The 56,995-nt window shown below is 71.1% G+C and carries 53 protein-coding genes, 1 tRNA gene and 1 riboswitch (1 of these 55 cut by a window edge); of the genes, 42 read left to right on the top strand and 12 right to left on the bottom strand.

The annotated features are described in order from the left end of the window. Positions 1-1,585, bottom strand: partial view of a DUF349 domain-containing protein gene (locus tag AC3WRT_RS16130; RefSeq protein ID WP_492723696.1) — the 5' portion only. Its footprint begins 83 nt before the window's first position; the window shows 1,585 of its 1,668 coding nt (coding positions 1-1,585); its start codon is at positions 1,583-1,585; its stop codon lies beyond the left edge, outside the window. Beyond that, positions 1,582-2,436: a peptidylprolyl isomerase gene (locus AC3WRT_RS16125; protein WP_492723694.1), complete on the bottom strand. Its 855-nt coding sequence runs from the start codon at positions 2,434-2,436 to the stop codon at positions 1,582-1,584. Before AC3WRT_RS16125 ends, AC3WRT_RS16130 begins: the two co-directional genes overlap by 4 nt. Positions 2,437-2,662: 226 nt before the next feature. Here AC3WRT_RS16125 and AC3WRT_RS16120 point away from each other — a divergent pair, with 226 nt between their 5' ends. Further along, positions 2,663-3,364, top strand: a complete 702-nt coding sequence (locus AC3WRT_RS16120) for an MBL fold metallo-hydrolase (RefSeq protein WP_492723692.1) — start codon at positions 2,663-2,665, stop codon at positions 3,362-3,364. After that, on the top strand, positions 3,361-4,719 hold the full coding sequence (hisS, locus tag AC3WRT_RS16115; protein WP_492723690.1) for a histidine--tRNA ligase: 1,359 nt from the start codon (positions 3,361-3,363) through the stop codon (positions 4,717-4,719). Before AC3WRT_RS16120 ends, hisS begins: the two co-directional genes overlap by 4 nt. Positions 4,720-4,749: 30 nt before the next feature. Here hisS and AC3WRT_RS16110 read toward each other — a convergent pair whose 3' ends face one another. Then, on the bottom strand, positions 4,750-5,361 hold the full coding sequence (locus tag AC3WRT_RS16110) for a hypothetical protein (RefSeq protein ID WP_492723688.1): 612 nt from the start codon (positions 5,359-5,361) through the stop codon (positions 4,750-4,752). Positions 5,362-5,553: 192 nt separating this feature from the next. Here AC3WRT_RS16110 and ald point away from each other — a divergent pair, with 192 nt between their 5' ends. From ald to AC3WRT_RS15980, 26 genes are all read left to right on the top strand, one after another. Then, complete coding sequence (ald, locus tag AC3WRT_RS16105) at positions 5,554-6,669, top strand: alanine dehydrogenase (RefSeq protein ID WP_492723686.1); 1,116 nt, start codon at positions 5,554-5,556, stop codon at positions 6,667-6,669. After that, on the top strand, positions 6,588-7,664 hold the full coding sequence (gene xerD, locus AC3WRT_RS16100; RefSeq protein ID WP_492723712.1) for a site-specific tyrosine recombinase XerD: 1,077 nt from the start codon (positions 6,588-6,590) through the stop codon (positions 7,662-7,664). Before ald ends, xerD begins: the two co-directional genes overlap by 82 nt. 147 nt (positions 7,665-7,811) lie before the next feature. After that, positions 7,812-8,705, top strand: coding sequence for a ParA family protein (locus AC3WRT_RS16095; RefSeq protein WP_492723710.1), 894 nt, complete (start codon positions 7,812-7,814; stop codon positions 8,703-8,705). Between the two features lie 14 nt (positions 8,706-8,719). Continuing rightward, positions 8,720-9,802, top strand: a complete 1,083-nt coding sequence (locus AC3WRT_RS16090) for a segregation and condensation protein A (RefSeq protein WP_492723684.1) — start codon at positions 8,720-8,722, stop codon at positions 9,800-9,802. Continuing rightward, a complete protein-coding gene (gene scpB, locus AC3WRT_RS16085; RefSeq protein ID WP_492723682.1) occupies positions 9,795-10,451 on the top strand; it encodes an SMC-Scp complex subunit ScpB in 657 nt (218 codons plus the stop codon). Before AC3WRT_RS16090 ends, scpB begins: the two co-directional genes overlap by 8 nt. Further along, positions 10,448-11,383 carry a pseudouridine synthase gene (locus AC3WRT_RS16080; protein WP_492723680.1) on the top strand — a complete coding sequence of 312 codons (936 nt, stop codon included), beginning with the start codon at positions 10,448-10,450 and terminating at the stop codon, positions 11,381-11,383. The genes scpB and AC3WRT_RS16080 overlap by 4 nt, the downstream gene beginning before the upstream one ends. 46 nt (positions 11,384-11,429) lie before the next feature. Further along, positions 11,430-12,512 carry a prephenate dehydrogenase gene (locus AC3WRT_RS16075; protein WP_492723678.1) on the top strand — a complete coding sequence of 361 codons (1,083 nt, stop codon included), beginning with the start codon at positions 11,430-11,432 and terminating at the stop codon, positions 12,510-12,512. A 58-nt stretch (positions 12,513-12,570) separates the two neighbouring features. Beyond that, positions 12,571-13,278 (top strand): (d)CMP kinase, encoded by a 708-nt coding sequence (cmk, locus tag AC3WRT_RS16070; protein ID WP_492723676.1) that lies wholly within the window; start codon positions 12,571-12,573, stop codon positions 13,276-13,278. After that, the gene (locus AC3WRT_RS16065) at positions 13,275-13,940 is read left to right on the top strand and encodes a lysophospholipid acyltransferase family protein (RefSeq protein WP_492723671.1); all 666 of its coding nucleotides are present in this window, start codon (positions 13,275-13,277) and stop codon (positions 13,938-13,940) included. Before cmk ends, AC3WRT_RS16065 begins: the two co-directional genes overlap by 4 nt. 12 nt (positions 13,941-13,952) lie before the next feature. Then, positions 13,953-15,455: a ribosome biogenesis GTPase Der gene (gene der, locus AC3WRT_RS16060; protein ID WP_492723670.1), complete on the top strand. Its 1,503-nt coding sequence runs from the start codon at positions 13,953-13,955 to the stop codon at positions 15,453-15,455. Between the two features lie 84 nt (positions 15,456-15,539). Next, positions 15,540-15,613: transfer RNA gene (locus AC3WRT_RS16055), tRNA-Pro, on the top strand. Between the two features lie 583 nt (positions 15,614-16,196). Further along, positions 16,197-16,769 (top strand): sensor histidine kinase, encoded by a 573-nt coding sequence (locus AC3WRT_RS16050; protein ID WP_492723668.1) that lies wholly within the window; start codon positions 16,197-16,199, stop codon positions 16,767-16,769. A gap of 5 nt (positions 16,770-16,774) precedes the next feature. Next, positions 16,775-17,416 (top strand): response regulator, encoded by a 642-nt coding sequence (locus tag AC3WRT_RS16045; protein ID WP_492723666.1) that lies wholly within the window; start codon positions 16,775-16,777, stop codon positions 17,414-17,416. 120 nt (positions 17,417-17,536) lie between these two features. Continuing rightward, positions 17,537-18,244 (top strand): helix-turn-helix transcriptional regulator, encoded by a 708-nt coding sequence (locus AC3WRT_RS16040; RefSeq protein WP_492723664.1) that lies wholly within the window; start codon positions 17,537-17,539, stop codon positions 18,242-18,244. 91 nt (positions 18,245-18,335) lie between these two features. After that, positions 18,336-19,523: a DegT/DnrJ/EryC1/StrS family aminotransferase gene (locus AC3WRT_RS16035; protein WP_492723662.1), complete on the top strand. Its 1,188-nt coding sequence runs from the start codon at positions 18,336-18,338 to the stop codon at positions 19,521-19,523. Beyond that, on the top strand, positions 19,520-21,016 hold the full coding sequence (locus AC3WRT_RS16030) for a polysaccharide biosynthesis protein (protein WP_492723660.1): 1,497 nt from the start codon (positions 19,520-19,522) through the stop codon (positions 21,014-21,016). The genes AC3WRT_RS16035 and AC3WRT_RS16030 overlap by 4 nt, the downstream gene beginning before the upstream one ends. Before the next feature lie 37 nt (positions 21,017-21,053). Next, the gene (locus AC3WRT_RS16025) at positions 21,054-22,517 is read left to right on the top strand and encodes an RtcB family protein (protein WP_492723658.1); all 1,464 of its coding nucleotides are present in this window, start codon (positions 21,054-21,056) and stop codon (positions 22,515-22,517) included. Between the two features lie 22 nt (positions 22,518-22,539). Beyond that, the gene (locus tag AC3WRT_RS16020) at positions 22,540-23,907 is read left to right on the top strand and encodes a hypothetical protein (protein ID WP_492723656.1); all 1,368 of its coding nucleotides are present in this window, start codon (positions 22,540-22,542) and stop codon (positions 23,905-23,907) included. Continuing rightward, positions 23,904-25,043 carry a hypothetical protein gene (locus tag AC3WRT_RS16015; RefSeq protein ID WP_492723654.1) on the top strand — a complete coding sequence of 380 codons (1,140 nt, stop codon included), beginning with the start codon at positions 23,904-23,906 and terminating at the stop codon, positions 25,041-25,043. The genes AC3WRT_RS16020 and AC3WRT_RS16015 overlap by 4 nt, the downstream gene beginning before the upstream one ends. Then, the gene (locus AC3WRT_RS16010) at positions 25,040-26,215 is read left to right on the top strand and encodes a glycosyltransferase (protein ID WP_492723652.1); all 1,176 of its coding nucleotides are present in this window, start codon (positions 25,040-25,042) and stop codon (positions 26,213-26,215) included. The genes AC3WRT_RS16015 and AC3WRT_RS16010 overlap by 4 nt, the downstream gene beginning before the upstream one ends. Then, positions 26,212-26,634: a hypothetical protein gene (locus tag AC3WRT_RS16005; RefSeq protein ID WP_492723650.1), complete on the top strand. Its 423-nt coding sequence runs from the start codon at positions 26,212-26,214 to the stop codon at positions 26,632-26,634. The genes AC3WRT_RS16010 and AC3WRT_RS16005 overlap by 4 nt, the downstream gene beginning before the upstream one ends. Then, positions 26,631-27,635 carry an aminoglycoside phosphotransferase family protein gene (locus AC3WRT_RS16000; RefSeq protein ID WP_492723648.1) on the top strand — a complete coding sequence of 335 codons (1,005 nt, stop codon included), beginning with the start codon at positions 26,631-26,633 and terminating at the stop codon, positions 27,633-27,635. The genes AC3WRT_RS16005 and AC3WRT_RS16000 overlap by 4 nt, the downstream gene beginning before the upstream one ends. Next, complete coding sequence (locus AC3WRT_RS15995; protein ID WP_492723647.1) at positions 27,632-29,044, top strand: O-antigen ligase family protein; 1,413 nt, start codon at positions 27,632-27,634, stop codon at positions 29,042-29,044. Before AC3WRT_RS16000 ends, AC3WRT_RS15995 begins: the two co-directional genes overlap by 4 nt. Before the next feature lie 3 nt (positions 29,045-29,047). Next, positions 29,048-30,331: a lipopolysaccharide biosynthesis protein gene (locus AC3WRT_RS15990; RefSeq protein WP_492723645.1), complete on the top strand. Its 1,284-nt coding sequence runs from the start codon at positions 29,048-29,050 to the stop codon at positions 30,329-30,331. Then, positions 30,328-31,341 carry a hypothetical protein gene (locus tag AC3WRT_RS15985; protein ID WP_492723643.1) on the top strand — a complete coding sequence of 338 codons (1,014 nt, stop codon included), beginning with the start codon at positions 30,328-30,330 and terminating at the stop codon, positions 31,339-31,341. The genes AC3WRT_RS15990 and AC3WRT_RS15985 overlap by 4 nt, the downstream gene beginning before the upstream one ends. After that, the gene (locus AC3WRT_RS15980; protein ID WP_492723642.1) at positions 31,338-31,982 is read left to right on the top strand and encodes a sugar transferase; all 645 of its coding nucleotides are present in this window, start codon (positions 31,338-31,340) and stop codon (positions 31,980-31,982) included. Before AC3WRT_RS15985 ends, AC3WRT_RS15980 begins: the two co-directional genes overlap by 4 nt. Positions 31,983-32,033: 51 nt before the next feature. Here the strand turns inward: AC3WRT_RS15980 and AC3WRT_RS15975 are convergent, their stop codons facing one another. From AC3WRT_RS15975 to AC3WRT_RS15965, 3 genes are all read right to left on the bottom strand, one after another. Next, entirely contained in the window at positions 32,034-33,623 is a 1,590-nt protein-coding gene (locus AC3WRT_RS15975) for a Rieske 2Fe-2S domain-containing protein (protein WP_492723640.1), read from the bottom strand. 77 nt (positions 33,624-33,700) lie between these two features. Continuing rightward, complete coding sequence (locus AC3WRT_RS15970) at positions 33,701-34,168, bottom strand: hypothetical protein (protein ID WP_492723638.1); 468 nt, start codon at positions 34,166-34,168, stop codon at positions 33,701-33,703. Beyond that, positions 34,165-35,625, bottom strand: coding sequence for a right-handed parallel beta-helix repeat-containing protein (locus tag AC3WRT_RS15965; protein ID WP_492723636.1), 1,461 nt, complete (start codon positions 35,623-35,625; stop codon positions 34,165-34,167). Before AC3WRT_RS15965 ends, AC3WRT_RS15970 begins: the two co-directional genes overlap by 4 nt. A gap of 242 nt (positions 35,626-35,867) precedes the next feature. On the opposite strand from AC3WRT_RS15965, the gene clsA reads away from it, so the two are divergent. The 11 genes from clsA (at position 35,868) to AC3WRT_RS15910 (ending at position 46,732) form a co-directional block, all read left to right on the top strand. Beyond that, positions 35,868-36,476, top strand: a complete 609-nt coding sequence (gene clsA, locus AC3WRT_RS15960) for a cardiolipin synthase ClsA (RefSeq protein ID WP_492723634.1) — start codon at positions 35,868-35,870, stop codon at positions 36,474-36,476. A gap of 26 nt (positions 36,477-36,502) precedes the next feature. Next, positions 36,503-37,495: a DUF881 domain-containing protein gene (locus tag AC3WRT_RS15955; protein WP_492723632.1), complete on the top strand. Its 993-nt coding sequence runs from the start codon at positions 36,503-36,505 to the stop codon at positions 37,493-37,495. Continuing rightward, the gene (locus tag AC3WRT_RS15950; RefSeq protein WP_492723630.1) at positions 37,492-37,824 is read left to right on the top strand and encodes a small basic family protein; all 333 of its coding nucleotides are present in this window, start codon (positions 37,492-37,494) and stop codon (positions 37,822-37,824) included. The genes AC3WRT_RS15955 and AC3WRT_RS15950 overlap by 4 nt, the downstream gene beginning before the upstream one ends. 2 nt (positions 37,825-37,826) lie before the next feature. Next, positions 37,827-38,726 carry a DUF881 domain-containing protein gene (locus AC3WRT_RS15945; RefSeq protein WP_492723628.1) on the top strand — a complete coding sequence of 300 codons (900 nt, stop codon included), beginning with the start codon at positions 37,827-37,829 and terminating at the stop codon, positions 38,724-38,726. Between the two features lie 189 nt (positions 38,727-38,915). After that, positions 38,916-39,305 (top strand): glycine cleavage system protein GcvH, encoded by a 390-nt coding sequence (gcvH, locus tag AC3WRT_RS15940; RefSeq protein ID WP_492723626.1) that lies wholly within the window; start codon positions 38,916-38,918, stop codon positions 39,303-39,305. A 118-nt stretch (positions 39,306-39,423) separates the two neighbouring features. Next, positions 39,424-39,894 carry an FHA domain-containing protein gene (locus AC3WRT_RS15935; protein ID WP_492723624.1) on the top strand — a complete coding sequence of 157 codons (471 nt, stop codon included), beginning with the start codon at positions 39,424-39,426 and terminating at the stop codon, positions 39,892-39,894. Then, a complete protein-coding gene (gene ftsR / locus AC3WRT_RS15930; RefSeq protein WP_492723623.1) occupies positions 39,891-40,616 on the top strand; it encodes a transcriptional regulator FtsR in 726 nt (241 codons plus the stop codon). The genes AC3WRT_RS15935 and ftsR overlap by 4 nt, the downstream gene beginning before the upstream one ends. 41 nt (positions 40,617-40,657) lie before the next feature. After that, complete coding sequence (locus AC3WRT_RS15925) at positions 40,658-41,167, top strand: bifunctional nuclease family protein (protein ID WP_492723621.1); 510 nt, start codon at positions 40,658-40,660, stop codon at positions 41,165-41,167. A gap of 204 nt (positions 41,168-41,371) precedes the next feature. Further along, a complete protein-coding gene (locus AC3WRT_RS15920) occupies positions 41,372-41,956 on the top strand; it encodes a MerR family transcriptional regulator (protein ID WP_492723620.1) in 585 nt (194 codons plus the stop codon). Between the two features lie 118 nt (positions 41,957-42,074). Then, positions 42,075-42,174, top strand: a riboswitch (glycine riboswitch). 90 nt (positions 42,175-42,264) lie between these two features. Continuing rightward, positions 42,265-45,192: an aminomethyl-transferring glycine dehydrogenase gene (gene gcvP, locus AC3WRT_RS15915; RefSeq protein WP_492723619.1), complete on the top strand. Its 2,928-nt coding sequence runs from the start codon at positions 42,265-42,267 to the stop codon at positions 45,190-45,192. Positions 45,193-45,244: 52 nt separating this feature from the next. Further along, positions 45,245-46,732 carry a glutamate-cysteine ligase family protein gene (locus tag AC3WRT_RS15910; protein ID WP_492723617.1) on the top strand — a complete coding sequence of 496 codons (1,488 nt, stop codon included), beginning with the start codon at positions 45,245-45,247 and terminating at the stop codon, positions 46,730-46,732. A 97-nt stretch (positions 46,733-46,829) separates the two neighbouring features. Here the strand turns inward: AC3WRT_RS15910 and AC3WRT_RS15905 are convergent, their stop codons facing one another. Together AC3WRT_RS15905 and AC3WRT_RS15900 are read right to left on the bottom strand one after the other, a co-directional pair. Beyond that, positions 46,830-48,254: an exonuclease/endonuclease/phosphatase family protein gene (locus AC3WRT_RS15905; protein ID WP_492723616.1), complete on the bottom strand. Its 1,425-nt coding sequence runs from the start codon at positions 48,252-48,254 to the stop codon at positions 46,830-46,832. A gap of 106 nt (positions 48,255-48,360) precedes the next feature. Continuing rightward, complete coding sequence (locus AC3WRT_RS15900; RefSeq protein ID WP_492723615.1) at positions 48,361-48,987, bottom strand: histidine phosphatase family protein; 627 nt, start codon at positions 48,985-48,987, stop codon at positions 48,361-48,363. A 71-nt stretch (positions 48,988-49,058) separates the two neighbouring features. Between AC3WRT_RS15900 and AC3WRT_RS15895 the strand changes: the two genes are divergently transcribed. Both AC3WRT_RS15895 and AC3WRT_RS15890 read left to right on the top strand, forming a co-directional pair. Continuing rightward, complete coding sequence (locus tag AC3WRT_RS15895; protein WP_492723614.1) at positions 49,059-49,931, top strand: PhzF family phenazine biosynthesis protein; 873 nt, start codon at positions 49,059-49,061, stop codon at positions 49,929-49,931. 117 nt (positions 49,932-50,048) lie between these two features. After that, positions 50,049-51,950, top strand: a complete 1,902-nt coding sequence (locus AC3WRT_RS15890; RefSeq protein ID WP_492723612.1) for a glycosyltransferase family 2 protein — start codon at positions 50,049-50,051, stop codon at positions 51,948-51,950. Between the two features lie 24 nt (positions 51,951-51,974). On the opposite strand, the gene AC3WRT_RS15885 is transcribed toward AC3WRT_RS15890, so the two are convergent. The 3 genes from AC3WRT_RS15885 to AC3WRT_RS15875 are packed head-to-tail and all read right to left on the bottom strand — an operon-like array spanning position 51,975 to position 55,404. Beyond that, positions 51,975-53,039: an NAD-dependent epimerase/dehydratase family protein gene (locus AC3WRT_RS15885; protein ID WP_492723611.1), complete on the bottom strand. Its 1,065-nt coding sequence runs from the start codon at positions 53,037-53,039 to the stop codon at positions 51,975-51,977. Between the two features lie 11 nt (positions 53,040-53,050). Beyond that, entirely contained in the window at positions 53,051-53,767 is a 717-nt protein-coding gene (locus AC3WRT_RS15880; RefSeq protein ID WP_492723610.1) for an IspD/TarI family cytidylyltransferase, read from the bottom strand. Continuing rightward, positions 53,764-55,404 carry a CDP-glycerol glycerophosphotransferase family protein gene (locus AC3WRT_RS15875; protein ID WP_492723608.1) on the bottom strand — a complete coding sequence of 547 codons (1,641 nt, stop codon included), beginning with the start codon at positions 55,402-55,404 and terminating at the stop codon, positions 53,764-53,766. Before AC3WRT_RS15875 ends, AC3WRT_RS15880 begins: the two co-directional genes overlap by 4 nt. A gap of 153 nt (positions 55,405-55,557) precedes the next feature. On the opposite strand from AC3WRT_RS15875, the gene AC3WRT_RS15870 reads away from it, so the two are divergent. Further along, entirely contained in the window at positions 55,558-56,097 is a 540-nt protein-coding gene (locus AC3WRT_RS15870) for a DUF1697 domain-containing protein (protein WP_492723606.1), read from the top strand. Between the two features lie 30 nt (positions 56,098-56,127). On the opposite strand, the gene AC3WRT_RS15865 is transcribed toward AC3WRT_RS15870, so the two are convergent. Next, on the bottom strand, positions 56,128-56,898 hold the full coding sequence (locus AC3WRT_RS15865) for a TrmH family RNA methyltransferase (protein WP_492723604.1): 771 nt from the start codon (positions 56,896-56,898) through the stop codon (positions 56,128-56,130). Between the last annotated feature and the right edge of the window lie 97 nt (positions 56,899-56,995).

Raw genomic sequence — 56,995 nt, 5'->3', positions numbered from 1 at the left:
TCTTGCTCTCGTTGCCCGACGCCTCCGCCCTGGCGAGGTCGTCCTGCAAGTCGGCGACGGCGCGCTCGAGCTGGTCCACCATGGCGCGCGCTCGCGCGGCCACCTCGGGGTTGCTCGACTTCCACTTGCGGTCCTCGGCGTCGCGCACCGTCTGCTCGACCCGGCGCATCGCCTTCTCCACCCGCTCCATGTCGGCGCGCGGGACCTTGCCGGCGGCGTCCCACCTGTCCTGGACGGAACGCAGCTGGGCCTTGGCCTTCTCGAGGTCGGTCACCGGCAGGATCGCCTCCGCCTCGACGAGCAGGGCCTCCTTGGCCACCAGGTTGCCGCGGTACTGCTCCTCCTCGGCAGCGACGACCTCGTCCTTCGCCGCGAAGAAGGCGTCCTGGGCTGCCTTGAAGCGCGTCCAGAGCTTGTCGTCGTCGGACCGGCTGGCCCGCCCCGCCCGACGCCACTCGTCCATCAGGCGCTTGAAGGCGCCTGCGGTGGCGGCCCAGTCCGTGCTGGCAGACAGCTTCTCCGCCTCGGCGACGAGACGCTCCTTGGTGGCCTTCGCGTCGGCATGCTGCGCGTCGAGACCGGCGAAGTGGCTGCGGCGCGCCTTATCGAAGCCGTTGCGGGCCGCGCTGAAGCGCTGCCACAGGTTCGACTCGGTCTCGCGGTCCAGGCGGGTGGCCGAACGCTGGTGCGCCTTCCACTCGTCCAGCAGCTCACGCATACGGGCGCCGCTGGTCTTCCACTGGATGCGGTTCTCCGGCTGCCCGGCGATCTCCTCGGCCTCGGCCACGATCTTCTCGCGCTCGGCGGTCGCCGCGGCGCGGGCCTCGGCCCGGTGCTGCTGCTCCACGTTGCGCTTGGCGGCGAGACCCGACTGGATCTCGTCCAACTTGGTGGCCAGGGCATCGAGGTCGCCGACGACGGTGGCATCCTTCACCTGCGCCGCAAGGGTCTTCAGGGCTTCGGCGACGTCCTTGGAGGGCACCTCCGGTTGCGGCAGCCGCTGCTCGAGCAGGACGGCCGACGCATACAGCTCGTCGTACTTGCGGGCGAAGTAGGTGAGCGCCTCCTCGTCCGTGGCTCCCGGGTAGGAGCCGACCTCCTTCTCCTCGCCGTCCTTGGTGCGCACGAAGACGGTGCCGTTCTCGTCCACGCGCCCGAACGCGGCGGAGGCCGAGTGGTCGGTCAGGATCGGGGCCGGGGCTGCGGGCGTCACGGTGGGGTGCGGCACGGCCTTGGCGAGCGCGGCCGGCGTGGGGATGGCCGACCGCTTCGGGATGCTGGCCGGGGACGGCGCCGCCGGAGCCGGCACAGCCGGCTCCTCCTCCGCCGTGGGGGCCTCCTCGAGGGCAGCCTCCGCGGGGCCGTTCTCCTCGGACGTGGCTTCGGAGGGAGTGTCCTCCTGGGCGGCCGAGGTCGAGTCACCGGATTCGGTCGAGGCCACCGACTGCACCACGTCCGCGGTCTCGAGGGCCGCCGCGTCCTCTGCCGCCGGGGTCACCGCTGCGACGGCGTCCTCGCTTGGCGCCGCTGTCGGTTCGGCCGGCTCGGTGGTCTCGTCAGGCTCGGGCTGGTGGATGTCGGTCATGCCTTCTTCTCCGTCACGCTGACGCTGAGGATGCTGATCGGGGACACGGGCGTGCCGTCCGTCGGGCTGGGCGCCAGGGCCTTGTTGGCAGCGATCTTCGCAACGATGTCGAGGCCCTTGGTCACCTTCCCGAAGATCGTGTAGCCGCCACCGTCGGTGGGCAACTTGGTTTCCTTGTAGGTGATGAAGAACTGGCCGCCGTTGCTGTTGGGGTCCTGGGTGCGAGCCATCGCGAGGACGCCGGTGGGGTACGTCCCGTCCTTCGGGGCGTTCTCGATGCCGAAGGTGTAGCCGGGACCGCCCTGCCCCGTGCCGGTCGGGTCGCCGCACTGGAGGACGTAGATGCCCTCGGTCGTGACGCGGTGGCAGGGGCTGGGGGCCCAGTAGCCGGTCTTGGCGAGGTTGAGGAACGAGGCCACGGTCTGGGGGGCCTTGGCGCCGTCGAGCTCGAAGGTGAGGTTGCCGCAGTTGGTCTTGACGGTCGCGACAAAGGTCTTGCCGGCCGCGGTCGACTTGGCCGGGGCCTTCTTCTGCTGCTTCGGCGTGGTCTGCAGCGCCGGGGGAGCGGTGCACCCGGCCGCCAGCTTCTGACCGGCGGCGAGACCGCCGCTGCTCTTGGCGGTGCTCGTCGCCGTACTGGCCGCGGCGGTGGATCCGGCCGCGGGGATGGCCTCGTCGGAGCTGCCGACGAGCTTGGGCACGACGATGACGGCTGCGATGATGAGGATGACCGCGAGGATCACACCGAAGACCTGCTTGTCGCGCGTCGAGTCGCTCACCGGCGGCTTGGCGGTCTTCTGGTGCTCCTCGTGGCGGCGGCGCGCACGTGCGCGTTCCTGCTCTTTGGTCACGAACCTCTCCTCGTACGGGCCACATGGGTTGTCCCCGGGCGTTCGGTCATTTTAGGGAACGACTGCGGTGCGCACGCAGCGGGACGGGTCACGAGTCCGTGACATCTCCCCTCCGGCCCGCGGAATTGCGCCCGAAAGCGCGCGCACGGCATACCCGTGGTCCTCGCGGACCCACCGAGAGCGTATGCCGCGTGCTCCGCGAGGTCGGCGTCAGTAGGCTCCTCGCGTGCTGACGATCGCGTTCCCCGCCCAGGCGTTCGACACGAACTGCTACGTGCTCGCCCCGCAGGCGGGGGAGGAGTGCGTCGTCGTCGACCCGGGCGTCGGCGTCGAGGAGACGCTGCGCGAGATCCTGGCGGAGCACCGGCTGCGGCCCGCGGCCGTGCTGCTCACGCACGGCCACGTCGACCACGTCTACTCGGTGACGCCGGTGTGCGGGTCGGACACGGCCGCCTACATCCACGCGGACGACCGCTACCGCCTGCACGACCTCCTGGGGCGCAGCAATCCCGGGCTCATCGCCATGTTCGAGCAGCAGTTCGGCACGGCCGCGACGTGGAGTGAGCCGACCAACGTCGTCGAGATCGGCGACGGCACGCGACTCACGCTGGCCGGCATGGAGTTCGAGGTCCTCCACGCGCCCGGCCACACGGAGGGGTCGGTCATGTTCGGCATCGACCGGGTGCCCGACGGCATCCGTGAGCAGGTCGACGTCGATCGCACCATGGTGACCGGCGACGTGCTCTTCGCCGGGTCGGTCGGCCGCACGGACCTGCCCGGCGGCGACCCGGCCGCGATGCAGCGAAGCCTGCGGACCGTCGTGCTGCCACTGCCCGACACGACACTCGTGCTGCCCGGCCACTACCAGGCCACGACCATGGCCCACGAGAGGGCCACCAACCCCTACCTGAAAGACTTGCCCGCGTGAGCACGCGTCCCACCCCGAAGTCCGGCGGCAAGATCACCCCGATCAGCGGTTTCCCGGAGTACCTCCCGTCCGAGCGCATCGTCGAGCAGCGCTTCCTCGACGTCATCCGCGAGACCTTCGAGCTGCACGGCTTCTCCTCGATCGAGACCCGCTCCATCGAGCCGATCGACCGGCTGAGCTCGCAGGGCGAGGATGCCGACAAGGAGATCTACGCCGTGTCGCGCCTCGCCGGTGGCAGCGACGACGACGCCCGCTGGGGACTGCACTTCGACATGACCGTGCCGTTCGCCCGCTACGTGCTCGAGAACGCCGGCAAGCTCGCCTTCCCGTTCCGGCGCTACCAGATCCAGAGGGCGTGGCGCGGTGAGCGACCCCAGGAGGGGCGCTACCGCGAGTTCACCCAGGCCGACATCGACGTCGTCGACGTGGGCGCGCTCTCGCCGCACTTCGAGGCCGAGATGCCGCTCGTCATCGCGGACGTCTTCAGCAGGTTCCCGGTCGGCGAGTTCGTCATCCAGGTCAACGACCGCAAGATCCCCAACGGCTTCTACCAGGGCATCGGCATCACGGACGTCATCGGGACGCTGCGCATCGTCGACAAGCTGGACAAGATCGGACCCGAGAAGGTCAAGGCGCTGCTCGTGGAGTCCGGTACGACGAACGAGCAGGCTGACCAGTGCCTCGCGCTCGCGGCGATCCGATCGGCCGACCTGGGCTTCGTCGACCAGGTCCGCGCCCTCGGTGTCCAGCACCCTCTGCTCGACGAGGGTCTCCAGTCGCTCGCCAACGTCATCCGCACCGGGATGGCGCACGCCCCGGGCAAGCTCGTCGCCGACCTGCGCATCGCGCGGGGCCTCGACTACTACACCGGCACCGTCTACGAGACCCAGTTCGTCGGGCACGAGTCGTGGGGCTCCTTCTGCTCCGGGGGCCGCTACGACGCCCTGGCCAGCGACGGCCGGAACACCTATCCCGGCGTCGGCATCTCCATCGGCGTGACCCGGATCCTCGGCCTGCTCATCGGCCGCGGCCTCGTGACCGCATCGCGCGCCACCCCCGCCGCCGTCCTCGTCGCCCTGACCGACGACGAGTCGCGCGAGGGCGCCGTGGCGGTGGCCACGGCGCTCCGTCGGCGGGGGATCGCCTGCGAGGTCGCGCCCTCGGCGGCGCGCTTCGGCAAGCAGATCCGGTACGCCGAGCGCCGCGGCATCCCGTACGTCTGGTTCCCCGGCGCGGGAGACTCCGGCGACGAGGTCAAGGACATCCGCTCGGGCGAGCAGGTGCCCGCCTCGGCCGATGCATGGATGCCGCCGGCGGTCGACCTCGCACCACAGATCTCGCGCACCGACTCCTGAGACGCCTTCGGCCCGGACCGCAGAGGACCATCACGCCCCGGGTGGCGGCCGCAGGCCCTGCTCCCGCAGCTCGAGAAGCGCGAGGCGACGGATGACCTCGCGGTCCTGACGGCGCCAGTCGCCGGCAGGGTCGTCCGAGACCCGCGCGAGGGCCCGCATCGGTTGGGTCGCCATCGCGCGGAGCGCGAACAGGTCTAGGTCCTCGCCCGCATCGATGAAGCGCTGGGACTGGAGCGCGTTGCGGACGAAGCGAACCCGCAGATACAGCCAGACGGCCAGCACCACCAGGATGGGCACGAGAGCTGTCGCGAGCCCGAGTCCCAGGGCGATCCGGTCGACGGTGTCCGCCATCGAGGTCCCCGCCGTCTGCAGCGTCGTGCCGGACCCGGCCGCCCGGGTCAGCCACGTCTTCAGCTGGTCGCCGACGAGCGGCAGCTGTCCGGCCTGGTCCCCGGCACCCGTGAGCGCACCGTGGACCGACTGGCCGGCAGAGGTGATCGAGTCGGCAGGCGCGCGCAGCTGGGCGACGGTGTCGTGCGCCTGGCGGCCGGCATACACCCACAGACCGATCCAGAGGAGCACGAGCACGTCCGCCAGGATCTGTCGCGTCCGGCGGGCCGGGGTGTCCGCATAGAGCTTCATGGCATCCCTCCGTCGTGGTCGCAGCCCAACCTAGGACACCCGGGTCGCCGACTCGCGCCGGACGGACTCGGCGGACCTGTCCAGGGCACCCTCTCGCCGTGGCTAGAGTGGGTCCGCCGGTCAGAGTCGACCGGTCGTCACCCCTCGTCGGGCCAACCCTGGCGGGGCAACTCGGACAAGGAAGTGCTGCGCATGAAGGTCGGCATCCCGCGCGAGGTCAAGAACCACGAGTACCGGGTGGCCATCACCCCGTCCGGCGTCCACGAGCTCACCGAGCACGGTCACGAGGTCCTGGTCGAGAAGGACGCGGGGGTGGGCTCACAGATCAGCGACGACGAGTACGTCGCAGCCGGGGCCCGCATCATCGGCTCGGCCGACGACGTCTGGGGCGAGGCCGAGATGGTGCTCAAGGTCAAGGAGCCAGTGGCCGAGGAGTACCACCGCATGCGTGAGGGCCTGACCCTCTTCACCTACCTGCACCTCGCCGCCGACAAGCCCCTCACGGAGGAGCTCATGGCACGCAAGGTCACGGGGATCGCCTACGAGACCGTCCAGCTGCCCTCGGGCGGCCTGCCGCTGCTCTACCCGATGTCCGAGGTGGCCGGCTGCCTCGCGCCGCAGGTGGGCGCCCACGCGCTCATGCGGGCACAGGGCGGCCGCGGTGTGCTGATGGGTGGGGTCGGCGGTGTGGCCAACGCCAAGGTCGTCATCCTCGGCGCCGGCGTCTCGGGCCAGAACGCCGCGAACATCGCCCTCGGCATGGGAGCCGACGTCACCCTCCTCGACACCGACCTCGACAAGCTGCGGATGTCTTTCTGGCGGTACGACAACCGCGTCCACGGTCTGGCCTCGTCGCGGCTGACGGTCCAGGAGCAGGTGCTCCAGGCCGACATGGTCATCGGCGCGGTCCTCATCCCGGGTGCCGCCGCTCCCAAGCTCGTCTCCAACGACCTGGTGTCGCAGATGAAGCCGGGCTCCGTGCTCGTCGACATCGCGATCGACCAAGGCGGCTGCTTCGAGGACAGCCACGCCACCACCCACGCCGACCCGACCTACCGCGTGCACGAGTCCGTCTTCTACTGCGTGGCCAACATGCCGGGCGCGGTGCCCAACACCTCGACCTACGCGCTGACCAACTCGACCCTGCCGTATGCCGTGAAGCTGGCCAACCAGGGATGGCGGGACGCCCTGCGCGGCGACCACGCCCTCGGCCTCGGGCTCAACACCTGGGACGGGCACGTCACCTACGCCGGCGTCGCCGAGGCCCACGGCATGCAGTCCGTCCCTCTCGACGAGGCGCTCTCCTGACCGAACAGGTCGTCGTCCAGCCACCCGCGGCACGGCTCTCGCGTCTCGAGCGCGACGTCCGCGGGTGGCTCGACCACGTCCGGGTCGAGAAGGGCGCCTCCGACAACACCCTGAAGTCCTACGCGCGTGACCTGCGCGGCTACTGCGGCTTCCTGGCAAGCAGGGGGATCGACGACGCCGGGCGCGTCAGGGAGTCGGACGTCACCGACTTCCTCGCCTCCCTGAGCGACCGCGGTCTGGCCGCCTCCTCGGCGGCGCGGACCCTCGTCGCCGTCCGCGGCTTCCACCGCTTCCTCGCGCTCGAGGGCGAGGTGGCCGGTGACCCGGCCGCCAACGTCGCCCCGCCCAAGCCGCCCGCCCGCCTGCCCAAGGCGATCCCGGTCGAGTCGGTCGAGCGCCTGCTCGCCGCCGCATCGGTCGGCGACACGCCCGAGTCGCTACGCGACCGCGCCCTGCTGGAGATCCTCTACGGCATCGGTGCCCGGATCAGCGAGGCGGTCGGCCTGGACGTCGACGACCTCGACACCGCGACCACGGAAAGGAGCCCCGGCCACGGCGCCGGCGACGGTCCTGCCCGCGGGGTCGTGGCCTCCGTGCGCCTGCGCGGGAAGGGGGGCAAGGAACGCGTCGTCCCGGTGGGGCGCTACGCGGTGGAGGCTGTGACGGCATACCTCGTCCGGGGCCGACCGGCCCTCGCCACGCACGGACACGGCGGTCCGGCCCTCTTCCTCAACCAGCGCGGCGACCGGCTCTCGCGCCAGTCGGCGTGGGCGGTCATCCGGCGGGCGGCCGAGCGGGCCGGGCTCTCCGGGCACGTCTCGCCGCACACCCTGCGGCACTCCTTCGCCACCCACCTGCTCGACGGCGGCGCCGACGTGAGGGTGGTCCAGGAGCTGCTGGGCCACGCCTCGGTCACCACGACCCAGATCTACACGATGGTGTCGGTGCACCGCCTTCGCGAGGTCTATGCGGGCGCCCACCCCCGTGCCCGCTGATAAGGTCACACGTGATCAGCGCGAGGCTGACCGCAGCATCTCAGGGCACGGCCGAGCGGAGTGGAAGACCCGGTGAACGAGGAGTCACACGACACCATGGAGTCCGTGCAGACCGAGGACCTCGACCAGCGGCGCCACAGTCCCCTCATGGCCGCCCCCCGGGTCGAGCAGCTCCCGGGTACCGAGTCCGCCGGTGCCGGCGCCATGGGGCCCACCGGCCGCCCCCTTCCCGACTTCCCGCACCCTGCGCCGCTCACGAGCCACGGCCCCGCGCGCATCATCGCGATGTGCAACCAGAAGGGTGGCGTCGGCAAGACGACCACGACGATCAACCTGGGTGCGGCCCTGGCCGAGCTCGGTCGCAAGGTGCTCGTCATCGACTTCGACCCCCAGGGGGCCCTCTCGGTCGGACTCGGGGTCAACGCCCAGGAGCTGGACACGACGATCTACAACCTCCTCGTCGAGCGCGGCCACGAGATCCACGACGTCATCCAGCAGACGCGCACGCCAGGGCTCGACCTCGTGCCGGCCAACATCGACCTGTCGGCAGCCGAGGTGCAGCTCGTCGGGGAGGTCGCCCGCGAGCAGATCCTCGCGCGCGTCCTGCGGCCCGTGGCCGACCAGTACGACGTCGTCCTCATCGACTGCCAGCCGTCCCTGGGCCTGCTGACGGTCAACGCGCTGACGGCCGCACACGGCGTCATCATCCCGCTCGAGTGCGAGTACTTCGCCATGCGCGGCGTCGCACTGCTCGTCGACACGATCGACAAGATCACCGACCGGCTCAACCCGCGCCTGCAGGTCGACGGCATCCTCGCCACGATGTACGACGGCCGCACCCTGCACAGCCGTGAGGTCGTCCGGTCGGTCGTCGACCACTTCGGCGACCAGGTCTTCCACACGGTGATCAGTCGCACGGTGAAGTTCCCCGACGCGACGCTGGCCGCCGAGCCGATCACCTCCTACTCGTCCGAGCACTCCGGTGCCAACGCCTACCGCCAGCTCGCCCGCGAGCTCATCGCGCGCGGCGGCGCGGCCTGATCCGTCGTGACGTGATGACCGAGCAGGACACCGTCCGGCGCCCTGCGCTCGAGGCGGACGCCGGCGCCGGCGGCGCCGTCACCGACGCCGGTCCCGAGGCCCTTACCGAGGCCTTTACCGAGGCCCTTCCCGACGCTCTCGCCGATGTCGTCCAGCCCGCTCCGGCCGAGCTGACCCCCGGTGGCGTGATCACGCGTCGGTCCTCGGCGCCCTTCGAGGTCCACCTCGACGTCTTCTCGGGGCCGTTCGACCTTCTCCTCGGCCTCATCAGCAAGCACAAGCTCGACATCACCGAGGTCGCCCTCGCGAAGGTCACCGACGAGTTCGTCGCCCACATCAAGGCCGCCCAGGCGGCCGAGAGCGACTGGGACCTCGGGCAGGCCTCGGAGTTCCTCCTCATCGCCGCCACGCTGCTCGACCTGAAGGCCTCGAGGCTGCTGCCGCAGTCCGGGGCGCAGGACGACGAGGACCTCGCCCTGATCGAGGCCCGCGACCTGCTCTTCGCGCGGCTGCTTCAGTACCGCGCCTACAAGGAGATCGCCGCCACCTTCCGCGACCGGATGGCCACCGCCGGGCGCATCACGCCGCGCCAGGCGGGTCTCGAGCCGGAGTTCGCCCGCCTGCTGCCGGAGCTCGTCATCGCCATCACCCCCGAGCAGTTCGCCAGGATCGCAGCGCGGGCCATGACACCCAAGGTCGCGCCCACCGTGGGCCTGGAGCACCTCCACGCCCCGCAGGTCAGTGTGCGCGAGCAGGCGGCCATCATCGTGGGGCGCCTGCGCCACCGCGGCCAGGTCTCCTTCCGCAGCCTGGTCGCCGACGCCGACAGCACCCTCGTCATCGTGGCCCGCTTCCTCGCGCTGCTCGAGCTGTTCAAGGAGGCCGCCATCGCCTTCGAGCAGGCCGAGGCGCTGGGCGAGCTCGACATCCGCTGGACCGGCGCCGACGCCGGGGACGTCGCCATCGACGACGAGTTCGACGAGTTCGACGACGCGGACGGGGCGGACGGGCCGGACGGGGACGAGTCGGACGATCTGGCCACGCCCGCAGAGACGGGTGGCGACGCCACCGCACGGACAGGAGCAGACGATGAGTGACCAGTCGGCGCAGGGGCCCGACGCGAGCATCGAGCCGGAGCTGCTCGACGACCGCGAGGGTGCCGACGAGCAGATCGCCTTCGACATCAACGACTTCCCGGGCGGAGCGCGCTCGGCCCTCGAGGCGGTGCTCATGGTCGTCGACGAGCCGGTGACCGAGGTCGCCCTGGCTTCGGCGCTCGAGCTGCCCGTGGACGACGTGCGCGAGCACCTGCACGGGCTCGAGGAGGAGTATGCCGCCGCGCAGCGCGGTTTCACCCTGCGCAGCGTCGCGGGCGGGTGGCGCGTCTACAGCCGCTCCGACTTCGCACCCGTCGTCGAGAAGTTCGTCCTCGACGGCCAGCAGGCCAAGCTCACGCAGGCCTCGCTCGAGACGCTCGCCGTGATCGCCTACCGCCAACCGGTCTCCCGCGCGCGCGTCAGCGCTGTGCGCGGGGTCAACGTCGACGGCGTCGTGCGCACGCTGACGTCGCGCGGGCTCATCGAGGAGGTCGAGGACGTCGGCGAGAGCGGTGCGATGCTCTACCGCACGACGCCGTACTTCCTGCAGCGCATGGGACTGTCGTCACTCGACGACCTCCCGGCGTTGGCGCCCTACCTGCCGGACGTCGACGTCATCGACGAGCTCATCGAGGAAGGACACGCATGAGCGACTACTCCAGGTCACCCCGCCAGCCGCGCAAGAAGGGGTCGGTCGGCGCCAAGGGCCGCACCGGCCGTCCGGTCGCCGGCGGCAAGAGCAGCGGCAAGAGCGGCGGCAAGTCGGCGGGCGCCCGCTTCGCCGGGTCCACCAAGGCCAGCCAGCCCACCAAGCTGCCCGAGCGCAGGACCGCGCCCGAGGTCGACGTCCACGACCCCGACGGCGTGCGCCTGCAGAAGCTCATGGCCGCCGGCGGTGTCGGCTCCCGGCGCGTCTGCGAGAACCTCATCGAGCAGGGACGGGTGCAGGTCGACGGACAGGTCGTCACCGAGCTCGGGGTGCGCATCAACCCACGCAGCCAGGTCGTCCACGTCGACGGTGTCCGGGTCAACCTCGACGACGACCGCGTCTACCTCGCCTTCAACAAGCCCAAGGGCGTCGTCACGACGATGCACGACGAGCTGGGGCGGATCTCGCTGGCTGACTACGTCGGCAACCGCGAGGAGCGGCTCTTCCACGTGGGTCGCCTCGACGCCGACACCGAGGGCCTGCTGCTGCTCACGAACGACGGTGACCTGGCCCACCGGCTGCAGCACCCGGCATACGGCGTGCTCAAGACCTACGTCGCCACCATCCGCGGCCCCGTGCAGCGTGACGTCGGCAAGCGCCTGCGCGAGGGGGTGGAGCTCGAGGACGGGCCCGTGAGCGTCGACTCGTTCCGCATCGTCGACCACCAGCCCGGCAAGGCCATGGTCGAGGTCGTGCTCCACGAGGGCCGCAAGCACGTGGTGCGCCGGATGCTCGAGGCCGTCGGGCACCCGGTGCTCGAGCTCGTGCGCACCGAGGTCGGTCCCATCCGGCTCGCCGACCTCAAGTCGGGCCGCACCCGCCGCCTCAACAAGGCCGAGATCGGCGCCCTCTACAAGGCTGCTGGTCTGTGATGCGGACGTGCGCGGTGGAAGCCGCCCCGCTCGCTACGCTGACGCGGTGACCACGCGCGTCCGTATCCTCGGCGCCGGCCTGATCGGCACCAGCCTGGGAATCGCCCTGTCCCAGAGCGGTTTTCACGTCTCGCTGGACGACCCTTCACCGACCGCGGTCCGCCTGGCCAGGGACCTTCGCGCCGGCGAGGTCGCGGACGAGCACACCGGCGTGCCCGATGTCGTGGTCGTCGCCGCCCCGCCCGACGTGGCGGCGCGGGCCGTCGTCGACGCGCTCACCCGCTGGCCCGACGCGGTCGTGACCGACGTCGCCTCGGTCAAGGAGTCGGTGCTACGCGTCGTGCTCGACTCCGGTGCCGACGCGAGTCGCTACGTCGGGTCCCATCCCATGGCGGGCCGGGAACGCTCAGGGGCGGCCGCAGCCCGCGCCGACCTCTTCGACGGCCGCGCCTGGGTCGTCGTGCCGCACGAGGCCTCCACGGAGGCCGCGGTCCGGCTCGTGCGCGAGCTCGCCCTCGCCGTCGGCTCGGCGGTCCGCACCATGCCGGCGCACGAGCACGACGAGGCCGTCGCCGCCGTCTCCCACGTGCCCCAGCTCGCGGCCAGCATCGTCGCCGCGTGCCTGCGGGAGCTCCCCGAGTCCGCCGTGGGCCTGGCGGGACAGGGCCTGCGCGACGTGACCCGGATCGCCGCCAGCGACCCGCGGCTCTGGACCCAGATCCTCGCTGCCAACGCGCCCGCCGTACGCGACGTCCTGCGCCACGTCCGCCACCAGGTCGAGGACGTCCTCCGGGCGCTGGACGCGCTGGTCGACTCCGACGGCGAAGGCTCCCTCGGCACCCTGAGCCAGGTCCTCGAGGCCGGCAACCTCGGCCACGCACGGATCCCGGGCAAGCACGGCGCCGCGCCCACGGCATACGACACCGTCTCGGTCGTCGTCCCCGACGAGGCGGGCTCCCTCGCCCGGCTCCTGACCGACATCGGGAACGCGGGCATCAACCTCGAGGACCTCCACCTCGAGCACGGTCTCGGGCAGGCGGTCGGCGTCGCCGAGGTCTCGGTCGTGCCAGCCTCGGTGGAGCCACTGCGCGCCGAGCTGGCGCGGCTCGGCTGGCGCGTCCACGACTGAGGCCCGCGCGGCCGGACGGGCGCCAGGGGCGTGTCCGGGAGGCACTATCCTCGTGCGCATGCCTGAGACCCCCGAGGACCATCTGTCCGGCTTCGTCGTCGCGGTGGACGGCCCCTCCGGGTCAGGCAAGTCAAGCGTCAGCAAGCAGGTGGCCCGGACGCTCGGCTACGGCTACCTCGACACGGGCGCCATGTACCGCGCGCTCACCTGGTGGTGCCTGCACGAGGGAGTCGACCTCAACGATTCCGAAGCGATCACCCTTGCGGCACAAAGCTTCCCGCTCACCATCGGCACCGACCCCGACGCGCCGACGGTCGAGGTCGACGGGATCGACGTGGCGTCGGCCATCCGCGAGACGGGGATCTCGACCAACGTCTCGGCCGTCGCCGCCGTCATCCCGGTGCGCGAGATCCTGCGCGTGCTGCAGCGCCGGCTCATCTCGGAGGCCGCCGAGGCCAGGGGAGGCGTCGTCGCGGAGGGACGCGACATCACGACCGTGGTGGCCCCCGACGCCCCGGTCCGCATCCTGCTGACCGCCTCGGAGGAGGCACGGCTGGCCCGCCGCTCGCAGGAGCTGCACGGCGCGGTCGACGCCGCGGCCGTCGCCGCCACCCGCTCACAGATCGTCGACCGCGACAAGGCCGACTCCGCGGTCTCGCAGTTCACGGTGGCAGCCGACGGCGTGACGACCCTGGACACCTCGCACCTCGACTTCCAGGGCTCCGTGGACGCCGTGCTGCAGGTGGTCGAGGCGGCGCGCGCGTGAGCGACGGGGTCGCGCCCCATCCGAACCGGGCCAGGGTCGGCCGCCAGATCGGCAGGGCCATCTTCACCACCTTCTATCGAGGCACGGCCCGGCACCCGGAGCACGTGCCCCTGACCGGGCCGGTCGTCCTCGTCGCCAACCACTCGGGTTTCCTCGACGGCCCGCTCGTCTTCGGCCTCAGCCCCCGGCCCGTCAGCTTCCTCGTCAAGCAGGAGGCCTTCTCCGGCTTCTGGGGCTGGACCATCCGCAACGTCGGACAGATCCCGGTCGACCGGACTGTCGGTGACCGGGCCGCGCTGGCCGCCGCCACCGCTGTGCTCGAGTCCGGAGGAGCGGTCGGAATCTTCCCCGAGGGCAACCGCGGCGACGGGGAGGTCCAGCAGGTCAACAGCGGCGCGGCCTGGATCGCTCTGCGCACAAGGGCCCTCGTCGTCCCCGTCGCGGTTGCAGGGACGCGCCCACCCGGTGCGGGCAAGGACGCGTGGCCACCGTTGCGGTCGCGGCTGTTCGTCGACTTCGGCGAGCCGTTCCGCCTCGCCGTCGACGCCTCCGTAACGGGCCGGGATCGCCTCCGGCTGGCGAGCGACCAGCTGCGCGACGCCCTCGCGTCACACGTACGCCGCTCGCGGGTGGAGAATGGTCGCTCAACAGACGTTCACTGATTCGAGGACACCGTGACTGACGAGACCGCCCGCCCCATCGACGAGGGCGCTCCGATCTCGACCCCTGACCCGGCTGTCGACGACGCCGCCGTGGAGCGCGCGCTGCGCGCCGGGCTCGACGACTTCGAGCTGAGCCCGGAGGACCAGGCGCTCCTCGACGCCCAGGGGCCACGCGCCGGCGACGACGCGACGCAGGGCCCGCTGCCGGTCGTGGCCGTCGTCGGCCGCCCCAACGTCGGCAAGTCGAGTCTGGTCAACCGCATCCTCCGCCGCCGTGAGGCCGTCGTCGAGGACGTGCCCGGTGTCACCCGTGACCGCGTCTCCTACGAGGCCGAATGGGGCGGTCGCCGGTTCACCATCGTCGACACCGGCGGTTGGGAGGCCGACGCCACGGGCATCCACCTGCGCGTGGCCGAACAGGCCGAGATCGCCATCGACCTCGCCGACGTCGTCATGTTCGTCGTCGACGCCACCGTCGGTGCGACCGACGACGACGAGGCAGTCGTCAAGCTGCTGCGCCGCTCGGGCAAGCCGGTCGTGCTCGTCGCCAACAAGGTCGACGACCAGCGCGGCGAGGCCGACGCAGCCATGCTCTGGAGCCTCGGGCTCGGCGAGCCCTTCCCCGTGTCAGCCGCGCACGGCCGGGGGAGCGGTGACGCTCTCGATGCCGTCCTCGAGGTGCTGCCTGACGTGTCGGCCCATGGCGCATACGCCCAGGGCGGACCCCGACGCGTCGCGCTCGTCGGCAGGCCCAACGTCGGCAAGTCCAGCCTGCTCAACCGGCTGGCGGGCTCCGAGCGGGTCGTCGTCGACAACGTCGCCGGAACCACCCGCGACCCTGTCGACGAGCTCATCGAGCTCGGTGGCACGACGTGGCGCTTCGTGGACACGGCCGGTATCCGCCGCCGGGTGCACCAGAGCCGCGGCGCCGACTTCTACGCGTCGCTGCGGACCCAGACCGCCCTCGAGAAGGCCGAGGTGGCCGTCGTGCTCATCGACGCCCAGGAGCCGATCGCCGAGCAGGACATCCGGGTCGTCCAGCAGGTCATCGACTCCGGCCGAGCCCTCGTCATCGCCTACAACAAGTGGGACCAGCTCGACGAGGAGCGCCGCTACTACCTCGAGCGCGAGATCGAGAAGGAGCTCGTGCAGGTGCCCTGGGCGCCCCGGGCCAACATCTCGGCCCGCACCGGCCGCCACATGGACCGCCTCGTGCCGGCGATCGAGACGGCACTCGAGTCCTGGGACACCCGCGTCCCGACTGGCCGCCTCAACGCCTTCCTCGGCGAGATCGTGGCGGCCCACCCGCACCCGCTTCGGGGTGGCAAGCAGCCGCGCATCCTCTTCGCGACCCAGGCCTCGACGCGTCCGCCCCGGTTCGTCATCTTCGCGTCGGGCTTCATCGAGGCCGGCTACCGCCGCTTCATCGAGCGTCGCCTGCGCGAGCAGTTCGGCTTCGAGGGCACGCCCATCGAGGTCTCGGTGCGGGTGCGCGAGAAGCGCAGCAAGCGCTGATCCGAGGCGGACAGCGGCGCCCCGGGGGCCGATTGGGACCGGCGGCACCCGGTGCGCTAATGTTCCTTTCGCCCCGCCGGGCATCGGGCTGTGGCGCAGCTTGGTAGCGCACTTGACTGGGGGTCAAGGGGTCGCAGGTTCAAATCCTGTCAGCCCGACCGATGAAATCGCAGGTCAGAGGCGGTCTCGGAGTCATCCGAGGCCGCCTCCGCCGTCTCTTTCACGGGATCGCTCCCACAACCGGGTTCCGAGCCCCTCGCCCTCCTCCGGCTGGTACGGCTGTCCGGTGCGATCGCCGTCGGAGTTGTCTCGTATGTCCTTTTGGGGCAGGGAGATTCAGTTCTGATCACCCATTCCGGGTCATCCGCGCAAGCCCGGTGTTAACGTGAAAACGAGGGGAGCGCGCCGACTCCCTCACGTTGATTTCATGTCGAGTCACGACTGTCCGGGGGGAATGTGTGGCTCGCGCTCCTACGACGTTCGGACCTGACGGATGACAGTGAGAACAGAGCCGTGTGCCTGGGCGGCCCGCCGCCAACCGGTGAGCGGCGCTGGGGCGTCACTGTTCGAGAGGGTGCGATCCACGTCCGGGGCGTCGTTCTGAGTATCTAGGCAGTCATCCGGGGGGGATGCATGTCAGTTTCGAAGTTGAGTGTCAGCCGTCGCCGTACGCCGGCGGGGGTGGTTGCACCGATCCAGCACGAGCACGTGCGCTCGCGTCGTCCGCCCGAGGATGTCGCGATGCGCGCACTCTGCCATGACCTCATCCAGCCGCTCACCGCGATCCGGATGCTCGCCGACAGCCACGTCCCTCCCAGCGAGGAACGCCTGGCGGGCATCCTCCACGAGGTCGCGTGGCTGACCGAGCTCGTGGGCTCCGTCCTGTCCGGTGGACGCGGAGCCGAGCAGGAGCTGCTCGACCTGGCGGACGTCACCAGGTACGCGGTCTCCTGCTGCACTCCCGTCGTCTCCTCCGGCGTCAGGCTCGACGTCGACGGTCCGGTTCCCGTCCTCGCCCCGCGCGTCGCTCTCGTACGGGCGGTGATCTGCCTGCTGGACAACGCCTCTCGTGCCGCGGGCCCGCGCGGAAGTGTGGGCGTGTCAGTCCGCGCCGGCGGCTCGTTCGCGGTATTGGCCGTCGCCGACAACGGACCGGGGTTGGGTGGCCTCGCGCCGCAGCACTCCATCGGCCTGGTCACCGTGGGGAGCGTCCTCGAGCAGTGCGGCGGGCGACTGCGGCTCGAGAACGGCGTCGGCGGTGGTGCCGTCGCCACCGTGGAGCTGCCCTTGGTCGCACGGGTCGACGCACGATGAGAATCGTGGTGTGCGATGACCATCGCCTGTTGCTCGAGGCGCTGGGAGCCTCGCTCGTGGCCCGCGGGCACGAGGTTGTGGCGCTGGCCCTGACTCCGGACGAGGCGGTCTCGGCAGTGGCGCAGCACGCTCCTGACGTGTGCCTGCTGGACCTGCACTTCCCAGGAGGCACGAGCCTCAAGGCGCTGGAGGCCATGACCGGTGAGAACCGGGGCACCAAGGTCGTCGTCTTCTCGGCGACGGCCGACCCCCAGGCCGTCGTCGGAGCGCTCTCGCTCGGCGCGGCCGGCTTCCTCTGCAAGTCGATGTCGGTCGACCAGATCTGCGTCATGCTCGACCGGGCGACGGAGGGGCAGGTCGCGGTGGAGGCCACGCTGCTGCAGCGCGCGTTCCTGCCACCGTCCACGCACGACCCGCTGTGGGCGCTCCGGTTCCTCACCGACCGGGAGTGGGATGTGCTGCGCTGCATCACGCGCGGTCTGACAACGCAGCAGATCGCCCGACAGCTCGGCGTCCGCAGCAGCACGGCGCGTACCCACGTGCAGAACCTTCTCGCCAAGCTCGGGGTGCACTCACGCCTGGAGGCAGCGGCCCTCCTTGCCGACCACGGAAGCTCCGAGATCTGGCCGGCGCGGCTGCGCTCGTGACGTACGTCGCGGGGTAGGTGCACGCCACCCGAACCTCGCCACCCGGTCGGCCATGTGACGTAGCCGGACATCCTCCAGACGTCGGGTGTGCCGCGGCTCCGATCCTTCGATGCTGTGGGGATGACGACCCATCCTGTTCGGGTTGTGGTCTTCGCCCGGCAGCAGCTTCTGCTCGAGGCGCTGGCCGAGACCCTCGGGGCTCGGCCAGGGCTTCGGGTCGTCGGGCGCGTCAACACCACAGCCGACGTGCTGCAGCTGATGGTTCCCGCGTCCGTCGACGTGCTGGTCCTTCATGCCGTGTTCCGTCGAGAGGCGCTTCTCGACCTCGCGCGATGCGCGCTCGAGCTCGTCAACGACCTCGGGATCGTGCTCATCACGGAGGCCGGCGCCGAGGACATGTCCCGCGATGTCCTGGAGGTGGGCATACGGGGGTGGGTGCGCAGTGAAGAGCCGCTGGAGCGCCTCGTATCGGCGGTCCGCGAGGTTGCGGCGCACGAGGTCTCCATCCCCGTCTCGCTGATGACCTCCGTCCTGGCCCCGCACCAGCCGCAGGCGCCGGCAGACCCCTCGAGCCACCTCCTCATGCAGTTGACCCCGCGCCAGAGCGACGTGCTCCGGTGCCTCATGGACGGTCACTCGCGTGAGGAGACCGGCCTGCTGCTCAACATGTCGCCCAACACGGTGCGCACCCACGTCGGTGCGATCCTCCAGCGACTGCACGTCCACTCGACGCTCGCCGCCGTGGCCGAGGCCCGCCGCAACGGCCTGCTCGGCCGGAGTGCCGAGGAAAGGTCTACCACGAAAGGCGTAGGCGGTCTCCGGCGGTGAGCGGGTGTGCGGCGTCGCCGCCGTACCTACGTTCGATGCAGCGGGAACAACCCGCATCCATGCTGCAAGGTTCCAAGGCTCAGGGGTGAACATGACAGTTCAGACATCGCCGCCGGTTACGGCGCAGACCCGCTCGATCCCCTTCGCCCGCACGGTGATCGGGCCCGAAGCGCGTTCCGCCGTGGCCAGGGTTCTCGAGTCCGGTTGGGTGACCACCGGTCAGGAGGTCGTCGACTTCGAGCGGGAGTTCGCTGACTACGTGGGAGCATCCCGCGGTGTGGCCGTCAGCTCCTGCACGGCGGGGCTCGAGCTGTCCCTGCGGGCCCTCGGCCTGGCCCCCGGCTCGCGCGTGCTCATGACCACGAACACGTTCTGCGGGGCCGCCGGCGCCATCGCCCACGCCGGGCTGGTGCCCGTGCTGGCGGACGTCGACCCGTGGAGCGCCGTCCCGACCGAGGAGCTCATCCGCAGGGCCGTCCGCGAGGTGGGCGGCGTCTCGGCCATGGTCGTCGTCCACCTGGGCGGGAACCCGGTGGACGTGGAGTCGGCGGCTGCGGCAGCCGGGCTCGGCCTGGACCAGGTCATCGAGGACGCGGCGCACGCCCTCGGCACGGCGGTCCGGTCCCGACGGGTGGGCTCGATCTCGCGAGCCACGTGCTTCAGCTTCTACGCGACGAAGAACCTGGCCATCGGTGAGGGGGGCATGGTCACGACGACCGACGAGGAGTTCGCCGAGGTCTTGTTCCGAACCCGGCTGCACGGGATGTCGCGGGACGCGTGGCGTCGCTACCGCCCCGGAGCCAGCTGGCGCTACGACGTGGCGGACGACGGGCTCAAGGCGAACCTCACGGATGTCCAGGCCGCCATCGGCCGCGCGCAGCTGCGCCGCTTCGATCAGGACCAGCGACGCCGGGACCAGGTGGCTGCCCGCTACGACGAGCAGCTCGCCGGGCTGCCGTCGATCAGCCTGCCCCCGCGCCCGGTCGACGGCCGGCACGCCTGGCACCTCTACGCCGTGCGGATCCATACCGGCTTCGGCGTGACACGTGACGAGCTCATCGACCGGTTGAGTGCGCTCGGCATCGGCTCCTCGGTGCACTTCATCCCGCTGCACCGCCTGACGTGGCACGTCAACCACTGCGTCGTGCCCGCGGGCGGCCTGCCCGGCGCCGACGCGGTGTTCGAGGAGACCTTGTCTCTGCCCTTTGACCAGAACCTAACGGATGACGACGTCGACGACGTGTGTGCGGCCTTGTGGCAGATCGGGAGCGGACGATGACTTCGGAGGTGGGGATCCGGCCGCGCGGCGGCAACGCGAACGCAGGCATGGGCCTGCGGACCCTGATCGTGGGGGCCGGTGCCGCCGGCAAGGCGCTGGCGCGCGACCTACAACGAGTCGACGACTTCGGGCTGCTCCCGGTGGGGTTCCTCGACGACGACTCGACCAAGCAGAGGGTGCGGCACCTGCCGGTGCTCGGGAGGCTCTCCGACGTCCTCAAGGTGGCTACGGCCGAACGCATCGACGTGGTGGTGCTCGCAATCCCGGGTCTGCCCGAGGTGGAGGTGGCTCGCCTGGCGACTGCGGCCGCACGGGTGGGGGCGAGCGTGCGTCGACTGCCGTCGTTCGTGGCGCTGTTGCGGCGCGATGTCGTCGGAACCGACATGTGCTCCCTGGATGTGGCCCAGCTGATCGGGCGCAGCGAGGTCCACGTTGCATCACCCGAGGTCGCCGACATCATCACCGGCAAGACGGTTCTCGTCACCGGAGCCGGTGGCTCGATCGGCAGCGAGCTGTGCCGTCAGGTCAACGGCTTCGCTCCCAGTCGGCTCATCATGCTCGACCACGACGAGTCGAACCTGCACCGCCTCCAGCTCGAGCTGCGCGGGGAGGCGTTCCTCGAGTCGCACGACGCCGTGGTGGCGGACATCCGTGACGCCGACCGGATGCGCCAGATCATGGGGAACTACCGGCCTGACATCGTCTTCCACGCGGCGGCGCTGAAGCACCTGCCGATGCTCGAGCAGCACCCGTGCGAGGGCGTGAAGTCGAACGTCCAGGGCACCTACAACGTGCTGGCGGCGGCGGTGGAGTCCGGGGCCGAGCGCCTGGTCGTCATCTCGACCGACAAGGCCGCCGACCCGACGTCCGTCCTGGGGGCGACCAAGGCCCTGGCCGAGCAGGTGGTCAAGAGGCACGCGGGTGGCCGGACGGTGGTCTCGGCCGTGCGCTTCGGCAACGTGCTCGGCAGCAGGGGGTCGCTCCTGCCGGTCCTCGTGGCCCAGATGGCGGCCGGTCACGACGTGACCGTCACCCACCCCGAGGTCACGCGCTACTTCATGACGATCGAGGAGGCCGTCGGCCTCGTCCTGGAGGCCGCTCACCTGACGACCGGCTCCGAGACCTTCGTCCTCGACATGGGCTCGCCGGTGCGGATCGTCGACCTCGTGGCCAACTTCGCACGCCAGCTCGACGTGCCCGACGTCCGGATCCGCTTCACCGGGCTGCGCCCGGGGGAGAAGCTCCACGAGTCGCTCTTCAGCGAGAACGAGGAGTGCTTCCCCACGAGCCACCCCCGCATCTTCGGCGCCCAGGCCGTGCCCGTGCACGAGGACTTCGACGCCCTCATGCTCGCGCTCTACGACGCGGCCCGACGCAACGCGGCCGACGAGGTGCGCCGCACCCTCAGCGCCGCCCTGCCGGTCTTCCGCCCCGAGCCCGTCGCCACGTCCGTCGGTCCCCACACGCTCGCGCCCTACCCGGACGACTACTGATGCGGACCCGAACCCACCCAGCAGACAGGTTGGCCTCATGAAGATCAGCATCATCTCGGGTCGCGCCGACGAGCCACGCGGTGGCTCCACGACTGGTCATCACACCGCGCGTGTGTTCGACAGCGACCACGTTCCCGCAGACCCAGAGCTCGTGGCGTCGTTGAACTCCGCGACGCTCGGCATGGACCTCGCTGCGCCACCCGTCGTCCTGCCCGACTTCCATCACAAGTCAGCCATGGAGATGCCGTCGAGCATCGCCGTGGCGACGGCGGGGACGATCCGGCCGACACTGACGAGCTCGTCGGTCAACTGCGGCATGGCGCTCATCGCCCTCAACTGCGACCGGCCGACGGATGCAGCCGTGAGCGACTTCTACCGCCGGGTGCGCGAGCGCTATCCGTACCCGACGACCAACCGTCGAGACCTCTCCTACCGTGACGTCATCAGCGCGGCCACCGACGGCGCAGACTTTGCCGTCGCACGCAACGGGGTCGACCCGGCCGAGCTGGAGCGCGTCGAGGAGGGCGGCAGGATCGACCTGGCGCAGTGGGGCGGCAGCGAGCGCCTCGTCGCCGAGATCCCGGCGCTCACGTGGCAGCTGGCCAGGCTCCGCTTCGGCACCGTGGGCCCGACGAACCACTTCGTCGAGCTCCAGCAGGTCGAGGAGATCCTGGATCCGGCGGCCGCACAGCTGCTGGGCGTCCGCGAGGGCCAGGTGACCCTGCAGTACCACGCGGGCGGGGGAGTGCTCACCGGCGAGATCGGTCACCTGTTCGCGCGGCGGCGCGACACCGCCCGCGTCATGCGTGCTGCCATGGCCGTCCAGAAGCCGCTCTTCCACCTGGCGACCGCACGGTCCACGGAGGAGGTCCGCGAGCGGATGCGCCTCTTCTTCACCTCCGCATGTCCACCGGTCAGCCTCGACTCGGACGAGGGCAAGCGGCTCATGCTGGCGAACGCCGCTGCCATGAACTACGGCTATGCGTTCCGCATGGCCACGTACCAGGCCCTGCGCCAGCTGGCAGCGGAGACCTTCGGCGGCGCTCCGGGCAGCCTCGTCGTGGACTCACCGCACAACTCCATCTACGAGGAGGACGTCGCGGGGGAACGGGCGGTGGTCCACCGCCACAACTCCTGCCGCGCCTACCCCGCGCATCTGATGACGCCCGGCACCACCTTCGCGCAGACCGGTCAGGCGGTGCTGCTCCCCGGCACGCACCGAACCTCCTCGTACCTCGCGGTTGCCGGCGACAGCAGCGGTCAGAGCCTGCACTCCGCCTGCCACGGGGCGGGCACCGTCATCGACCAGTTCGCGAGGAACGGCACCTCGCAGTCCGACCCGGCGGGGCGGTACACGATGCGCTTCCGCTACGACGACACGGCGCCCAGCCAGGCGCCCCACCTCGACGACGCCGGAGTCAATGCGGCGATGTCGGTCCTGTCCACCCACCGGATCGTCCGCCCTGTCGCTCGGATGCGCCCGTTCGCCGTCCTGCACTAGTCCACCCCGGAGAGGGAGTCACATGCGTATCGATGAGGCCTTCCGTCGACTGATCGGCGGCTACTGGTGGTTGATCGGGCTGCTCGTCCTCGTGCCCACGGTCGCGGCCGGTGTCTACGGCTCGCACCAGGACAAGGAGTACCAGGCCGTCGCCCGCGTCCAGATGTCCGGCGGGCTCGCCAGCACCAACGTGCAGGCGGACGCGGCGACGCAGTGGCTGCAAGGCGTCATCACGGCGCCCCACATGGCCCGTACGGCCATGGCTGCCGCTGGTATCCAGGGGGATCCGACCCTGTTCGCCACGAAGTCGATCTCGGTGAACCGGGTGGGCGTCTCCACGGTCAACGACGTGACCGTCACCAGTGGCGATCCGGAGCGATCGGTCATCGCCGCGAACTCGCTCGTGCAGCAGGCAGAGAGGTACGCCAACACCTCTCACCAGAGGGACGCGGTCCAGATGACCTCCCTCAACAAGCAGGTCGACTCAGTCACGAAGCAGCGCGACAGCCTGATCCGGCAGCTCGCCGTGGCTCCGCCGGGGCGGGTGCTCGAGCTGCAGGCCCGGATCGCGGCTGAGGCGCCCACGCTCACGGACCTGCTGCGCCAGCGCTCCGACCTGGTCCTGGCATCGTCGCAGCGCTCGAGCATCGGTCTGCTCGACACCGCCACCGCGTTGCCCGACCCGGTCGGCCCGAAGGTGCCCCAGCTCGTGGCGCTCGCCGGCCTCGCGGCGCTGATCCTGGCACTGGGCCTGGTCGCGATCCTGGAGGCGGTGCATCCCCGGGTGCGAGGTCGACGCTGGGTCGCGGCCGAGCTCGACGCGCCGCTGCTCGGGCACCTGCCCACCCTCGACCTCGCCGGGCGGAAGGGAGCCCGCAGCCTGCGTGACTTCGCCGGGGCTGCAGCAGTGGTGGGGGCGCGGTTCGCCGGTCGGCCGCTCTTGCTGCTCCCGGTCGAGAAGAGGTACGAGAGGTGGGCGGCACGAATCTGCTCGGAGCTCGAGACCCTCACCGGCGTCCACATCGAGCATGCTCCGGCTGCGACGGTCGGCCGGCCGACCACGGGCACCGAGGCGCCCCACCCCGGTGACCCCGTTGTCATCGCGCTCAGTCCAGCCGTCGAGTCGCAACGCAACCTCGAGGACCTCACGCGCAACGCAGCGGTCATGGGATGGCCGATGGTGGGCGTGCTGACGTTCCGACGCCGGCCCCTGCTCGACCGTGCTGCGCTGGCCCACGGTGGTCGGCGGGTCCGGCCCCCGGGGCGGCCCGCTGGTCCGGTCACGACGGTCGTCTCCCCGGGTCGGGCAGCGGCGTCCAGTTCGGGGGAGCAGGGCGCACTGAGCGGCCAGAAGATGCTGAGCGGCCAGAAGATGCGGAGGATGCCGTGAGGCGCCGAGCCGAGTCCTGCGGCCTGACGGTCGAGCTCGACACCGAGTCCCGCGCCTGGCTGCACGTCGCCGACCGCGCGTTCGGCGAGGCGTCGCGGCCGACAGGACCGTCGCAGCCGGACGCCCCGGACACTGGGGACCTACCCGACGTGGCAGTGCGGGTGGAGTCCTCGGACGCCCCCTTCGACCACGCAGATCTCACCACGATCACCCGCGGGGCCGCGGGCGATGGCCGTCGTGTCGTGGTCACCGATGCGTGCGGGAGCGGCCTCGACCTGCTCGTCGAGCCGTCGTCGGTGGGACTGACCGTGAGGGCACGTCCACGCCCGGGCGCCAGCCATCGCGCGCTGCGCCTGGCGGCCCCGGCGCGCACCGAGCTGCTCTGGCGAGCCGCGCTCGTGCAGTACCCCGCGCTCTGGTGGGCGGGCGTGCGGGGCGGCGTGCCGCTGCACGTCTCGGCTGCGCAGATGGGCGACCACGGCGTGGTGCTTGCAGGCCCCGGTGGAGTGGGAAAGTCGACACTGCTGGCCAGCCTCGCCCCCGGCGACGGGACGCCCGTCAGCGACAACCTGTGCACCTATGACCGTGAGCGCCTCCACGCACTTCCCGAACCCCGGCGACTCGACGCCGGCGCGGGCTGGAGCCTGCGGCGGACGATGCCGCACGGCCGCGTCGAGCGACCCTGGGACAGCCGGCAGCACCACGTCCGGCCCTCCCTGGTGCTCGTGCTGCGACGGGGCACCGGTGGGCGGCCCACCGTGCAACCGATCCCCGCTGCGCACGCGGCGAGAGCCCTCGTCACGGGCACGTATGCGGCGGGCGAGCTGCGTCGCTACTGGGCCTTCGCCGCGACCCTGGCCCTCGGCACGGGCCTCGGGCCGGCGCACCCGGCGATCTGCGATGAGGCGGAGCGGCTCGCCCGGTCGCTCCCGTGCCTGGAGGTGGTCCTCCCGGCCCGCCCGGTGACCTCCCTCGCCGAGGTCGTCGACCTGGCCGAGCGCGCGGTCCGCACCAGCCGTTCGGTCAAGGCGGCCGGTACCGCCGGCATCGGCGACACGGCCGGCGCCGCCATGGTCACCGAGGTCCGCGCGCCGGGCCCGGCCACGACCCAGCGGATGACGGGAGCGCCGGCATGACCAAGCGCGTGGCCCACGTCATCACCCGGTGCGTGGCGGGGGCGGGGGGCGTCGCCGTGCGCGGGGCGGTGAGCCTGCCCCAGGATCTCTACCGCAGCACGCTGGTCGTCGGGTCGGGTGACGTGCTCCTCGACACCGCCCGCGCCCACTGCGTGGAGGTCGTCGTCGTACCCGAGCTCGTCTCACCGATCAGTCCCGGTCTCGACGCCAGGGCCTTCAGGGCTCTCGACAGGATCCTCCGCGCCCAGGACTTCGACGTCGTCCACACCCACAGCGCCAAGGCGGGCGTGCTGGGGCGCGTCGCGGCCTCCAGGGCCGGGGTGCCTCGGATCGTGCACACGCTCCACGGATTTCCCTGGCACGACTTCCAGTCCGCGGCCGCACGGCATACCTACATCCGTACCGAACGCGCGCTCTCGCACATCACGGACGCCTATCTCGCCGTCGGCACCGGGGTGGCGGTCGAGGCGCTGCGGCGCCGGGTTGTTCGGCCCGACCAGCTCGTCACCATCGGACCGGCGGTCGAACCGGCGCGGGTCACGGTCTCACCGGGCTCGCGGGCCCGAGCCCGCGCGCTCCTCGGACTGCCGAAGGAGGCGACCGTCGTCGGCACCGTGGGTCGCCTGGACTTCCAGAAGGCCCCCGAGGTCATGCTGGAGGCGCTGGCGCGGATGGCCAGCCCGGCCGTGCTCGTCTGGGCCGGCGGCGGTCCCCTGCTCGAGGAGACGGCCCGTCGCGCGCGGAAGCTGGGCATCGAGCACCGGGTGATGCTGCTGGGCAACCGCGACGACGTGCCGCAGCTGCTGCCTGCGTTCGACGTCTTCGCGATGGCGAGCCGCTACGAGGGTCTCCCGTGCGCCATCGTGGAGGCGCAGGAGTGCGGCATACCGGTGGTGGCGACGTCCGTGAACGCGGTGCCCGACGTCGTGATCCCCGGCGTGACCGGCCTGCTCGTGGCACCGCAGGACCCGGGCCAGCTCGCCGCAGCGCTGGACCACACGCTGGCCCACCCGCGACAGGCGGCCGCCTGGGCCGAGCATGCCCGGGCGCAGCTGGGGACCCGTTACGACGCAGGCACCCTGGGTGCCACCCTGTGCGAGGTCTACAGCCCGGAGCCGACCGTCGACCGCCCGGTGCTGGCTCCCGCGTCCGGCTGGGGCAGGGCCTCGTGAGCGCCATGGACGCCGCGCTGGCAGTGCTCGTGCCCAGCCAGACCCCAGTGGTCGTCGTCCGGGGCACGCGACCGCAGTCCGACGTGGCGATGCCGAACCTGTCGCCCGGGGAGCAGCTCGTGCTGCTCGACGGTGGGCGTCTGAGCGCGCGCCGTGTGCGGCGGCTCGCCCGCGGCGCGGGTCTCGTCGTCGACCGTGAGCTCGTCGTCCTGCCGGGCCTGAGTGACGCTGCGTTCGTCGTCGAGGACGCCGTCGAGAGCCTGGGTTGGTTCTGGAACGCCTTCGCCACCGTGCCTCCCGGGCGCTCCAAGGGCTCGCTCGTCATCACTGCCACCACCCACCTGTTCCGCCACCGCCTGCTCGTCCGTTGGGTCGGCCGGCTCGTCCCCGGGCGCATGGTCATCGCCCACCGCCCATGACGACGTCGACCCGCCCCCCAGCCGCGACCGACCTCGTGGCGGTCGAGGACGTCCTGCGGCAGCACCTGGGCGCCCTGCCGGTGCGGCTCGCCGTCGTCGCCATGTCGCGGGACGAGAACCCCAAGGCGGTCGTCGTGGCCACGCCGTCCGGTACGAGTACGCCGGTCCTGGCGGTGAAGGTCGCCCTGACGCCCGGCGCCGCGGTCTCGGTTCGTGCGGAGGCGACCGCGCTCCAGCGGCTCGCCGAGCTCGACCCCGGACTCGTCGACGGCACGGTCCCTCGTGTCGTCGGACTGCATGACACCGCAGCGGGCACGCTCCTGGTCACGACCGTCTCGCTCGGCCGGCCGTTGTCCGTCGACTACCACCGGTGGCACCACACCGGCCGCCTCCGCAGCGTCCGGGCCGACTTCCGTGCCGTCGGCGGCTGGCTCTCGCGGCTGCAGTCGGTCGAGGTCCCCTCGGCGCCCGAGGCGGACAGCGGTGCGGCGCTCGCGAGCCGCTGGCCTGACGACGGGCTCGGTGAGGCAGCAGCGCAGGTATGCCGTCAGGCGCGTGAGCGGCTGGGCGAGCTCGACACCGGTCACGTCACGCACGGCGACTTCTGGTGCGGCAACATCCTGAGGTCGGGGGACCGTGTCAGCGGCGTCGTCGACTGGGAGCACACGGCATACGGGTCCGCCCAGCTGTGGGACCGGGTGCGTTTCGCCCTGGCCTACACCCTCTACCTCGACCGGCACACCCGGGCCGGCGGAGCCGTCCACGGCCATGCCGGCCTCAGGGCCAGAGCCTGGGGCGACCCCGTTCGGCACCTCATGCGTGGCCAGGGCTGGTACGCCGACCTGGTGGCAGGGTTCGTCGCCTCCGGGATGGGGCACGAGTCCAGCGCCGGCGCCTGGCGCGACGCCATGCTGGTCGGGCTGGGCCAGGTGGCGGCCGGCAGCGACGAGCAGGACTTCGCCCGTGCTCATGCGCTCCTGCTCACGGAGGTCGGGTCATGACCACGACGATCCCGACACCGGCCACCCTGCACCCGGGCAGCGCGACCACGCGGGCGTCCGGCCGCGGGAGGGTGACTCCCGCATCGCCGGCCCTGCGCTTCGTCATCGCTCTCGCCATCGTCTGCATGCCGATCCTCACCCCGACCGGCCCCGGGAACACCTCGCCCGCCGACGTGCCGATCGTCCTTGCGATCGGTGGCATCCTGCTCTGGCTGTCCCGAAACCGTGTGCGCCTCCACGTGCCGTACGCCCTCGGAATGTGGCTGCTGATGTCGGCTGGTGCCGTCGCGGCAGTGTCCACCAGAACCCTCGGCTCAACGGCGGCCCTCGGCCAGGACCTCTTCCTCCTGCTCTGGGCTGCCGCCCTCGCCAGCGCGGTGCAGGCCGACCGCTCACTCGTGCGCCTGGTGTGCGTGAGCTGGTGCTGGAGCGGAGTCGTGTGCGCCGGGTTGCTCGTCGGCGGTCGCCTGGCCGGCCTCTCCTGGCTCGCGGGCCAGACGACCAGCGACGGTTCCCGCTCCGCCCTCAGGTTCGGCGACCCCAACCTCGCTGCCAACTACTTCGTCGCCTGCCTCTTCCTCGTCCTCGCCTCGAGGTATCCGCGTCGTCGTCTTCCGCGCGCCGGAGCTGTGCTCCTGATCGGGAGCGCGATCGTCCTCACCGGCTCCAACGGCGCCATGCTCGGGGTGGTGGCAGGCCTCGCGGCGGGCGCGCTGGTCGGCGCGTGGCGGTCGCGCGGGGCACTCGCCGCGATCGGGCTGGCCTGCGTGCTCGCCCTCGGCGGCGGCCTGCTGGTGACCTCCGTCGACTGGGGGTCGTTGCAGGCGAAGGCTGCTGCGGGTGGACCGGTCCTGCACGACTCGTTCGGCCGCGGCGACGCCTCCAGCCAGGACCGGCAGGTTCTCCTCGCCGAAGGCGCGCGGCTCTTCTGGGAGGGCAACGTCATCGGCCTCGGGCCGGGACGGACGAAGCAGACACTGGCCTCGATACCGTCCCCGTACGTCAAGGAGGCGCACAACGACTACATGGCGACGCTCGTCGAGCGCGGTGCAGCGGGCGGCGTCGGTCTGGTCGTGCTACTCGCCTCGATCGCGGCACGGCTGGCTCGTGTTGCCGGACGGCGTGTCAGGACCGGTCGCTCGACGATCGGCGCAGGTGTGCTCCCGTCGCCGCACTTCCTCGTCGCCATGGGGGTGGCGTTCCTCGTGTCGGGCTCCTTCTACGAGGTGCTGCACTTCCGCCATCTCTGGGCCTTCCTGGGGCTGCTCGCCGGGCTCGACCTGGTCCGTGGCCGCTCCTCGGAGTCGCCGAGCGCGGACGCCGTGCCGCCAGCGCCGGTTCGGAGGCCCTCACTGCCCCCGGCCCCTGTGCGGTCGGCTGAGTCCGAGCCGCCGTCCGAGAGGGGATGACACGTGTTGGTGCGTCTGGACCCCATCCGCAGGACGCGGCACATCCGCCTGCCCGGGCGCGCGGTCCTCGGCAACATCACTGCACGGCTCGTCGCGGTCGTCGCCCTGGGGCTCGGCACGATCCTCGTGGCGCGCACCGGGGGTGCCGAGGACGTGGGGATCCTGGCGCTGCTGCGCGTCGTGCCCGGGCTCGTGGGTGTCGTGGCCGCGTGTGGCCTCCCCGGCGCGATGGGCTACTTCCTCGCCGGCCCACACTCGGGCGAGGCGAGGCTGTGGCCGACGATTCTCGCGGTGCTGGGCGCCGGCATCGGTATCGGCACCGCGCTGTGGTTCGTGCTGCTGCCGGCCATCCACACTGTCCTGTTCCCGACCACCAGCACGCTCGTCATGATCCTCGCCGGCGTCAGCGTCGGCACCCAGCTGCCGTTGGCAGTGGCGAAGTCCAGCCTGCAGGGGCTTGACGACCGGCGCGGCTCCAACATGGTCACCGCGGCCGAGGAGGCGGCCTTCCTCCCGGCCTTCGGCCTCGCCTACCTGCTCGGTCTGCGCGGACCACTGCTCCTCGTGGTCGTGCTCATCGTCGCCGACGTGGTCGTCGCCGGCGCCGGCTGGGCCCGTCTGGTCCCTCGGGTCCACGCCCGGGGGATGCGGATGACCGGGCGGCCCGACCGCGGGCTGGCGCGCGGCATCGTGTCCTTCGGCCTGCTCGGCCAGGTCGGTGGGTTGGTCGGCCTGCTCAACCTGCGCCTCGACTTCCTCGTGCTGGGCACACTGGCAGGCCCGGCACCCCTCGGCGTCTATGCGGTGGCGTCGAAGTTCGCGGAGCTCGTCAAGCTGCCGGGGCTGGCGGTGACGTGGGTGAGCTACCCGCGCATCGCGAGCCTGGGGCGCGACGCCTCCGCCAAGATGGTGCGCCGGCAGCTGCCGTGGCTTCTCGGTCTCGGCGCCGCAGGCGCCGTCGTGCTGGCGCTGGCGGCGAGACCGCTGCTGCCCCTCCTCTACGGTCAGGAGTTCCTCGCATCGGTGACGCCGGCGGTCATCATCGCCGTGGGCCTCGTGGCCGCGCCCGCGGGAGGCCTGGCGAGCGGCTACCTGCTGGGCACCCGACGACCTGGCACCAACTCACTGCTGCAGACGGTGGGACTCGTGGCGACGCTTGCCCTGGACCTCCTGCTCATCCCGCCGTTCGGCGTGCTCGGGGCAGCGTGGGCCAGCGCTGTCGCGTACCTGGTCACCGACGTCAGCACCCTGTTCGTCGTGCGACGCCTGACGGCAGGTGTCCGATGACCCGGCTGCGCCTGCTGTCGGGCCTCGTCGCCGCATCGGCCCTTCTCCTGGGCGCGTGCAGCAGCCCGGCGCCGAGCGCTGCCCCACCGGTGCCCAACACGTTCGGGCCGCAGACTCCCACCGACCGGAGGTATGCCGTGCTGGTCGACGACCTCCGGGCGAAGGGTGCGGGCGTGTGGGTCGAGTCCGACTTCGTCAAGGCCTACCTGGCCGGCCCGACCCGGTACCGCGAGGTGCTCGGTACGGCCCTCGCCCTGGCACGGCGCCAGGGCGTGGGCGGCATCAAGGTCGCTGACGAGCTGGGCTACCACGACGGCACCACCTCGGACCAGGCCTTGGCCATGCTCCGCCAAGCGGTCGTGGACATCCACACCGCGTCCCCGGGGACGAAGGTGCTCATCGACGTCGTCGTCCCGGAGCTGGGTTGCCTGTCGTGGACACCGACGTCCACGCCGGCGATGCGCATGTGCGGGGCCAACGCACACGACTCGACCCCCGGCGCAAGCCTGGAAGCCGTGGACCGGTACGTGGCCTCGGGCGTCGACGTCGTCAACCTGAGCCCGGGACTCCAGGACGACAGCTGGTATGCCGCGCAGGGGAGCACGCGCGACTCGGCCATGCGTCAGTGCTGGCGTGAGGCGGTGCGCCGCTGGGGCGGCCGGGTGACCCTTCAGGCCCGCAAGGCGTTGGCCCACCCGGACGCGTACACCGGGGGAGACGCCCAGGCCCAGGCCGACGTGCACACCTACGTGGACATCCCGCTCGCCGAGGGGGCCAAGGCGGTCGACATCTGGACGTGGGCGCAGCGATACCGGGGCCAGTTCGTCACGCTGACCGACCCTCGGGGCGCATCGAACGCCTTGACCCGCGCCCTGCAACAGAGGCGAAAGGAAGGAGCGCGGCTGTGGACACACATGACGCCCTCGGAGTACCAGGTGGACCGCGCCCACGACGTGCTGGCGGTGACGCGTCAGTTCGACGTCGTGCTCGTCGCGGCAGGGACGGGGTGAGCACGGCGGCGCCCTCCCGCGTCACCCCTGCCCGTCGGGTCCTCGACATCGTCGTCGCCGCGATCGCCCTCGTCCTGACCGCCCCGCTTCTCGTGGCTGCGGTGGTCGCGATCCGGACGACCAGTCCGGGCCCGGCCCTCTACCGTCAGCAGCGAGTCGGTGCGGGGCGGCGGCCCTTCACCATCCTCAAGCTGCGCACCATGTCGACGGGGAGACAGGGGCCGGACATCACCGTGGGGCGCGACCCACGAGTCACAAGCGTGGGCGCGGTGCTGCGGCGCACCTCGCTCGACGAGCTGCCCCAGCTGCTCAACGTGCTGCGCGGCGAGATGACGCTCGTCGGGCCGCGGCCGGAGGCGGTCTCGTTGGCGCGTCGCTACCCGCCGGAGTGTCGCTGGGTGCTCGAGCACACACCCGGCCTGACCGGACCCGCGCAGATCCGGATGCGCGACTCCCGCGTGCTCGAGCCGCCCCCCGTCACGGCCGCCGACGGCCCGGCCCACGACCCCGTGCAGTGGTACCTGCAGGACATCGTGCCGCGCCGCGTGGAGCTGGATGCCAGCTATCTGCGCAGGCCGTCGCTGCGGCGCACCGTGGCCGTGCTGGTCGAGACCGCCGTCTACCTGCTCCACCCCCAGTGAGCGCGCCGCCTCTCGCGCGCCCGGTGCCGTGCGGCGGTCTTAGGGGCGGTCTCAGGGGGCCGTCGCGGCGGGGGCTGTCGCCGGAGCGACCTGCAACGCGTCGCACCTGGCATTGAGGCACGCACCGGTCGCCAGGTCGAACTGGAAGTTGTGCCCGAGGCAGCGGAGGACGCCGTTCTCGATGATGGCGCCGTACTGGAGGTCCTCGCCGGCGTGGGGACAGTAGCGGCTGACGACGTAGTCCTCCCGACCGTCGGAGAGCACGACCGTCTCGGCCGGGTCGCGGCTCGTCTCGTAGCCCTCGATCGCCTCGAGGGCGTCGCGGTCGGCGTGCTTGAGCAGGCCCACGAGGTAGTCGTTGTACACGTCGGGGTCGCGGCTTGCTCGGATGCGCAGTGAGAGGAAGAGGTCCTCCCACCGGGCGCGCCCGGTGAGCACCGCATCGAGCCAGCGGGCCTCGACGGTGAGGTGGTAGCCGGGCGTCCGGTCGCTCGGACTGAGGTCGACCTCCGTGGTCTCGGGGCCCAGGCGCACGTCCCACGTGCCCCCGGCGGGCCCGAGCGCCTCGAAGCGCACCGTCATGCCGATTCGCTGCAGGAAGTAGTCGGACAGCGCGCCGAGATCGAGGAAGTGGTCGCGGAAGCGCTCGGCGAGCCGGCTCTCCGGCGGGGGGTCGGGCAGCTCGGCGTGGACCGCGGCGATCTCGTCGGCCCGGCGACCGGCATACGCCTGAAGGTAGTCGGAGGTGTCGTCGAAGGAGAAGTCAGCCCACATCGAGTCACGCTCGACCTCGCCCGAGCCGGCGTGCAGCCGGTCGCCCGGCAGCAGGACCAGCGCCGTCTGGCTGGGCAACCGCTCCCTGAGAAACGCGAGGGCCTGCCCCTGGTGGGGAAAGATCCCCGGGTGCTGCGCCGTGGGGTTGTGGTGCGCGAGGGCAGGGTCGAGGAAGGCCGGCGGCCCGGCATACGGCATGACGATCTTCGGCGGCGCAGAGCGGAGCAGGCGCGTCACGGCCCGGAACTTGCCCAGCCGCTTCTCGGCACTGATGCGCTCGATGACCTCAGGCGGGTAGTCGTAGCAGATCGGGTGCCAGGACGCTCCCGACATCTGCACGCCCATGACGTCGATCGGCCGACCGACTTCCTCTGCTGCGCGACGCAGCTGGCTGACGCTGAGGCGCGCGTCGTTGGTGTGCAGGACGGCGTGACCGTCGACGTGGACGAGGATCGCGGCGTCGTGGCACATCGGGCTCAGCTCGGGGATCACGGTGACCCAGTCACCGCGATCGTTGAGGGCCAGCCGCTCCCAGGCGTCGAGCTCGATGACGATGTTGCGGATGCCGGCGCCGGCGATGCGGTTGCGCATCTCCCTGGACGGGTAGCGCGGGATGACGAGGCGCACGGATGGCGAAAGTCCCTGCAGCAGTGGCAGGTCGAGGTGGTCGAGGTGCTCGTGGGAGATGGCCACCCAGTCGACGTCGAGCAACTGCGGGGTCCGCATGTGGGCATTGTCGGGAAACGGGAACCAGGCGCCGAGGAAGGCGCCGCGCGGTGACATCCAGGGGTCGCACAGCATCCGCATGCCCGGTGCGTCGATGCGCAGTCCGGCGTGACCGAGTGAGGTGACAAATGGTCCGTTCATCCCTCGACGATCCGCCGTCATCCCCGCGCCGGACACCGGCACGGGGCTGACGGCGGTCTACGACTTTTGACGGAGCCTCAGAGGCCGCAGAGGCGGCGCAGGGCGGTCACGTCGTCATGAACGGTCGCCAGGACGTCGGCGTGGCGCGCGGTCGGCGCGGCGGCGGCGACGCTGACCCGGTAGGCGGCCAGGTCGTCTGCGAGGTTCTGCGCCCGCTCACGGGCCTCGGCGGACGCCGTCGTCCGGGCGAGCTCGGTGGCGCGGCCGCGGGCGGCGTCCAGGCCGGCACGGACCGTCTTCGGTGAGGCACCGGCGCCCTTGGTCGACGTCGTGGCTGTCATGGACGTCGTGGCCGACACCAGTGTCCCGATGGCGACGCAGTCACCCGCAGCGACCGGGCGGGCGGCCACCTGCGGCGAAGCGCCCGCGCTCCCGCGCGATGACGCGCCGCTGGCCACCATCGCGAAGCCGAGCGCCACGACGATCGTCAGTGCGATGCCGAGCAGGATCTGCCAGCGGTGGGTGGAGGTCGTGGAAGCACTCATCGTGTCGCCCCGCTCACTGTCGTCGGTTGGTACTCGTAGGCGCCGCGGTCGTCATAGGGCCGGACGCCGACCCCGCTGTTGACGGTGCCGGGATCGTCCACCCGCGGCTGTGCGGCGGCATCCGACGTGGTCTGGCCGGGTGCGCTGGAGTTGGCCGAGTCGATCGCGGGGGAGCCGGCCCGCAGGGTGAAGGTTCCCTGCGACGGGCTGGTCCAGCGCGGGTCGGCCTGCCGGCCGTGCGACTCCTGGCCGCTGGCGGCCTGGAAGCCCGCCAGGGACGTGTAGGACGTCGACCCCCAGACCATCATCGTCCCGGCGACGCTGAGGTTCACGAGGTCGTAGTCGAGACGGGTCCCGAGCTGCGAGGTCGCGTCGACGCGGATGTTCCCCCTCGTCCTGGGGCACTTGACCGTCCCGCTGAAGCCGTCGGGACACGTGGCCGCGTTGTCGACCGCGATGTTGTTCGCGAAGGTGAAGCCGCTCGGCGTGCCGGACGGCACGCCCTCGAGGTTGATGCCGGCACTGACGTTGTCGTAGACCGTGTTGCCCACCACTGAGCCGCCGGTGACGCCGTAGTCGTCGATCCCGTGGTCGCCCGTGATGCACCCGGCGGTGTTGCCGGTGCTCGGGGCGTCGCAGTTCGTCAGCCTGACGGTGGTGAACCCCTTGTTGTGGTAGCTGACGTTGTTGACGATGGTGTTGCGGTCACCACCCGGGTAGGCCTGGATGCCGGAGTCCTCGTTGTCGTGCACGCGGTTGCCGCTGACGAGGTTGCCGGGCGCCCGGAGGTCGATGCCCACGGCGTTGCGCTGGTAGCCGTACGCGTTCCACGAGCTCTCGTTGCCCGTGACCGCGTTGCCCGTGGACCCGTTCGTCAGGTAGATGCCGGATGCCGAGTTGTTCGTCACGAGATTGCCCGTGACGACGGAGTTCGTCACGGCGCTGAGGTATACGCCGTATGCCGTGGAGCCCGACACCCGTTGCCCCGACGTGCGCGCCGTGTTGTTCGACAGGCGGATGCCGGTGGCGTTGTAGACGTAGAACGCGTTGCTCGAGGTGTTCTGGACCGTGAAGCCGGACACCGTGATCCAGCTCTGGTTGGAGATGGTGAACCCGCGCTTCGCTCCCGAGATCGTCACCGCCGCACCGGGGGCTGGCTGGAAGGCGATGGGGGAGCCGGAGACGCCCGAGTGCCACGGGACGACCTCGTCGGTGTAGGTGCCCGACGAGACCAGCACCGTCTGGCCGGCGACGGCGACCTTGGCGGCCTTGGCGATGGTGCAGAACGGCACGCTGGCGGTGCCGGAGCCGGAGTCGGAGCAGCCGCTGGCGCCGACGTAGAGGTAGGTGGTCGCCCCTGCGGCCGGGCTGCCGGGACTTACGGCGAGGCCCAGGGCTGCGACCAGGATGCTGGCGGCGAGACCGGCTCTGCGCGCGGTGGTGTGTGGGGAAGCCATGAGTCGTCCTTCCAGCCTGTGCGGGCCTGAATCTCAAGTCTGACCACCGCTGGGGGCGATGCCTTCCACCCGTTGACGGAGGCGGCATACGCCCTTTGCAGGAGGCCGCGCTCGACGAGGGGCAGTCGTGCCCACCGCTGACGCCTCCGGTCCCCGAATCGTTCGGCGGAGCCGGCCGACCGTGTCCGGATCGATGCCGAGACCGGCGGCGACCGTGCTGGACGCCGGTTAGGCTTGCCGCCGTGGAGGTCGAGAAGGCGGGGGAGCGCGAGCACGTCGTGTCGGAGCGCCTCGTGACCATCCCCAACGTCCTGTCGGTGCTGCGTCTGCTCGGGGTGCCGGTCTTCCTCTGGGCGATCCTCTCCTCCCACGACGGCCTGGCCCTGCTCCTGCTGCTCTTCTCGGGCGTCACCGACTACCTCGACGGCAAGATCGCCCGGCAGTTCGACATGGAAAGCCGCCTCGGCCAGTTCCTCGACCCCATCGCCGACCGGCTGTACATCCTCACCACCCTCGTCGGCCTCGCCTGGCGCGAGATCATCCCCGTCTGGCTCGTGGCAGCGCTCCTGGCCCGCGAGGCCGTGATGGCGCTGATGCTGCTGTACCTGAGGTCCAAGGGACAGCTCGGCCTCCCGGTGCACTTCGTCGGCAAGGCCGCCACCTTCAACCTCCTCTACGCCTTCCCGTTGCTGCTGCTCGCGCACCGCGACGACTGGCTCGGCGCCGTGGCGAGGCCGGTCGGGTGGGGGTTCGCGTGGTGGGGTGTGGTGCTCTACTGGCTCGCCGCCGTGCTGTATGCCGTGCATGCGCGCATCGTGCTGGCGCAACGTCCGCGGGCGGCAACCCCGTGACGGCGCCGCGCCGACCCGACGAGTCGATGACGCTGCTCACGACGATGATGGAGCGTCCCCTCGACGCGGGATACCAGGAGGCAGCCGACCGCCGTGCGGCGGCAGGGCTGCCCCGGGCCACGTCGACGCGCACGGTCATCGTCGTCGTCCTCGCGATCCTCGCCGGCTTCCTCTTCGCGGTAGCCGCCCAGTCGCTGCGGCCCAAGCCGACCGCGGCAGCAGCCATCAAGAAGGAGCTCGTCACGCGGATCGAGGCCCTGCAGAAGCACGCCAACGCGCAGGAGGCGACGGTTGCCGTCCTCGGCAGGCAGGTACGCGACTACGAGGCGCTCGAGCTCCGGCAGTCCGGCGGGCCCGACCTCACGAGCACGATCAAGGACCTCGAGGTCCAGGCCGGCGCCGTGGCCATGCGAGGCCCCGGGCTCACGCTGACCCTCGACGACGCCCCATCGACGGACAGTGGCGCCGACGCCGGCAGCCGCCCGAGCAGCGGGTTCCAAGCGGGACGCGTCGCCTCCGGTGACCTCCAGATCATCGTCAACGGGCTCTGGGCCGCCGGTGCCGAGGCGATGGCGATCAACGGGCACCGGCTCAGCTCGACGGCGGCCATCCGCTTCGCCGGACAGGCCATCATCGTCGACTTCCGTCCCCTGTCCCGGCCCTACGTCATCACCGCGCTGGGTGACCCGCAGGGCATGCGGCAGCTCTTCGAGCCGTCCTTCGCCGGCCTGTACCTCTCCCAGCTGACCGAGCAGTACAAGATCCGCTCCACCCTCGCGGCCGGCGACTCCCTCACGGTGCCGGGCGACTCGGCCGCGCGGCTCGAGGTCGCGCGACCGATGGGGTCACCCTTAGGCTCGTCCGGCCCGGGCTCCCAGCCGGGTACCGGGACCCCCGGCACGGGCGCGACTGGGAGAGCCACGCCGCCCGCCACGCCGGACGACAGTCCATCTCGCCGCGCGACCGGCGGCGGCACCGGCGCCCCCGCACCCACGACCAGTCAGGAGAACCCTTCGTGATCCCAGTTCTCGGCCTTCTGGCCGGACTCGCGGTGGGGCTTTTCCTCGACCCGTCCGTCCCGGCGTGGTTGCAGCCGTATCTACCGATCGCGGTCATTGCCGCGCTCGACGCCGTGTTCGGTGCGATCCGCGCGATCCTCGACGGCATCTTCAACGACAAGGTCTTCGTCGTCTCGTTCCTGTCCAACGTCGTCGTGGCCGCGTTCATCGTCTTCCTGGGCGACCAGCTGGGAGTCGGCTCCCAGCTCTCCACCGGCGTCGTCGTCGTGCTCGGCGTACGCATCTTCTCCAACGTCGCCTCCATCCGCCGCCACCTCTTCAAGGCCTGAGCATGGGCAAGGGCAAGGGAGGGAAGGAACGGCCGGCACCGGTCCCGACGAGCGACCCGTCGGCCGCCCCGTCGGCCGTCCCGCCGATCTCAGCAGCTGCACCGGTCGACCCCTCGGCATTGGTCGACCGGCCCGCAGGGGCCGAGCCGACCGACGCAGCACCGACCCCGCGGCGGTCGCCGGTGGACGGGCGGGCGGCCTGGGCGCGGCTCGTGAAGATGAGCCGCCCGCGCGCGACCCGAGCCAACCTGCTGGGCGCCCTGCTGGCCGTGCTGCTGGGCGCAGGGATCGCGACCCAGGTCCAGCTGACCAGCCAGCGCGGTCTCGACGAGCTGAGCCAGACCGACCTGGTCCGGGTCCTCGACGACATCTCCCTGCGCTCCTCTCGGCTGGACCAGCAGGTGCGCGAGCTGGAGTCGACGCGCGACCGGCTCAAGAACGGCACCGGCACGGCCGGCGAGGCGCTGGAGCAGGCCCAGAAGCGGGTCGACACGCTGGGCATCCTCGCCGGGACGATCCCGACGAAGGGGCCGGGCATCACCTTGCGGATCTCCGACCCCACCAACGCGGTGACCGCGCCGATCGTCCTCGACATCATCCAGGAGCTGCGTGACGCGGGAGCGGAGTCGATCGAGGTCGGTGGCGTCCGGGTCGTGGGCTCCTCGTTCGTCGGCGACCGCGCGGGAGCCCTGCTGGTCGACGGCACCCCGGTGAGCCGCCCGCTGGTCATCAAGGTGATCGGCGACTCGAAGACCCTCTCGTCCGCGATGACCATCCCGGGCGGCATCGTCGAGTCCGTGCGCCAGAAGGGCGCCGAGGCATCGATCTCGGAGTCCGGTCTCATCGAGATCACCTCGGTGCACCGGCCCACCGCGATGACGCACGCCAAGCCCGTGGAGTGAGCACCGGGGCGAACGGCCGAGCACGACGTTCGTGTCGGCACGGGCCCACTCCCTGCGCGCTCCCCGACGGCATGGCATCCTCTCAGGTGCGCGGCGCATCGACGTCCGCACCGAGGCAGCCCGATCAACACCTGCCGCACGAGCAACCCCGACAGCCTGGCCGGGGTGCAGCACCGACGAAGGAGCGACATGAGCGACCTGGACTACCCCTCCGACCTGCGCTACACCAGCGACCACGAGTGGGTCCGCGTCGGCGACGACGGTGTGGTCCGTATCGGCATCACCGCCTTCGCCCAGGACGCCCTCGGCGACGTCGTCTACGTCTCCCTGCCGGCGGTCGGCGACACCGTGACCCCCGGGGACTCCTGCGGTGAGGTCGAGTCGACCAAGTCGGTCAGCGACGTCTACGCCCCGCTCGAGGGCGAGGTCACGGCGACGAACGCTGCCCTCGAAGCCTCTCCCGAGCTGATCAACTCCGACCCGTACGGCGAGGGCTGGATGTTCGAGGTGCGGCCGGCCGACCCGTCGGCCCTGGACGGCTTGATGGACGCGTCTGCGTACACCGCCTCCCTGTCCTGAGCCGACCGCTCCGGCCAAATGGGGGGGCGTCACGCCGACGCCTCACCGGGCCCGCCACGCCCGGGTCAACTAGAGTGGACAGACCCCTCAACCAGCCCGCATCACAAAGGAGGACCGCATGTCGAGCGACCTGCCCGACCCCGACGACATGAACGTCGAACCCCGCACCATGCGGTTCCAAGGCGTTCCCTCGCAGGACCCCGACCACCTGGACACCCTGCAGCCCCGAGGGTTGACGGCCGAGGACCACGCCACCATCGAGGCCCTGCGCCCCGGCACGGCGCTGCTCGTCGTGCTGCGTGGGCCCAACACCGGCGCCCGCTTCCTGCTCGACGACCAGCAGGTGGCTGCCGGGCGTCACCCCGACTCCGACATCTTCCTCGACGACGTCACGGTCTCGCGCAAGCATGCGACGTTCATCGCCGACAGCGGCGGCTACCTCGTGCGCGACGCCGGGTCGCTCAACGGCACGTACGTCAACCGTGAGCGCATCGACGAGGCTCCGCTGCACCAGGGCGACGAGGTCCAGATCGGCAAGTTCCGCCTCGTCTACTACACGTCCGGAGCATCGCAGCACGCACCGGCATGAGTGCGGCCACGGCGGCGGGTGACGGGCGAGCGCCGGCCCCGCGGCGCCTCACCATCGGCAAGGTGCTCGCCCTGCTGTCGGACGAGTTCCGGGACGTCACGGCCTCGAAGATCCGCTTCCTCGAGGCCGAGGGGCTCGTCACGCCACACCGCACGCCGTCGGGCTACCGGACGTACACCGACGACGACGTGCGACGGCTGCGCTACGTCCTCGCCGCCCAGCGCGACCGTTACTGGCCCCTCAAGGTCATCCGCGAGGCGCTCGACGCCCTCGACCGTGGCCTGTCCGAACCGGGCGAGGACCCCGGTGGACGGCCGCGTCCGCCAGGCCCCACCTCCGACCCCGAGGTCCCGACGCCGCAGGAGCTCGTGCCGCGCCAGGGCGTGTCCCTGACGGGACCGGAGCTGCGGGAGGCGACGGGCATCGACCGGGAGACGATGCACGCCCTGGAGACCTTCGGGCTGCTGCAGCCGGACGACCGGGGGCACTTCGGGCACGAGTCGCTCGCCATCGCGGCTGCGGCGCGCGCGCTCGCCTCGCACGGTCTGGAGGCTCGGCACCTGCGGCCGTTCCGGACGGCCGCCGACCGTGAGATCGGCCTCGTCGAGCAGGTCCTCGCGACGCGCCGGGGGGACGGCACGCGCGAGGAGCGGGCAGCCGAGATCGCCTCTGCCTGCATCGCGCTGCACGTCGCGCTGGTCCGCGACCGCCTCGCTCGCTGACGCCGGTCCCCGACGTACGGAGGGCGGGGTACGGTGGAGAAGTGAGAGAGGTCGATGTCCTGGGCGTCCGTGTCGAGATGCCCACGAACCAGCCGATCGTCCTGTTGCGCGAGCGGGACGGCGGGCGCTACCTGCCGATCTGGATCGGCGCCGCCGAAGCCGCTGCCATCACCTACGCCCAGCAGGGAGTCGTGCCCCCTCGGCCGCTCACCCACGACCTCATGCGCGACGTCCTCTCCGTGCTCGGCCACGAGCTGACCGAGGTGCGGATCGTCGCCCTCAAGGACTCCGTCTTCCACGCCGCCCTCATCATCGACGGCAAGGCAGAGGTGAGCTCGCGCGCCAGCGACGCCATCGCCCTGGCGCTGCGCACGGGCGCCAAGGTCCTCGTCGAGTCGGCGATCCTCGACGAGGCCGCCATCGTCGTGTCCTCGGAGGAGGACGACGAGGTGGAGCGTTTCAAGGAGTTCCTCGACCACGTGTCGGCAGAGGACTTCGAGGGGCCGGCGCCCGAGTCCGAGCCGGGCGACCTGCCGGAACGCCCGGACTGACCAGCAGGCCACGACCGAGACCCTCACCTTCAGGTGAGAGGTGAAGGTTTGGTTGCCTCATGCGACACGCTGTCCGCCACCGGCCCGGGTGATTGACCGGAGCCGAAGTGCGGCCTACCGTCAGAGAACGACGTCAATGTAGTTATCCGGATGTCGTCTGCGCGCACGCACCCGCGGCGCCAGGCCGAAGTGAAGGAGGACGGCATGGCCGCCATCGAGGACGCGCGCGACGCCGGTCGCGCCATGCCCGTCGGGTCCCAGGGCCTGCTGTTCACCGACGACCTGCCCGAGCTCGCCGAGGACTGCGGCTACCGCGGCCCCACGGCGTGCAAGGCCGCCGGCATCACCTATCGACAGCTCGACTACTGGGCCCGCACCGGCCTCGTCGAGCCGTCCGTGCGCAGCGCCACCGGTTCCGGCACGCAGCGCCTCTACGGTTTCCGCGACATCCTCGTGCTCAAGGTCGTCAAGCGACTGCTCGACACCGGCGTCTCCCTCCAGCAGATCCGGGTCGCGATCAGCCACCTGCGCGAGCGTGGCGTCGAGGACCTGGCCCAGATCACGTTGATGAGTGACGGCGCCTCCGTCTACGAGTGCACCTCCGCCGACGAGGTCATCGACCTCGTCCAGGGCGGCCAGGGTGTGTTCGGCATCGCGGTCGGTCGCGTGTGGCGGGAGGTCGAGGGGGAGCTCGCCCAGCTGCCCAGCGAGCGGGCCGACGACGACGCGCCGGCCGAGCACCCCGACGACGAGCTGAACGCACGGCGTCAGGCCCGCCGCCTGGCCTGACCGGAGCGCGTCGACGCGGCATCCGCCCGAGACACCGACACGGCCCGACCGGAGACCCCGGCCGGGCCGTTCGCGCACCACGAGCCGATCGCCGGCTGGTAGATTCAGCACTGCCGATCGACCCTGCGTGGGAGAGTCCTCGGGGTGCAGCGCACCTACGAGGCGCCGAAGGGGCAACATCCCCGGAACCTCTCAGGCGCCAGGACCACGCGGGCGAGGCAACTCTGGAGGCACCTTCGCGGGCGCTCGACAGACGGGGAGCGTGTGTCATCCGCTCGAATCCCGCTCGAATCCCGCGAGGAGCCCGCATGTCGACCGACCAGCTCGTGCCCGTCACCACCGGATCGTCCAGCGAGTCGGCCATGGCCGACTTCGTGAGCCGCCACGTCGGCCCGGCGGGCGACGACGTGCGCCGCATGCTCGAGGTGGTGGGGCAGCCCAGCCTCGATGCCATGTGCGACCGCGCCATCCCCGGAGCCATCCGCTCCGACTCGCCCCTGCGCCTGCAGGCGGCGTCGAGCGAGAGCGCCGTCATCGAGGAGCTGCGCGGGTTCGCCTCGCGCAACACGGTGCTGACCTCCCTCATCGGCCTCGGCTACTACGGCACGGTCACGCCTCCCGTCGTGCGCCGCAACGTCCTCGAGAACCCCGCCTGGTACACCGCCTACACCCCCTACCAGCCGGAGATCTCCCAGGGCCGGCTCGAGGCCCTGCTCAACTTCCAGACCGTCGTCACCGACCTCACCGGTCTCGACGTCGCGGGCTCCTCGCTGCTCGACGAGTCGACCGCCGCAGCCGAGGCGATGTCGCTGATGCGCCGTGCGTCCAAGGCCGCGGCCGACGCCGTCGTCCTCGTCGACGAGCGGCTCTTCCCCCAGACCATCGCCGTGATGCGCACCCGGGCCGAGGCGATCGGGCTGCCGCTCGTCGTCGCGGACCTGCGCGGCGTCACGGGCGCCGACTCCCTGTCCGCGGCTGCCGGAGGCAGGCCCGTCGTCGGTGCCATCGTGCAGTACCCCGACGCCACCGGTGAGCTCGTCGACTGGTCTGCGCTGACCGCTGCGGTCCACGAGGCGAAGGGGCTCGTCACGGCCTGCGCCGACCTGCTCGCCCTGACACTGGCCCGGGCACCCGGCGAGTGGGGCGCCGACATCGCCGTGGGCAGTGCCCAGCGCTTCGGCGTCCCGATGGGCTTCGGTGGCCCGCACGCCGGCTACATGTCCGTGCACCGAGGCCTCGAGCGCCAGATCCCCGGCCGTCTCGTCGGTGTCTCCGTCGACGCCGAGGGACACCAGGCATACCGCCTCGCCCTCCAGACGCGCGAGCAGCACATCCGGCGCGAGAAGGCGACGTCCAACATCTGCACGGCGCAGGTCCTCCTCGCCGTCATGGCGAGCATGTATGCCGTGTGGCACGGTCCCGCTGGCCTGGTGTCCATCGCGAAGCGCGTGGGGGGTTTGACGGCCGCCCTGCGTGATGCCCTTCTCGACGGCGGCCTCGACGTCGAGACCGCGTCGTTCTTCGACACGCTCACGGTCGTGGTTCCCGGCCGCGCGGCTGAGGTGACCACGGCGTTCGCCGACCGGGGCATCAACGTCTGGCGCGTCGACGGGGACCGTGTGTCGCTCAGCCTCGACGAGACGTCCACGCCCGCCACGGTGCTCGCGGTCCTCGACGCCTTCGGCGTGAAGACGTCCGACGACGTGGCGTCAGGCGTGGGCGCCACGGGTGCACACGGCATACCGGAAGGGCTGGCACGTACGTCCGAGTTCCTCACCCACCCGGTCTTCCACGCCCACCACTCCGAGACGGCGATGCTGCGCTACCTGCGCCGGCTCTCGGACCGCGACTTCGCGCTCGACCGTGGCATGATCCCGCTCGGGTCCTGCACGATGAAGCTCAACGCCACCACCGAGATGGAGGCGGTCACCTGGCCGGAGTTCGCCAACCTCCACCCCTTCGCGCCGGCCGACCAGACCGAGGGCATCCGCGCGCTCATCGACGACCTGTCGGCGTGGCTGTGCGAGATCACCGGCTACGACGCCGTCTCCCTGCAGCCCAATGCCGGCTCGCAGGGCGAGTTCGCGGGACTGCTCGCGATCCACGCCTACCACCAGGCCCGTGGCGAGGGCCATCGCCGGATCTGCCTCATCCCGGCCAGCGCCCACGGCACCAACGCGGCCTCCGCCGTCATGGCCGGGCTCAAGGTCGTCGTCGTCAAGACGGCCGCCGGTGGCACCGTCGACATGGACGACCTCCGCGCCAAGATCGAGGCGCACCGCGACGATTTGGCGGCCATCATGGTGACCTACCCGTCGACCCACGGCGTCTACGAGGACACGATCACCGAGCTGTGCGAGCTGGTGCACGAGGCGGGGGGCCAGGTCTACGTCGACGGCGCCAACCTCAACGCCCTGGTGGGTCTGGCCCAGCCCGGAAAGTTCGGCGCCGACGTCAGCCACCTCAACCTGCACAAGACCTTCTGCATCCCGCACGGAGGCGGTGGCCCGGGAGTGGGTCCGGTTGCGGTTCGCGCGCACCTGGCGCCCCACCTGCCCAACCACCCGCTCGCCCCGGAGGCCGGCCCCGAGAGCGGCGTGGGCCCGGTGTCCGCGGCGCCGTTCGGCTCCGCCGGCATCTTGCCGATCTCGTGGGCGTACGTCCGCCTCATGGGCGGGGACGGGCTGCGGCACGCGACCCAGATGGCCGTCCTCGGCGCCAACTACATCGCCGCCAGGCTGCGCGACGACTTCCCGGTGCTCTACTCGGGCACCGACGGCCTGGTCGCCCACGAGTGCATCCTCGACGTTCGCCTGATCACGGCCGAGACGGGCGTGACTGTCGACGACATCGCCAAGCGCCTCGTCGACTACGGCTTCCACGCCCCGACGATGAGCTTCCCCGTCGCCGGCACCCTGATGGTCGAGCCCACCGAGTCCGAGAACCTCTACGAGCTCGACCGCTTCTGCGACGCGATGATCGCGATCCGCGCGGAGATCGAGGCGGTCCGTGCCGGACAGGTCGCCGTCGGCGACAGCATGCTGCGCCACGCGCCGCACACGGCCCTCAACATCGCGGGGGAGTGGCACCACCCCTACGACCGCACCGAGGCGGCCTTCCCGGTCGGGGTGCACGCCGCGGACAAGTACTGGCCGCCGGTCAGCCGCATCGACGGCGCCTACGGCGACCGCAACCTCGTCTGCTCCTGCCCGCCGCCGGAGGCGTTCGAGGGCTGACACGCCGCCGCTGCCCCTCGCGCCGGGGCGGCGATTGTGGTTGTCTCAGGACGTGGGAGCGGACGTCGAACAGGCCACGTACACGCGCGAGCAGCGGCAGCAGTACCGGGAGAAGGTGCGCCGCGACCTCGACGTGTTCGAACGCATGCTCGGGGCGAGCGAGTTCGAGTTCGACAGGCCCATGACGGGCCTTGAGATCGAGCTGAACCTCGTCAACGAGGACCTGGGCCCGAAGCTCGACAACAAGGTGGTGCTCGAGCAGATCGCCGACGAGGACTACCAGACCGAGCTGGCCCGCTACAACATCGAGCTCAACGTGCACCCCCGACCGCTCCCGGGAGACTCGGCGATCGAGCTCGAGCAGATGCTGCGGACCTCGCTGAACCGGGCGTCCGCCAAGGCTGCGGAGGCGCACGCCGGCATCGTGGCCATCGGGATCCTGCCGACCGTCATGCCCGAGCACTTCGAGGGCGACTGGATCAGCGAGAACATCCGCTACGCCGCGCTCAACAACGCGGTGCTCGACGCCCGCGGCGAGGACGTCTGGCTCGAGCTCGAGGGCCCGACCGGGGAGCGCATCGCCCGCTACTCCGACAGCCTCGCGCCCGAGTCGGCCTGCACCTCGATCCAGCTGCACCTGCAGGTCCAGCCCGAGCGCTTCGCCGACCACTGGAACGCCGCGCAGGTGCTGGCCGGTCCGCAGCTGGCCCTCGGCGCCAACTCGCCCTTCTTCCTCGGCCAGCGGCTCTGGTCCGAGACCCGCATCCCGCTCTTCACCCAGGCCACCGACACCCGGTCGGTGGAGCTCAAGAACCAGGGCGTGCGACCGCGGGTGTGGTTCGGCGAGCGCTGGATCACCTCGATCTTCGACCTCTTCGAGGAGAACGTCCGCTACTTCCCGGCGCTGCTGCCCGAGCTCTACGACGAAGAGCCGGAGGAGGTGTTCGAGCGCGGCGAGGTGCCCGAGCTGAAGGAGCTTCGCCTGCACAACGGCACCGTCTACCGCTGGAACCGTCCCATCTACGACATCGTCGGCGGCCGACCGCACCTGCGCGTCGAGAACCGGGTCCTGCCGGCCGGGCCCAGCATCGCGGACGTCATGGCCAACGCCGCCTTCTACTACGGCACGATGCGCGTGCTCGCCGAGGAGGACCGCCCGGTCTGGACCCGGATGAGCTTCTCCGCGGCCGAGGCCAACTTCGAGGAGGGCGCACGGCTCGGGATCGACGCCCGCACGTACTGGCCCGGCTTCGGTGACGTCCCCGCGGCAGAGCTCGTGCTGCGCCGCCTGCTGCCGATGGCCCACGAGGGCCTCGACCGCTGGGGCGTCTCGTCGGCCGTGCGGGACCGCTTCCTGACGATCATCGAGCAGCGCTGCCTCAACGGCGTCAATGGCGCCTCATGGCAGACCGAGTGCGTCGCGCGGCTCGAGGCGCGCGGGCTGACCCGCGACAAGGCGCTGCGCGAGATGCTGGCCCGCTACATCGAGGGCATGATGGCCAACGAGCCCGTGCACACGTGGGAGCTCCCCTCAGACTGAGGGTCGCTCCCGGCCCCGCACCTGCTGTCGTATGCCGCGGGGCCGGCGACACGGCATACGCACGCTTCTCGCCTCGCTGAGTCGCGGCGGGCGTGTGTCAGGGCAGCCGGAGGTCGGCCACGACCATGTTGTGGTCCGATGGACGAGCGCAGTCGTCGGTGGCCATGACGTTCTCCCACCGAGGCGCGCCCCAGACGCCCTTTACGGCCACGACGTCGAGCCGGCTGCCCCAGCCCGTGCTCGGGACGGTGAGCAGGCACGAGAAGTGGTTCAGCGTCGTGTAGCGGGAGTTGACCTGCGTCACGGCCGCGGCGGTGTCGTAGTAGCCGGCCGAGACGAGGGTGTCGTGGGCGTCGTAGCCGCCCTGGTTGTTCTGGTACGTGTTCAGGTCGCCCGTCAGTACCACCGGCAGGCGTCCGGTGTTGAGCTGGTCGATCCGTGCCAGCACCGTGCGCACCTGTGTCGCCCGCAGCTGCTCATAGGTGCGCTCCACGGTGGGAGTGGTGCTGTGGCGCTGGTCAAGGTGCGCGGACGCGACGTAGAACTGGCGTCCGGTGGCGCGGTCGGCCAGGACGGCGTAGCCGGCGCGACGCCGCGTCCAGGCGCCGTCGGTGCTGAGGGTCGGCAGCAGGACCGTGCAGGAGCTCGAGTAGCTGTTGTTGCTCAGCGGCTGGCTGTCGGAGCGCTCGGGGCAGGAGCTGACGAGCCGGTAGCGGCCGGTGTCGTAGAGGATGCGCGCGCCCTGGATCGCCTCGGGCGTGCCGGGCGCGACGTACCGGGTGCTGCGCACGAGCCGGTAGCGGCCGCCGCCCTGTGCCGCGAGCGTGTCGAGGAGGCTGCGCACCTGGGTGAGACTGGTGGCCGTGCTCGGCTGGGTGCTGCCGTCGGCTCGGCCGATCCCCAGCTCCTGGAGGCCCACGACACCGGGGTTGCGCGACACGATCGACCGGGCGACACCGGGGACCCGCGTCGTCCAGGGGCGCACGCCCGAGGAGGCCGTGGCCGTGTGGACGTTGAACGTCGCGACCCGCAGCGCGGTCGCGCTCGTCGACGGCGTGCCCGGCTTGACCGCGACGTTCTGCAGGTACGGCCAGCTGCGCACCGCGGTGCCGGAGGCCGTCTGGTTCACCGCCTTGAAGCGGTAGTAGAGGTGGTTGGCAGAGGAGGTGCCGGCGCCGGCGGAGGCCACCTGTGCCGCCGAGAGAGTCACCGAGCGCCGGTTGGCCGGGACGGTGAAGTACGTGGCGTGACGCCCGTGGTCCGGCAGGGCCGGATCCCCGACCTTGAAGGTGGTCAGCCCCGTCTCGATGACGAAACCGGTGGTGCTGGCTCCGGACGCGACCCAGGTGAAGGTCACCTGGCCGGCAGCAGGACCCGGCTTGGCCGCCACCGACGAGATCGCGCCCGGGGTGCTGGCCCCGGCGCTCGCGGCCGGCGCGGCCGTCACTGCAGCGACGCCTGCCAGCAGGGTCGTGGCAAGGGCGGCAACCGCCCCGGTGACGGGAATGGGGGTGCGGGGCACGGTAGCTCCTCCGGTCGGGCCTCAGGCGCTGAGGCTAACCGGCGCGGTGCGTCGGGCGCAGCGTTTCGTCCCTTTCGTCCCTGTCCGCAGCGGCTCGGGGCGCGGCTCACTCGGTCAGCAGGCGCCAGGGGGAGAGGTTGTACATCCCCAGGCAGCGCGTGGAGCGGTGGTGCGTCAGCACGCTCATCGACCCCGCGTCGAGGATCAGCTGCTGGCCGAAGCGGGGGTCCAGCCCGAGGTAGGTGGCTGTGAGCACGCGCAGGGCGTGACCGTGCCCGAAGAGGGCGACATCGCCGTGCTCGAGGACCGGCCACACCTTGTCGATGACGTGCTGGGCGCGGGCCGACACCTCCTCGATCGTCTCGCCCGGCGTGACGCCGGGCTTGACCCCGTCGACGAACACCTCCCAGGGGTGCCCGATCTCCGCGCTGATCTGCGCGGTGGTCACACCTTCGTAGGCGCCGTAGTCCCACTCGCGCAGCAACGGCTCGACCTCGAAGTCGCCGAGCCCGGCGAGCTCGGCGGTGCGCTTCGCGCGCTGCAGCGGCGACACGAGCACCCCCTCGAACCGGTGCCTGCGCAGCACGTCGGCGAGCTCGCGTGCGGCCGCCTCCCCCTCCGGCAGCAGCGGCAGGTCGGTCGTGCCGGTGTGCTGCCCGCTCAGCGACCACTCCGTCTCCCCGTGCCGGAAGAGGTAGATGTTGCCTTGGACGACACCGTCGGGAGTGGCCATATCGCCACAGTATCGACGTCCGGTCTCGTGTGCCGCCGCCCGGAGTGGCTGCGCTGCGGCAGACTCCGGGCATGCACCTGCCCTTCCATCTCGTCAACGTCTTCTCCGTCGCCGGCGACCCGTTCTCGGGGAACCCGCTCTGCGTCTTCCCGGAGGCGAGCGGGCTCTCCGACGGCGAGATGCTCTCCTGGGCCCGGCAGTTCAACCTCAGCGAGTCGGCGTTCGTCACCTCGACCGGAGCGGGTGAGTCGGTGGGGGAGGCCTCGGTGCGCATCTTCACCCCGGGGCACGAGATGCCCTTCGCCGGCCACCCGACCCTGGGCACCGCGGAGGTCGTGGCGTCGCTGGGCGGGGGACTGGACCAGGTGCACCTCAGCATGCCCGCCGGGCGCATCCCGGTGGTCCGCGCCGACGGCGGTTGGCGCCTCACGGCGCGCCCTGCGACGCTGCGCCAGGTGGCCTCGAGCGCCAGCGAGCTGGCGGCTGCCCTCGGCGTGGAGCCCGAGCCTGTCGTGCGGTCCGACGCGGCGTGGGTCGACGCGGGGGTGGAGCAGATGCTGGTTCGGCTCGACTCGGTGGAGGCGGTCCGTGCGTGCGACCCGCAGCCGCACCTGATGGCCGAGCACATGACCTCGCCCGGCCGGCCGCCGCACGTCTACGTGTGGTCCTGGACGGGTGCCAAGACCATCGAGGCGAGGCTCTTCTACACCCAGGACCAGGCCGTCCTGGAGGATCCTGCCACCGGGTCAGCGTGCGCGAACCTCGGTGGCTGGCTCGCGGCCCAGGGAGCTCGCGGCGTCTCTGTCGTCGTGAGCCAGGGCATGGCCGTGGGTCGCCCGTCCCGCCTCCTGCTGGACATCGACGGCGCGGGCGGGGTGCATGTGGGCGGACGCGTCGATCCCGTCGGCCAGGGCACCTGTGCCCGGAGGTCCGAGCCCAGCTGAGTCCCACCCGGCTTGGGCTGCCCGACGGGCGGATGGCAGAATTCCGCGCCAGTGGTCCTGCCCGCGCCAACGAGAGCAGCTCGACGGCGTCCACGCCAACAACGAACAGGTGGTCACGTGGAACCCAAGGTGTCGATCATCGTTGCCACCTACTGCTCCGGCGACGGACTGGACCGACTGGTCGGCTCGCTCGATGCCCAGACGATGCCGCAGGACGAGTTCGAGGTGATCTTCGTCGACGACGGGTCACCCGACGACACGGTGCAGGTGCTGGAGCGGCTCTGCGCCTCCCGTCCCAACCACCAGGTGATCAGCACGGCCGCCTCGGGCTGGCCGAGCCGGCCACGCAACGTCGGCATCGAGGCGGCCCGTGGCGAGTACGTCATGTTCATGGACCACGACGACACGCTTTATCCCGACGGCCTCCGCCGGGTGCACCAGTTCGCTCGCGAGCACGACGCGGACTTCGTGAGTCCCAAGGAGTCCAAGACCAGCGACGCCTGGTGGCAGATGCAGCACCCCAACGTGGCCGACGTGCCGGACGTGCGGGCCGGGCGCGGCGTGGCTGACCTGATGCCGTTCGTGCCGCACAAGATCTACCGGAGAGCCATGTTGATGCGACACGGCATCCGCTTCCGCGAGGGCGGCCGGGTGCTGTGGGAGGACATCCTCTTCAACGTTGACGCCTTGCGGCATGCCGGCCGGTCGGCCCACCAGGCGGACTCGCCTTTCTACCTGTGGCATGAAACGGGATCCAACACGACTGGCACCTTCAACCCGTCGTTGCCGGAGTACCACGAGCGGCTCGACGACGTGATGGGTCACATCACGAGTGCGCTTGCCGGCGACGACCACCGAGCCGACCGCACCTTCCTGCTGGCCCACCAGGTGACCCAGCGGATCATCTCGCGCACCATGGGCCTACGTCGCCAGGCCGGTGACACCCCCGAGTCGCGCGGCACCTTCGAACGCGCGTGCCGGCTCGCCCGCCGGTACGTCGACGACGACGTGCTCGAGGCCCTTTCACCCTGGCACCGAGTCCTCGCCCTCGTCTTCCTCAGTGGCCGACTCGACCTGCTGGATGCGCTCATCCCACTGGACGGCAACGTCGGTGCAACGGTGTCGACCCGGCAGGTCTCGTGGTCGGAGGGGCGCCTGGAGGTCTCCGTGGACGCCCGGATCACGACTCGACGCGGCGATGGTCCCGCCCTGTTGCGCAACGTCGACGGTAGGGTGCGCCTGGCTCTCCCCGAGCCCGTCGAGCGCGAGGTGGGCACCACGGTGCTGGACGTGACCCGCGACCTCGGCTCGATGGCAGTGCAGGGAGTGCTCCGGGGCCGCCAGCACCACGTCTCCTGGCCGGTGGTCTTCCAGGGCCTGCAGTGCGGCCACGAGGGCACCGATGATGTCAGGCTCGCCTGGAGGGGCCACGCCACGATCGACCCCTCGACGGCGGCCGCGGGTCATCCGGTTCCGGACGACGTCTACGACGCCCGCGTCCGCGTCGACGTCCTGGGGATCATCCGCAAGCCCGGCCTCAAGACGCGGACGGCGTCCCTGCCGGCCGTCATCTCGGGCCGCTCCATGGTGGCGTACTCGAACGCCAAGGGAGAGCTCTCCGTCGACCTGACCGGCGACAAGCGCACCCTGGCGATCGACGGCTGGCCCCGGCGCGGTGTGGCCGGCGGCAAGGACGCCTTCGTCGCACCGCTCGAACGTGTCAGCGCCTGGGGTGCGAGCCGCCTGCCAGCTCGGATCGCTCCCATGGGGCTGGTCGGCACCGACGCACCGCCGCCGCCCCCGGTCCCTGCCGCGTCGGCTCCCGCGACGAGCCGCGTGCCGGAGCCGGCCGAGCGGTTCCAGGCAGTCGTCGAGGTCTCCGGGCAGCAAGTGATGCTGGCCGGAAGCACGACGCTGCCAGCAGGCACCTACCAGCTGCATGCCGAGCGCGAAGGTCAGTGGCACCGCACCGATCGCCAGCTCGTGATCGACGACGAAGAACGCGTCGTCATCGTCTGACGCTGGGCGCCCGACCGTACGCCGTCACGCCCGAGCGAGGGCCTCTTCGTGGTGGCGAAGGAGCCGGTCGATGCCGGTCGTCAGGTCGACGTGCGGCGTCCAGCCGAGCGCGGCGAGGCGCGAGGAGTCGAGCCCCGAGCGTGCCACCGGGCTGTAGGCGCGCCCGTCGGCCGATCCGCCGAAGGCGACCGCGATGCCCGCATCGGGACGAGCGGCAGCGAAGTGCTCGGCCAGCTCCCGGATCGAGACGAGGCCGCGTGGGTCGGCGATGTTGTATGCCGTCGGCTCACCCACGAGCATCGCCGTGAACAGCCCGGCGACCGCGTCGCCGACGTACGTGTAGGTGCGCGTGGCCGACCCGTCGCTGTTCAGCCGGATCGGCTCTCTCCGCAGCACGCGAGCCGTGAACTCCGCCTGGACACGGCCGTCGTCGAGCGCCATTCCCGGCCCGTAGACATGGCCGAAGCGGGCAATGGTCGTGTGCAGCCCGTGCTGGGCGTGGTACGCGGCGCAGATGCTCTCCGCCGCCCGCTTGCCCTCGGAGTAGCACGCCCGGGGGTCCAGGATGTCCAGGGGGCCGTAGTCGGTCTCGGTGATCAGCCGGCGGTCGGGTGGCTGTGCCCCGTAGACCTCGGCGGAGGACATCAGGGCAAAGCCGCGGCTGCCCCTCTCGAGGGCCGCATCGAGCAGGTTGAGGGTTCCCAGCACGTTCGCCTTGACGGTGCCGACGGGGTCGGCGGCGTGCAGGCTCGGCCGTGCGGCGCTCGCACCGTGGACGACGTGGGAGATCGGGCCGTCGTAGCGCAGCGGCGCGGCCACGTCCTGGACCACGAGCTCGACGTCCGGTCGGCCCGTCACGTCGGCGCCGAGCGCAGCAGTGACACGCTGGGCGTCGCGGACGAGTGCAAGCACGCGGATGCAGGTGCCGTGCACGTCGTTCAGCCCGAGCAACGTGCGGACGACGTACGACGGCAGCATGCCGCCGGCACCCGTGACCAGGACCGTGGCGTCCCGCAGGGGCTCGGGGTCACCGAGATGGGCGACGACGTCGGCGATGTCGGCTGCGATGACTGTGGAGGCGTTCACCACCGGCCGGGCGCTCACAGGCCGCCGATCTGACGGTTCTCGAGGATGTCGAAGAACGTGCGGCAGACGTAGAAGTCGTCGGCGGTGGTGATCTTGATGTTGTGCCGCGGACCGTCGACCCGATGGATGGGCATGCCGTACTGCTGCATGAGCGTGCACGAGTCGATGGAGTCGTGCTCGCCGTCGGCAGCCGCACGGTCGTAGACCGACAGGACCTCACCGAGGCGGAAGCTCTGCGGTGCGCGGGCCGCGTAGATCGCTGCCCGGGGGATGACGTCCTCGATCGGGCCGCTCGCCGCGGCGACGATGGTCTCGTTCGTCTTGGTGCAGGTGATGGCGCTGCCGTGGCGCTCCACCCCGGCGATGTTGTTCGTGATGAGCTCGGCGTTGATCAGGGGCCGCACGCCGTCGTGCAGGAGCACGATCGTGTCCTCGGGACAGTCGAGGGCCACGGCCTGCAGCGCGCGGTGGCGCGACTCCTGGCCGGTGGCGCCCCCATCGACGACCCACCGGATCTTGGTGAACTCGTGACGTCGGATGAGTCGCTCGAGGTGGTGTCGCCACTCCGGCAGGATCGCCATCGCGATGGCGTCGATCTCGGGGTGCTCCTCGAAGTGCTCGAGCGTGTGGACGAGGATCGGTTTGCCGTGGATCTCGAGGAACTGCTTCGGCACCGTGGACGACGTCATGCGCAAGCCCACCCCACCCGCGAAGATGACTGCGACGTTCATGAGTCCTCCAGAGGTCGGTTGCCCAGAATGAGCCAGTCGATGACCCGGTCGGATGACTGAGTGTCGATGTGGTCGAAGTTCTCGGCCCGGAAACGAGCCACCTTGTGCATCTCGAAGTCCTCGGACGCCATGGCGCCGAGCAGGTCGTCGAACGTCTCGCAGACCTTGCCGGGTGCGGTCTCGTCGTAGTCGCGGTGGAAGCCGCGGGTCGCGGCGTAGATGTCCTTGTCGTAGGCGTAAAAGAGCATCGGCCGCTCGAGCAGCGAGTACTCGTAGATGATCGAGGAGTAGTCGGTCACGAGCAGGTCCGAGATGTGCAGCAGGTCGTTGCCGTCGGGGAAGCCGGTGAAGTCGAACAACCTGTCGCGGTAGGCGTCGGGGATGGGCACCGGCTCCTTGACGAAGTGGTGCATCCGGAAGAGCACGACCGTGTCCTCGCCGCAGAAGTCGTACAACCGGTCGAAGTCGATCCGGGCGTAGTCGTAGTAGGCAGAGGTCATCCCACGACCGCGGAACGTGGGGGCGAACAGGATGACCCGCTTGCCCTCGAGCTCGGGATGGTTGGCGTAGAACTGCTTGACCGCCAGCTCCGTGCGCGCCGGGTCGAGGAACCCGTCGATACGCGGCAGCCCGGTCGGCACCACCGCCGACTCCTCGATGCCGAAGGCCTCGGCATACACCGGCACGAGGTGCGAGGAGCCTGTGATGGCGTAGGTGTACTTCCGGTGCGCATTGGTGAACTTCGGTGACCCGTAGAGGCCGAACCGGCTGAAGCCGACCGACTTGAACCCGCTGCCGGCGTGCCAGAGCTGGATGATCTTCGTCGACGGGTCCAGCGAGAGCGTGTTGAGCGTCGGGAAGTAGTCGTCGATCAGCACGATGTCGGATCGCGCCAGGAGTCGCACGGTGCGCAGCCGCTTGGTGTAGTCGGTCGTCGACGGGGTGAGGAAGGAGTACTCGAACTCGAAGTCCTTGTCGAGGCCGCGCTCCACCATCCGGTCGCGGACAGCGAGCAGGTTGCCCTGCAGGGAGGTCCTCGCCTCCGAGGCGAAGAGGATGCGGTTGCCGCGCGGCGGGTCCGTCCGACGGATCATCCGGTAGTAGCGGTTGACGAGTGCCAGCCGGTTCTTCTTGTTGTCGATCCGACTGCGCAGCCGCCGCACGAGCGGCTTCTTCTTGGGCTTCTTCTTGTCGGGGTTGCGGAAGAGCTGGTAGGTGCGCAGCAGGAACTCCGGCCGCGTGTCGCTCTCGGACACACCGAAGGAGACGGTGTACACCGTCCGGTTCTGGTCGTAGAGGAAGAGCCGCGAGAACGACTCGAGGTCGCCGGCGCGGTTGAGTGGGTACCGGACCGGCGTGAGGGCTCGCCCCTCCACGACGGGAACGACACGCCAGGTGCCGTCAGGCACCTGCTTGCGGCGGTGGAAGTCGGTGACCGCGATGGTCAGCTCGTAGCCGCCGTCGCCCAGGGTCCGGGTCCGGACGGGGTAGCGCCGCTTTCCCTCACGGATGGCGAAGGTGACCGACCCCTCTGCCAGGGCCTGCCGGATCTGCTCGTCCCTCATCTCGGCAAGCTCGGGGTCCACGGCCGTGTCGCCGACCGGGTCGGCATCGATGGCGGTGGCTGCCAGACGCATCGTCAGCTTGACCCTGTGCCAAGAAATGTCAGTGACTACGCAGTCAACCTTCAGCAAGATGTGCTCCCTGTCGCGGTGAACGGGGGACAACGTACCTCACGACGCAGCGGCCGAGGCCGCCGGGCACCGAGTCGACTCGTGGAACGATGAGGTGTGGCCACCTACGTCGGACTGTTGCGAGCGGTCAACCTGGGCAAGCAACGCCAGGTGCCGATGCACCGGTTACGTGCCCTGCTCGAGGCCGAGGGCTACGAGCAGGTGGAGACCCACATCCAGAGCGGCAACCTCAAGGTGCGCACGGGCACGCGCAGTGCCGTCAAGCTCGAGGGGGACCTGCGCCGGTCGATCAGCGCCGAGTTCGGCTTCGACGTCCCGGTCGTGGTCCGCACGGCGAGGCAGCTTCGCCGGGTGGCCGAGGAGGCAGACGCTCTCGTGTCGCCGATCGACGCGGACGCCCGTCGCTACGTCACCTTCCTGACGGGCGACCCGGATCCTGCTGGCGTCGAGGCCCTGCACGCCTGGGACTCCGCCACCGAGGGGGCTCGCGTCATCGGCAGGGACGTCGTGCTGTTCCTGTCCGACGGGGTCCAGAACGCCAAGCTGAGCAACGCCCGTATCGAGAGGCTGACCGGCACCATCGGGACCGCCCGGAACCTCACGGTCGTTCGGGCGCTGGCGCAGAAGTGGGGCTGACCGCACCCTCGGGCGCGCGCCGGTCGGGCGTCAGAGTCGCGAGCGGCGCACGAGCTCGAAGCAGACGACTGCCGCTGCCGCCGAGACGTTGAGGGACTCGACGCCGGCGGCCATCGGGATGGACACCCACGTGTCGACGAGGTCGGCTACCTCCGGCGTGAGACCGGCCGTCTCGCTGCCCAGGACGAACGCGACGGGCTCGGGTAGGTGCGCGGCGAAGAGGTCGTCGTCGCCGCTCGCGTCGAGGCCGACGACGTGGAAGCCCGCCTGCTTGAGATCGGCCACCGCCTCGGCTGCGGTGAAGGCCTTGAGGATCGGCGCCCGGAAGGCCACGCCGGCCGAGGCCTTGACGACGAGCGGGTCGAGCGAGGCGACGCCCTTGCGCGGCACGACGATGCCGTCGACGCCGGCCGCCGTCGCGGACCGCAGGATCATCCCGACGTTCGCGGGGGTCGTCACCCCGTCGAGCACGAGCACGGCCTGCAGGGAGGCGCGGCCCTGGGCGAGCGCCGCCTCGAGCGGGCGCATCCGGGGCGCCACGACGTCGGCGAAGACACCCTGGTCCTGACGGCCGTTGCCCGCGAGCTTCTTGACGCGATCGGCGCTCGCGTACTGCACCTGCACCCCGCGACGCCGCGCTGCCTGCTGGATCTCGCGCAGGCCGCTGCCGCGGGCCCCGTCGGCGATGACGACCTTGTCGACCTGCACGTCGTGGTCGAGGAGCACCTCGTGGACGGGGTTGCGGCCGTAGACCGTGATGAAGCGGTCCTTGGGCGAGACGGGGGAGCTCTCGGGCGTCACCGCGACAGGATCCCACGCGCCCCCGCAACACACCGAGCAGGTCACGACTCACCGCGATCGGACCCCGGTGGGTTGCGACCTGCTCGGTGTGTTGCAG

The organism is Terrabacter sp. FW104-15G4B (genome assembly GCF_058790095.1).
Note: the sequence above shows the minus strand (reverse complement) of the source record. Positions and strands in the feature narration are given on the sequence as shown.

Excerpts from the sequence above, each read along its gene's own strand:
- AC3WRT_RS15970 (WP_492723638.1), bottom strand. The coding sequence starts at position 34,168 with ATGAGTGCTTCCACGACCTCCACCCACCGCTGGCAGATCCTGCTCGGC.
- AC3WRT_RS16080 (WP_492723680.1), top strand. The coding sequence starts at position 10,448 with ATGAGCGACTACTCCAGGTCACCCCGCCAGCCGCGCAAGAAGGGGTCG.
- scpB (WP_492723682.1), top strand. The coding sequence starts at position 9,795 with ATGAGTGACCAGTCGGCGCAGGGGCCCGACGCGAGCATCGAGCCGGAG.
- AC3WRT_RS16035 (WP_492723662.1), top strand. The coding sequence starts at position 18,336 with ATGACAGTTCAGACATCGCCGCCGGTTACGGCGCAGACCCGCTCGATC.
- AC3WRT_RS15985 (WP_492723643.1), top strand. The coding sequence starts at position 30,328 with ATGACCCGGCTGCGCCTGCTGTCGGGCCTCGTCGCCGCATCGGCCCTT.
- AC3WRT_RS16090 (WP_492723684.1), top strand. The coding sequence starts at position 8,720 with ATGACCGAGCAGGACACCGTCCGGCGCCCTGCGCTCGAGGCGGACGCC.
- AC3WRT_RS16030 (WP_492723660.1), top strand. The coding sequence starts at position 19,520 with ATGACTTCGGAGGTGGGGATCCGGCCGCGCGGCGGCAACGCGAACGCA.
- AC3WRT_RS15995 (WP_492723647.1), top strand. The coding sequence starts at position 27,632 with ATGACCACGACGATCCCGACACCGGCCACCCTGCACCCGGGCAGCGCG.
- AC3WRT_RS15945 (WP_492723628.1), top strand. The coding sequence starts at position 37,827 with ATGGGCAAGGGCAAGGGAGGGAAGGAACGGCCGGCACCGGTCCCGACG.
- AC3WRT_RS15965 (WP_492723636.1), bottom strand. The coding sequence starts at position 35,625 with ATGGCTTCCCCACACACCACCGCGCGCAGAGCCGGTCTCGCCGCCAGC.
- AC3WRT_RS15900 (WP_492723615.1), bottom strand. The coding sequence starts at position 48,987 with ATGGCCACTCCCGACGGTGTCGTCCAAGGCAACATCTACCTCTTCCGG.
- AC3WRT_RS16025 (WP_492723658.1), top strand. The coding sequence starts at position 21,054 with ATGAAGATCAGCATCATCTCGGGTCGCGCCGACGAGCCACGCGGTGGC.
- AC3WRT_RS15975 (WP_492723640.1), bottom strand. The coding sequence starts at position 33,623 with ATGAACGGACCATTTGTCACCTCACTCGGTCACGCCGGACTGCGCATC.
- AC3WRT_RS16095 (WP_492723710.1), top strand. The coding sequence starts at position 7,812 with ATGGCCGCCCCCCGGGTCGAGCAGCTCCCGGGTACCGAGTCCGCCGGT.
- ftsR (WP_492723623.1), top strand. The coding sequence starts at position 39,891 with ATGAGTGCGGCCACGGCGGCGGGTGACGGGCGAGCGCCGGCCCCGCGG.
- AC3WRT_RS15880 (WP_492723610.1), bottom strand. The coding sequence starts at position 53,767 with ATGAACGTCGCAGTCATCTTCGCGGGTGGGGTGGGCTTGCGCATGACG.
- AC3WRT_RS16050 (WP_492723668.1), top strand. The coding sequence starts at position 16,197 with ATGCGCGCACTCTGCCATGACCTCATCCAGCCGCTCACCGCGATCCGG.
- cmk (WP_492723676.1), top strand. The coding sequence starts at position 12,571 with ATGCCTGAGACCCCCGAGGACCATCTGTCCGGCTTCGTCGTCGCGGTG.
- AC3WRT_RS16020 (WP_492723656.1), top strand. The coding sequence starts at position 22,540 with ATGCGTATCGATGAGGCCTTCCGTCGACTGATCGGCGGCTACTGGTGG.
- AC3WRT_RS16040 (WP_492723664.1), top strand. The coding sequence starts at position 17,537 with ATGACGACCCATCCTGTTCGGGTTGTGGTCTTCGCCCGGCAGCAGCTT.
- AC3WRT_RS16110 (WP_492723688.1), bottom strand. The coding sequence starts at position 5,361 with ATGAAGCTCTATGCGGACACCCCGGCCCGCCGGACGCGACAGATCCTG.
- AC3WRT_RS15895 (WP_492723614.1), top strand. The coding sequence starts at position 49,059 with ATGCACCTGCCCTTCCATCTCGTCAACGTCTTCTCCGTCGCCGGCGAC.
- ald (WP_492723686.1), top strand. The coding sequence starts at position 5,554 with ATGAAGGTCGGCATCCCGCGCGAGGTCAAGAACCACGAGTACCGGGTG.
- gcvH (WP_492723626.1), top strand. The coding sequence starts at position 38,916 with ATGAGCGACCTGGACTACCCCTCCGACCTGCGCTACACCAGCGACCAC.
- AC3WRT_RS16000 (WP_492723648.1), top strand. The coding sequence starts at position 26,631 with ATGACGACGTCGACCCGCCCCCCAGCCGCGACCGACCTCGTGGCGGTC.
- gcvP (WP_492723619.1), top strand. The coding sequence starts at position 42,265 with ATGTCGACCGACCAGCTCGTGCCCGTCACCACCGGATCGTCCAGCGAG.
- AC3WRT_RS16010 (WP_492723652.1), top strand. The coding sequence starts at position 25,040 with ATGACCAAGCGCGTGGCCCACGTCATCACCCGGTGCGTGGCGGGGGCG.
- AC3WRT_RS15875 (WP_492723608.1), bottom strand. The coding sequence starts at position 55,404 with ATGCGTCTGGCAGCCACCGCCATCGATGCCGACCCGGTCGGCGACACG.
- AC3WRT_RS15935 (WP_492723624.1), top strand. The coding sequence starts at position 39,424 with ATGTCGAGCGACCTGCCCGACCCCGACGACATGAACGTCGAACCCCGC.
- AC3WRT_RS15955 (WP_492723632.1), top strand. The coding sequence starts at position 36,503 with ATGACGCTGCTCACGACGATGATGGAGCGTCCCCTCGACGCGGGATAC.
- AC3WRT_RS15920 (WP_492723620.1), top strand. The coding sequence starts at position 41,372 with ATGGCCGCCATCGAGGACGCGCGCGACGCCGGTCGCGCCATGCCCGTC.